A 57,671-nucleotide genomic window follows, 5' to 3' on the forward strand; every position below is an offset into this window, starting at 1 on the left:
CTGTCGCTTTCTGTGCAGCCATTTCTCAGTGAATTGTTTCCGACAACCCGTCAGACGCGCCGCGACAGGAGCACCAGGTCGGCCGCTTCCTCAGCGTCTTTGAGGAGTGTCGTGCGCGGCGTGCCCATCTGCGCACGCATGGTGAGCCCGCGCGCTAGATCCGTGACTTGGATTGCACGCGCGGCTACGGGAAAGTCAGACGGGATTTCTCCCGCGCTGATCCCGTCCCGGAAACGGCCTTCCACTAGCGTCACCGCGCCAGCTCCCGCATTCTGCAGGAACTGCCGGACCTCGGGGTCGTTCACAAGCGGCGCGACGCACACGAGAAGACAGCCTGGGGCAGAACCTTTCTCGGTCGCACTTTCTACGGCCTGCCTCAGGAAGCTGGTGAGCGAGTCGCGAAGAGTCCCTGGCGAGAGGAGTGCCTTGGCTGCGAGAGCACCTTTCTTCTCCGCATACGCCCTGAGGGTACGCAAGAATATCGTCCGCTTGTCCCCAAAGATGGCATACAGGCTCGGCCGTCCCACACCCATCCCGGCGACAAGATCGTCGATCGTCACTCCGTCGTAGCCCTTCGACCGAAACACCTGGGTCGCCTTTTCCAGCGCCCCCGCTTCGTCGAAGCTGCGCGGTCGGCCCCGCGGCCTAGCTGTATTTTGAATCATTTAGTTCAAAACTCGTTGACAATGGTTGTTTCGCAAATATATAACTGAATAGTTCTAAATTGGCAAGCCGGCTCCGGCTTCGCGTTTCACCACGGAGACACCTATGGAACATTCGATCGCACTCGTCACCGGCACCACCTCCGGGCTCGGTTATGCGGCAGCCCGCACTCTTGCCGGAGAGGGCTGGCGCGAGATCATCGTCACCGGGCGCAGCCTGGCCCGGACCCAGGAGACGGCCGCTCAGCTCGCGGCGCAGACCAAGGCGCAGGTCTTCACGCCGCTGGAGCTGGATCTGAACTCGCCGGCCAGCGTCGAGTCCGCCCTCGCCGAGCTGGTCAAGCGCGGTCGGCCGATCGATTTCCTGCTGCTCAATGCAGGGATGGTTCCAGGCAAGGAGCGCGTGATCACGGCCGCAGGCGTCGAGGCTTCCCAGGCCCCGCTGGTCGGCCATCATCAACTGACGGTCGGCTTGCTTCGCGCCAACCTGCTGAGCCCCAACGCACGGATTGTTATCGCCGGTGCGGAGCCTGCCCGAGGGGGCGTACCCATGTTTCGCTACACCGACGTGCCAGCCTTCGCGGCCAAGTACTACCGGGGTGACCAAACCGCCGCTGTGGAAGCCTTGATCCGCAACGGGCCGAACGTGAAGTACGTGCCCAACAATGCGTATGCCGATGCGAAGCTGATTGTCGCTTGGTGGGTCGCGGCGCTGGCCCGCCGGCTACCTTCCGGGATGGCCGTATACGCCGTGTCGCCCGGTGCCGCGACCGCTACCAAGGTTTCGCGACAAGCTGGCCTGGCCGTGAAGTATCTGTTTATCCCAATCGCGAACCTCATTCCCGGCATGAATCAGACGCCGGAGACTGCGGCCCGTCGGTACCTCCAGGCGTCGGAGTTCGGAACTGACGTCTCAGGGCAATTCTTCGCCTCGGCTCAAGGGAAGTTCTCAGGCCCCATTGAGGCGCAGCGCCACCCACACCTCCACGATCACGCCAGCCAGGAAGCCGCGTGGCAGGCCGTCGTCAAGGTCTCCGGCGTCGACTTGTCCTAGCCTGCATCTTTGGCGATGGCGACCCAGGACTGATCGCCCCGACAGCCTGCCAAGCCTACGTCAAAGAAGTTTCAACACCAGGGTGACCGTGGGGCTGTCTGAGTGCGCGAATATCCAGTTCGGTCACCGCCCCTATAGATTTATTCCTACGTGTTGCACCCTGACAGGCCCTGAGCTGCCCGTCCGTAGGGTTGTTGAAGGCGACGAACTGTCGGTGCACCTGGGTTCACCCCGTTACGTGGCTGCGCGATTGAGCTTTGATTTTCAATCCATTAGGCTTGCAGCCCACAAGGAGTGCGGTTAAGAAGGGATTGATGGATGGCGACTTTCTACGATTATTTCAAAGAAAATATGGAAGGGCTGGGCCTTCCGGCCCCCGAGTCACTCCTCGGCACACTGTCCGTCGCAGTGGCCACGGCCTCAACGCTACTTACTCAAATAGACAAGTTCGGCAAGGCGGTCACCATCGGCGAATTGATCGGTGCCGGCACTCGCCTTGAACAGCTCGCCATAATCGGCGCCTGCTCGGCAGCGTTTTATGTGGGGGCTGTGATTGACAGTATCGCTGTCGCTACTGGTCGGAGTCTTGCCGGGGGCTTGTCCATCGCCGATGTGCTGGCCATGGCTCGGACCAACAATCTCGATCGGCATTGGCTGAGTGCCTGCCTGATACAGTATCCAGGCGTGTACCAACCTCAATTGCCAGGCCGTCAGTTGTATCGCAACGCCAGGGGCGTCGTATGAAGGACTCCATCCTGCTGCTTCTCACCGCGCTGGTGGTGGCCGCCGTGTCCTGGGCGTTTTGGCATTTTGCTGGCGCTGATGGGTTTGCAGTCTTGAACCTTCTTGCCCTTGTTGCTTTGGCTGCAGATAACCTGCGACTACGTAGAAGGTTGAAGCGGCTGCTCTAAATTCTGCTGTCGTCGCCAGGCTGCGTCTGTTGTGGTTCAACGGTGCCGGGCACTGCATTGGTTTTCTGCTCAGTCCGAACAGGTATCAAGCAATGACCTGAGGGGCTGATACGGCTGTAGAGCTCCATACTCAATGAACGGGAAGATCCGCTTCCCGTTCATCTATCGTTTTAGAGTTGTCAGCCGTTGACGCTGACCGCCTGCCCATCCAGGACCGAGTCCATTTTGAGCTGTGCCAACTCGATCAGATGCACCACACCCATCGCGACCTTACGGTTCGAGCCGATCTGGTTGTCAGCGTTTTCATAGGCCGTGGCCGCCGCGGATTGCAGAATCGAATAGACGTTGACCAGGGTGTCTTCCTGATTCTTGGGCTCATTCAAATGATCACGCAACATGGTGACGGGGGGAGGTTTCGAGCCTACGTCCGGGCCGAGGTTGTAGTAAGACAGGGCTCGGTCGGCGATACGAGGGTCGATGCTTTCAATGTTGGATATTGCAGGCGGATTGGGGGTTACTTTGAACATATTCGCACTTCCAATGTTAAGTGGAACTGCCAGTCATCGCGACTAAACGAGGGGGTGGCAGCTGTACACAGGTTAGTCGACCGGAACATTGGGAACCCGGCGCGCCCGAGGGCGCCCTGCGCACAGCCACCATAAAGCAGGGCAAGAAAAATCGTGCCCGACAGGGAGGTGACGCTTGTGCGCCCAATGTAGAACTTCCGGGCGACTAAACCCGATCACTGATGAGCAGTGACGAGTCGAAGCCTAGCTGTGAGATCAGGCGCAAACAAGCGGTCAGGATTTTCTAGGAAATTTCAGTCAAGGGAAAGAGAGATCTCTTGCGCGCCGCTGAAATGACAGGCTTCCGTGAGGGGGGAGAGGGCGGTTGGCCGTATAGTCCCGCCTGTAGCTCCCTTGAAAGAATCTGGGGAGCGCTGCGTCGTAGCCTCCCGACCCTGGTCAATCAGAGTGCGCCCAGCCTGGCGCTTCGGTAATCTGCGGGTACTGTGGAGTCAACCGTGCCGTACAAGGACGAAACCGATGATCAAGCGTATTGGTGAGACAGAAATCAAACCGGTTCACAACGCTTCCTGCCACTGTGGGGAGGTGGTGCTTGAGCTGGAACTACCGAACGGCGTGGTTGATCCGAAACGATGCAACTGTTCACTTTGCAAGAGGCGAGGCGCCGTTATGGGCACCGTTCCCCTCACGGGCCTGAAGATCCTGAAAGGGGCCGACGTGCTGAAGAGTTATCGCTTCAATACCCAGCAGGCCTGCCACTATTTCTGTTCCGTCTGTGGGGTGTACACCCATCACATCAGGCGAATCGATCCGTCACAGTGCGCCTACAACGTTGGCTGCCTGGACGGTGTTGACCCAGCAGACTTGGGCATGGTGCCGGTGAGTAACGGACGTAACCACCCGTTAGACAAAAAGTAAGCTGACCCAAACGGATGAGAAGATCATCGTGGCGTCCTCACCCTGGATACCCATTACCTACCACGTGTGAATGTAAAAAATGCACTTAAAGCGATTTAGATGTTTCGGAACAGGCCCGAACAGTGGAAATGAAGCTTTGGTCATTTTTCAAAGGGGTTCCTCCGAATGGTCGGTCGCTGAGCGGCAAAAATTCGCAGCCGAACAGAAGGCCAATGCCTGCGTCTTCATCAACACAATGGAAGACGGTATCGGACCGTGCGTTCTCGATTTTTATTACCCGCATGCTCGAAGTCCCCTCTGTCTGCACGCATCTCTGGCGGCTGCGTATTACATGCAGACCCATCATGTCGCTGAGTATTCAGGGTCAGCACTGACGTCCATGAGCAAACAGGTATTGACCTTCGCGCATGCAGGAAATGAACTGCATATCAGCGTCGAGCCTGATCATGTGAAAAGGCCTGTGCCCACCATCGGCGCCGTCGCAGAACTGCTTGGCTGCACGGAATCAGCGATCAAGACCCCGGCGGCCATCGCATCAATCGGCAGCCCCAAGCTATTGGTTGAAATGGTCAGTCTCGAGGCGTTGTACGCGTTGCGCCCGCCACTGAGTGGGATCGTAGCATGGGGGAAGGGGGCCGCCGTGAGCGGCATTTACGCCTACGCGCGCCGCGAAATGCATCAGTACGAGGGACGTAATTTCAATCATCTGGAGGAGAGCCTGGAGGATGCTGCAACGGGGGTGGCCGCAGGCGCGCTCAGCGTACTCCTGGCAAGAAACATCATCCTGCATCAAGGCGTCATGCTGGGAAATAGGTGTCAAATCAGCGCGTCGAATTGTGATGGATTGATCAGCGTTGGAGGCCTGGTTTACGAAGCATGACAATAGAGTTTTCCTGCATGGTAAACAAACGCTGGGCTGTCTGGTCGCGTCAGGTCTTCCTGTACGAGCGCAGCTTGCTCAGCTCGAGCGTCGGCTAGGTGGCAAAAAATGTGTGTAAGGACGGCTTTCAGACCCATGTCTCCGAAATTTCTGGGTGTTTATGGCGCGCCGATGCTCAAGCAAGTACAGCGATTATTGGACATGAGTTGCTATCATTTTGCGACTATTCTATGATTTCTCCGGCCGTGGTGGCTGGATGACTGGCTACGGTTATGTCCGTGGGTACGAGTCCGTACTCGACTACTAAAGTCTCACATATTCCATCCAGCCATCACGTCCACTTACCGAGCATGTCGCATGACCTCCGTAAAAATCGCTGATATTCAAACTATTGACGAGCTTTGTTTGGCCATCGGTGCCAACCGGGAAGAAGTGTTGCAGTACCTGCAATCCCCTCGGCAGGTAGACTATTATGAGCTGATCTGTATTCCAAAACGCGGAAAGCGTCGTCGAGGCGAATACCGAGAGGTCTACAAAGCTAAATATCAGTGGATAGCTCAAGTCCATCGTTCTGTCGCGATGATTATTAAAAATAGTGCTAGCTTTCAGGAGTGTGTCCAAGGTTTTTTGGATGGTCGGTCTACCCTGTCAAATGCTCTACTGCACATGGGGCAGGAAGTAATTGTTCATGCGGATATCAAGGATTTTTTCAACGCAATAACCGAACTCCAGGTCAAAGATGCTTTTTCGGTCATGGGGGCGTCGCTAATTATTGCAGATATTCTGGCTCGAATGTGCACCATAGATGGGTTTTTACGACAAGGTACGAGGTGCAGTCCAGGAATATCGAACTTGGTATGTCGTAGGCTTGATCTAGATATGTTGGGTCTCGCAAACTCTAAGTCGTCCGTTTATAGTCGTTACGCTGATAATATTACCTTTTCAGGATGTTCCCCTCCTTCATACAATTTAATAAAAGCTGTTGTCGAAAATAATGGCTTTGAATTACGAGGTAGTGGCTGCTACACGCAATATAGAGGGGCGCGACAGTTTGTGACAGGGCTCTCCGTGGTTGATGATAAAATGCCTCGGCTGCCGAAGAAAATGAAAAAAAAGCTCAGATTAATTGTTTATTATGTGAGTAAATATGGTGAGGAGCATTTTGAGGCTTCTGCAGGGGCTCATACGATCACCCCGACCATGACACAGCTTCTAGGGATGATTGCTTATGCCTATTCAGTAGAGCCCGTATTTGCGAAAAAACTATGGGCCAAACTTGCCCCCTAAGCCAAAGGGTTTTTATCCCGCTTATGTTTTTCTCCTGTGATTATATTTTCGGCATATTTTATTCTCGTTCTTATTAGTGCCATCGAGCCTTTAGGGTATTGGTCGCCGCCAGAAATATAATCCATTGATATGGCTGCCACTAAGTCCGCTAGCTCGATCAGTTCTTTTCCATTTCGTGTGTGTCGGGCTGCTAGCGTGGGGTTTGTGATGCGCCGATACTTAGTGTGAACATCGGTGATGGCAGTCTCGATAGCAGCTTTAATTTCTTCCGTGTTCGAGTATATGGCGACTATATCATCGTGTTTTTTACTCAGTCTGTGAAGTAATGGGGTCGTTAAGGTAAAAAACACCTTTTCCGAGGTTGGCCAGGTGGTGATAGACGCATCTTTTGCATAGTAAATATAAGTCAGGAAACTTAGTGTTGCTAATTTTGGTGCTAATATTTGTGTGAATGGGCCAGGCTGAAAAAGCTCCTTTAGGGCTAGTTTACCTGCTGTCTCCTTATCGTCATCGGATAATATGGAGCTGCGTTTCAAAGCCTCTCGCCACTGCTTGACCTCGTTAGCAATACCTTCAGGGGTATCAGTCAAAACAATTGCCGTAAGTATTCCGGGCGCAACATGATTTTCTATTTGAGAAAGTGCAATGTGGCACTTGATGGGGGTTGAACTGTTGGGAGAAGGGCTCACGGTACTGGAGCTGATAGGGATGTTTGCTACGGCTACCCGGGGTACGTCTTTGAATGCAAATAATGGGCTTAACTGAAATATTAAGGATTCTCTATTGTAGGTGCCTGACACTCCGGAGCCAGCCCTGGTGAAGTTTTTCAATTTTTCCCATAAATCGGAAGCTCTTAGGGGAGCCAAAAGTATGTGCCGGAGAGAGTTGATAGCAACATCAGGGGTGAGCGATTCTGGCGCCATTACGTCAAAATTATAAATAACGAGATGCTTGAAAAAGTGATGTAGCTCAGAGTCGTCGAAATTTACCCCGGCGTCCGATAATATAGTTTTTATGTCCTCCACCACTTTTTTCGTGCCAGGGGTGGATGTTGTGTCACCAGTCGTCTTTTCAAAAAAACTATCTGAAGTATGGCTGTTACGTGCTGCTTCACTAACGAGCCGAAACCTCCGTAGTCCTGCGCTCGAAATAGTATCTGTCGCACCCCCGTAATAATTTTGTTCGCTGGCGTTATCGGTATGTTTGTAGGTGGCCCAAGAGTTTATTATTATTTCTCGAAAAGCAGTATTGCTCTCAGCTGAAGATATTTTTAACGCTCGCTTGACTTGAAGGTGAAGCTTTGGGGCAAGTGGGTGTTCGAACTCAACAATAATATCGTCCAGCGGTGCGTCATAGCCTGACTGTTGAAGTTTAACCGTTTTGATTGGCATGTTGAGTGGTGCCTGAATATCACCGCTTAACAAGGCTGCAAGATAATAAGCTGCAACGTGTCCTTCATAAACAAATCCTGAACCTCCCGTCAACTCTGAAGATCGCACGTTTAATCCTTTCTCAAGCCAAGATACGAATTACTGCAGACGAGAAAATTGGGCTCTCGGCGTATCATGATTGTAATGGGATGATGGCCGTTTGATCCAGAAGATCTACGATGACCAGACTACTGAGCCTCCACGATCAGATGCGTATACGATCCCAGTAGCCTCCATCAGCGCGCACATCGGAAGGCAAACCTTTTCTTTGTAGAGCCTTGCTGAGCGTCAATGGCCTGATTTTTCTTTCCGGTTAAAACGCTTCTTGGGGCTAGCAGCACCTATCAGCATTTCTTTGGTTCGAACGTGTTGAGTTCGATCCCCAGCACGGGTAGGACTCAAGGCTGTGCTGCATGACATGACCCTATGTGAAGGAGATGGCGTTGTGGGTGAGTGATGCAGGTGGCGGCAGGCAGCCCGTCGGTCATCGTGATTTCAAGCCTAGATGAGCTGTTCCGTGCAAGCAACTCGCGTTTCTCGCGCGATCAGCGACTCGCGTCGACGAGCGTTTAGGAGCCAAGATGCTTTGTCTTAGAGCAGTACTTGGGAACGGTGTAACTCAGCGAGCCACCGCTCCCTCAGGGCTTCTCGGAGCAGCCCTAGCCAGCAACGCGCACATCATTTCCGATACCGTGTCGTACCTGGACTCGACGATGTGCCGGGCGAAGGCCGAGTACTCGTTGTTCGCTTCGGCGTGCCTGAAGAATTTATCGATGTGTATCTGCAGCACGGGCATCCAGTCCCTGACTCCCTCGTCAGTGGGCTCTTTGGCAATTTTGCTGATCGTTGTTTTCAGACATAGAAATTCTTCGTCCAGCTTAAGTTGCAGCTCCCGCCTCGATTCCGCGAGTTTTGAGCGATTAAGGCCGAGTATATCGATGCTGGTCTTGCCGTGCCGCGAGACAGCGACGGCCAGCGGGTGGTCGGCCACGACCCTCCAGTCTATATGCTCGCCGGGGTCCAAGCAGGTGGGGTCTATCAGCAACGGGTCTTCCTGCGTATGGTCGTCGGTGGCGCAGGTGGCCCGCAGCCCGGCCACCGGGAAGTGATCGTGCTTGCCGCTCAGGCGTTCGCCCTGGGTCAGTTGCTGGCCGTCGTTGGCGCCCAGCAGCACCTGGTTTCGGCCGCGGTTGCAGTCAATACAAGAGGCCAGGAGGTTGGTCCATTCGGTGGCCAGCCACCAATAGCCCGGATGGTTGAGCTCACCTTCTACGCGGCCTTTAGGGCGGAAGTGTTCGACATCGATGGGGCCAGTATTAGTGATCTTGCCTTCGCAGTAGGCGCATTTGTTGTGAAACAGTGTGTTCAGCGCCGAGATCACGTCGGGTTCCTTGTAATAGGCGAACACGTATGACTTGGTGTACGGGTTTTGGTAGTGCACCGCCGCGCGCAGATGCTCGCGGTGGCCGGAGCCATTTGGCGCGGTCAGCGATGCCGGTTTGGCGACCCGGTTGCGATTAATGGGTACCATATTTCCTCCTGTTGCGTTCGAGCACCTCGATGATCGCCCGCACCGAGGCTTCCCTGGCGTTGGCGTGTTCGATGGGCGTGGCGAGGTCCGTGTCGCGGATGTGCCGGGTCAAGGCCTGGGCGATGATCTGCCTGTCGAGGGTATCGCCGATCATGGGGAGGCTACCGTAGTTCTCCAACAGGTCGTCGCGATACTTGCGGTCCTTCTGCGAGAGGTCCTTGTCTTCGTGCGCCGCATATTGGGCGAGCTTCTCTAGTGCGCGTTGACGTAGCGGGTCTTCGGTGGTGGCTAGCCCGAAGTAGTCGGACGTCAGGATCTGCTCGATGCGCAGATTTGCCACATTAGGCAATTGCTCGACGCGCTGCAGGTGCCCATCGCGGTCCCGATACAGCACTTGCACCTCGCCCTCGAACATCCCCCGCAAACACAGCGGGTCGTGGGTGGAGGTGATGAACTGTACACGTGGGAACGATTCGCGCAGCGCACTCATCACCCGCATCTTCCAGCGTGGGTGTAGGTGGTTTTCAATTTCATCGATCAGCACGATGCCTTGGGCGAACTCTAGATTGTCCCAGTGTTTGAGCATTTCCCGCATGATGTCGACGGCCATGGCGAACAAAGATTTGTAGCCATCGCTTAGGTGTTCGATGGGGAGTGGCGAGGTACGGCGATGGATGAAAATCGAGCGGTTGTCCCGGGCCACGAATTCGCCGGGGCGCAAGGCAAGTAGCGACGCCAGTGCGCGCGCTGCGGCGTCGAATTTTTCTTCGTCGATGTTCAGCAGCCATATCGCTGGGTCAGGCAGGCTCGCGGCCTGGTTGAACAGTGTCTTGCTGGGGCAGGGCTGATTCCTTGTCAACCTGCCGGAAAGAAAGTAGCGCCTTGAGCCATAGCCGAACACCAGATTCTGTGGCGTTCCGTGTGACTTCAGTTGGCCCGTCTGCAGGTCCAAGCTGAGAGAGGTTTGCTCCCCATTGCTGAAGTGTACGGTCACGGCCTGTTGAACCCGATCGATTGCGCTGGCGTCGATACCATGAGGGATGATTGCCTGTCGATCGAGACGGAGGCGTCGGCGGTCCTCGACAGTCATCAACGCCAGGGTGATTGCCTGCAGGATCGAGCTTTTTCCCGTCGCGTTTTCCCCCAGTAGCATGGTGCCAGGTGTGTGTTGGCTCGTAGCAACGCCGCCAAGGTCTAGAGCAAAATGCTCAATGCCCTTGAACCGGCCGATCTCAATTTTACTTATGTACGCATACCGTTTGGGCATGAACGCGACATCCAGATGGGTGTTCCGAATCATGAATGCCAGTTGGTTAACTTTGCAGAGTGAAATCGCCTCTTGCCATGCGCTTGACGAATGTTCGCTTCTGAGGCGAATGATTTTTTGTACGAGGTCAGTGTGGGGAAAGTATCTGCTACGGCCGATTTGCGTTTGAAGTATTCGGCAGACATGGCCAAGGCTATTCCTGATGGCGCCAGCATACGGATGACTATCGCTGATGTTATTGCGCAGGGCTTCGGTCAGCTCATACTCGTTGTTGCTCTTCAGAATCAGATTGAGTACTGCCTCGATGGCCTCTTTGCGTTTGAAACTAATCGTTGGTCGGTTGAGGTCGACTAGTGTGATGGTAGCTTTGCCTGCGTCTGAAGTACCAAGAACCATACCGTCCGTATCGAACATCAGGTGGTCCGCCGGAGCGTCCTCGAAAGGGTTGAGCAGCAACGGCTGCTCAAGTAATTGGGCTGCTCTCCAAGAAGAAAAGGCACTCGCGGTCCGACCGGCTATAGGGAAGAAGTTGAGCTTGTGGTTGTTACAGTCGGTGCAGATCAACATCAGATTCTGCCATTCATATGCGAACCAGGCGTAACACTCGACATGGTCGATATCGTGGTAGGGGTCGACGGCATTGCTCAACGGCCGGTAATGCGAGACAAACCGACCGCGATTATCTTCAAGTAGGGTTTCACAGTAGGCACACTTGCTGTTTTGAACCCGATCAAGCTCTTGGATGGCGGATAGCGCCTCCTCCAGCAAGTCCTTGTTGAATGGCGGCCGGGTGCGTGCCCGCTCAACCGCGCCAAGTTTGAAATAGGCCTTGAGTCGTGCCGTCTCCCGGGTGAATAGAGAGTTCTTGTTGGATATTTCGGCTGGCTTGGGATTCGCCAATTTCTTGAGCTTGATCAAAACGTGCAATCTTCCGTGAAGGTGGGGCTGTGGGGAACATCAGGCGATCAACGCCAGGGCCTGCGTAGTTGACGTGACGCGAATCCGCGTGCCGAAACTGGTCATGTGCCTGAACACCCAGTTGTGGTGTTTGATGATCTGCCGCGTGCTCAGCACGTCGCGAGTTCTGGTGGTGACGATATTGATCTGGCTATGGCCGCCTCGATGTCATGGGCGATATCCTCGCCACTACGCAGGGCTTCTTGCGCATTGATTACCAGCAGGGCGGTACTCATCGTCGTTCCTTGAGAGGTTGGAGCGCGAATCATACTTCAAGCGCGCCATCAACGCCTGGCCAAATGGCATCATATATGTGTGGCAGTACAATCGTTCGGTGCGTATGACAGGCCAAAACTGATTCGGGCGTAGCTTCAGAGCCAGACCAGCAAGCGAAGCACCACCAAGCCCGGCTTGCTGAGGGGATTCATCCTACTGGGCTTCGTTTCCTCCTTCCCCATGCACCCAATGAAGCGCAAGTCTAAACCTGACCTGCCGAGGCTTTTCGATCGGCCAAAGTACCGAAAGCGCAACATCATCGAGAGCATGGTTGTTGAGGTGCAACAGAGTCGGACACTGCATTGGTTGGTTTTTGGTTTCGGTCCGAGCTGGGGCAGGCAATCGCTTGAGGAGGGCTGATCCGGCTGTTGAACTTCAGACCCGAATGAGCGGAAAGCCAGGCTTTCCGCTCTCCGCAGAACGTGGTCAGCCGCTGACGCTGACCGCCTGCTCATCCAGCACCGAGTCCATCTTTAGCTGTGCCAACTCAATGAGATGCACCACTCCCATCGCCACCTTGCGGTTCGAACCGGTCTGGTTGTCGGCGTGCTCATAGGCCGTGGCCGCCGCGGATTGCAGAATCGAGTAGACGTTGGCCAGGGTGTCCTCCTGACAGCTGGGTTCATCCAGATGATCATGCAACACGGTAACAGGTGCTGGTTTGGCACCTGCCTTCGGACCGAGGTTGTAGTGAGACAAAGCCCGGTCGGCGATACGAGGATCGATGCTTTCGATGTTGGAGGTTGCAGGCGGATTGGGGGTTACTTTGAACATTGATACGCTCCTGGGTAGTGGAGCCATCACTCATCGCTACCAAACGATGGGGTGGTGGCTGTACGCAGGTTGGTAGACCGGGACTCCAGGAACCCAGCGCGCTCGAGAGCGCCCTACGCACAGCCGCCATAACACATACGGGCGGGCACAAAAAAAGCGCCAGCATGTATGGAGATGAGCGCTCTATGCGCCTGGAAGTTACTCGGGCTACCAAACCCGATCACTGATGAGCAGTGACGAGTCGAAGCCTAGCCGTGAGATCAGGCGCAAACAAGCGGTCAGGATTTTCTAGGAAATTTCACTCAAGGGAAAGAGAGAACTCTTGCCGGACGCTGAAATTGCCGGCTCCAGTGAGAGACCGTGAGCACCACTGGCCCTGTGTTCGATCCCACTGGTTGAAAGGTGCCGTTGATGGCCAGCTGCTTTCGAGCCAAGGTGGGCGTTGGTAGCCATGAGGAGGATGCAGAAAATTCAAACGCAGCCGTTACAAAGGCGCGTTCCAATTGAAGCCACACACCTCCTGTCGAAACCATTGCGCTAGAACACATCATGATCGATCTATTCATTGCTCTTCTGGAGTTCCTGGGCCCTCTGGACTCTGTAGCCCAAGCAGACGGGCCGTCCACATGGGCACGACGTAATCGGAAGCTGATCAGAGTCTTGTACATCCTTTGTATGCTTCCCGTGTGCGTAGCGCTTTTGCTGCTGGTTATCGACTGGGTGGCTGGCCTAGGCATCGGAGGGAAGAGGGGGGTCATGGTCGTGGTGGGGATGCAACTGATCGGTTTGTTTGTCCTGCTGCACCGCAAGAGCAATAAATAAACGTCATCGTTTGGTTCCGCCATCTCCGTAAGCGGCGACGCGGGCCCGTTCCGAGATGTCTCTGTCTCGGGCACTCAAGGAAGGATAAAACGTGGTCGACGAATACAATCAAGCACTCATCATAGGTGCAGCCTGCAGCGCCATGGCTGCCGCTTTACACATAGGCGTTGTCATTGCAGGTCCTGCCGGATACCAGTTTGCCGGCGCAGGAAAACGCTTTGTTCGCGCAGCGGAGGCGGGAAGAGCATTTCCGGCAATCGTCACAATTGGAGTCGCGCTGATCCTCACGGTCTGGGCTCTCTGCCCTGTCTGGCGCAAGCTTCAGGTCCGTCATCAACTGATCCTGGATCACTCGTCTGATGGATACTGGGTGGTGTTGCCCCTCTCTTGCGTTTAACGAAAGTTCGTTACCTGAATAGAGCATTCTTCATCTTTAGCAAAAGGGCAAAAAGCTATCATCGCCCGGCAGTAAACGCTGCAAGGATAAATTGGAACGGGAGCTATTTTTCCATGATGGAAAACGCCGAGTTGGAAGCTTTCAAGGCTATTGTCGATTACGGCAGTGTCACTCAGGCCGCGCTGAAGCTCAACCGCGTGCAATCAAGCATCTCATTCCGTATCAAGACGCTGGAATCCAAGCTGGGCACCCGCTTGTTCGAACGCTCAGGGCGCCGCATTGTAGTGACGGCTGCTGGCAACGAACTGTATGGCTATGCCTCGCAAATCCTTGAGTGGGTAGCGAAGGCCGAGGCTAGTTTTGGGCAGGGCAGCAGTCCTCAGAAGCTGCGCCTTGGGGTGATCGAAAACTTCACGCTTTCTCGTCAGCCCTTATTGCAGCGAATAATGAGCAATCCGATAGCGTTGGATATCGATATTACCTTAGGTAACTCCACCTATCTGATCGATGCATTGGAGTCGGGCATTTGCGACGCCGCCATCGTCGGCGCCGGAATCGCACCTGGGCATTTGACGCGCCTTGGATTGTTCGAAGATCGGCTCACGCTGATTTATGGCGAGTCCCATGCTCCGGTATCGCTGGATACCCTGGATGGGTGCAGCTTTTTGGTCAACAGCCGGCAGAGTGCCTCGCAGCGCAACCTTAAAGAGTTGCTGACGCTTCATCGTGCGACACCTGACCGGATCGTTGAGTGCGGTTCCTACTCGTTGTTGTTCTCTCAGGTAGCGAATGGTGCTGGTGTCTCACTGGTGCCCCAAGCACTGGTTGAAGTCTTTGCCCCCACCCACAAAGTGCTTAGCCTGGAACTGACGGGCCCCTATGCGACGTTCAATACTGAAATGGTCTTTCTGGATGCGTCACTGGGTTCTGCTGCAAGGCGGCTTACCGAATGGATTCTTGAAAGTGAGCCATGTGAGGTTAGATCGACGGTTGGGCAGCAAGTAGAGATGAGCCACGGCTAACCATGGCTCTTCGTGCGCCGCTATCTGCGGGTGGACCTATTAGTTACAGGAGCAACGTACGGCTTCGTCCTCATAGCTCACGCTGATCTCAAGTGAATCCAGATCTGAACAGGCAGTAATCAAATCCCCACTTCCTTGCGCGATGCCGATCCAGTGAACTTCGTTATCGTCCACCCGTTCTATCAATTTGTTCATCAGGCAGTCTCTACGTTGCTCATCAGTTTCGGCTTGGGTTTGGCCGAGCACATCACAACGCCGGTGGCGATAAGCACCAGGCTCACCCAGTGGTAGGCATGGAGTGGCGTACCCAGGAAAATGATGCTCAGGATGCCCCCGGACAATGGGACGATATGCGTAAAAATCTCCCCACGTGTTGCTCCGATTTCAGCGATGCCGCGGTTCCAGAACAGGTAAGACAGCCATGATGGAAAGATGACCAGGTACGCCAGCCCCCATAAGCTGACGGTGCCATTCAGCATCGTGTGAAGGCTGTCTGGTGTTAGGTATATCGTCACGAGCGTGAAGGGGATCAGCAGTAAAGTGCCAACCAGTGCGGAGTAGGTGACAAAGGCGTCGCCAGGAATTGTCTTGGGCTTTGTCCGCAGAAAGGCGCAGTACATTGCCCAACTGGCAGCCGACAGCATGGTCCATAGGTCACCCTTGTTGAATTGCTTGAGGAAGCGTAGGTCCGAGAGGTGGCCCATGGTAACCAGCCATATGACGCCTAACGTACTGGCTACGACGCCAAGCCAGTTGCCACACGAGATGTGGTCGCCGAATACAAAGCGATTGATTGACAGTACCAGGCACGGTGTTGCCGAGAGATAGATGGCAGCATTCAACGACGTGGTGTACTGCAGCCCTATATACAGGGTCAGCGGGAACAACACTTGGCCGCAGATCGCAAGCATCGTCAGTGTTTTCCAGGACTGACGAATCGCCCCCATTGATCGGGTCAGCGGTCGATAGTTAATGATCAGTAACAATGCGCTGGTCAGCAGCCATCGGGCTTGCGATAGCAGCACCGGATCGATGTCAATGACCATCAACTTGCCAACGACATAGTTGCCACCCCAAAAGACGGCGGCCAGAGAGAGATAAAGGTAGGGCATGGGTTGGCTCCTTTACACTTTTTCCAGGCAGATATCGGTGGCTCGATCTGCGAACCATGGGGCCATCCCTTGAGCATCAGGCGCGATTAACAGGGCGCAGGCTTGGCCAGTGAGCTCTTTGAGCGCTGCCTTGAGTTCGTTCGGTAGGCGTTTCGCAGTCCAACGGTTCTTCATCGCGATCAATGGGTCGCCGTCGTTAACGATTTGGAAATGGGTCCCGTGTAGGCCAAGCTCTTGCGACAGTTCAGAAAGTCGGGACTGGACCGTTCTGGAGAACTGGATTTCATCTCGATGTCCGCTGATGCCTTGTGACGCCTTGCGCAGTTGACGCAGTGCATTCACATACAGCGGAATAGGGCGATTTTCCTGCGGGCTGGACAAGGCCCATTCGAGTGCACCCAGGGTGCCGCCCTGTTCGGGGATGGCGGTGGGAGTCAGCGTTACACTTTTATCCAGATAACGGTCAAACACTTCAATATTCCTTCAGCTTTCAAACCCAAGAACCGAGCGTCGTGCTCGGTGAGGGAAGCTTACGAAGGCGTTGGCAGCACGAATATCGAGTTATTTTGCTGGGTCAATTCGAAGAAAACGAATGATCGGGCGCAGGGGTTGTACATTTGTCTCTACGGCTCAAGTACAGCAAGACTGAGGTGATGTTGTCGAGCCTATCTCCGCGGGGGCGAATACGTGGATCTTTCTTACGACTTCTCCGCCAACTGATGCCCCGGAAGGAAGGGGCGTGCTTGGTGGATTCATATTCAGGGACAGTGTTGATGTGGAAGAAGCGGTATCCTCAGGACTCAATCGTTCCGCGCGGCCATGCGATTTCAGGAGGGGCGTATTCGCCTGATCGAGCAGTTTCTGGTGGACCCTTCGTCAGCGGCTAGGTCTGCCGCACTGTGGGCTGCCAGTCAGCACGGCGTCGATCCTTCCGGGATCCTCCTCGAACGTTTGGCCGGCAACATGCCGATCTCCAAAGCTCAATGGTTGGGTGTGCTGGGGCTTGCGCAGAACCTGAGTGTGCGAGTACCTGAGGAGTGGGTACGCCCAGGTATCAACCAACGGAGTGGCGCAGTTCGTGCGCTGGTACTGGCAATTGAGGGTGACCACCGTCCGGAGATGGTCGTGGCGGCGCTCAATGACCCGTCCCAAGGTGTATTCGAGGTCGCCATCAAAGGCGCTCATGTGGTGGTGTGGCGCGATATCCAGGACGAGCTGACATCAAGGCTTGAGCGCGAGTGGGAGACTCTGCAACCTTTTCGCAGGAGGGCGCTTCACCGACTCATGCCCAAGTGGGCTCAGGTGCAGTTTCTGCTGGATCAGTTCCAGAAGCAGACCAATGCGAGTTATTGGCTGGAGCAAATACGCCTCTGGGTTGAGGAGCACTACATGGTCTTTGACCAGATCACCTCGAAGAGCGAGCGCCAGCAGACCATTCAGCACCTGACTGAGCTTGAAGCGGCAAACGCATTGCCAGTCGGATCGCTTGCTCGGCTGATATGACTGCTAGAAGGTCAACCGTTTCTGGATTCCTGCAGTCATTGAGGTGAGCCGCTACTCGCCAAGGGCTGCAATCGGCCGAGGGTGTGTAAAAACGAAGAGCCGCAAAATTTGCAGTCGACGTTTCTGACGTTGATTTCAGGTCTCCGTCGATTTGTACTCTCTCCCGCCTATAAACCGCGTTCGGTGCTGCAACCAGGTGCTGGTCAACTGCCGGGCGGGCTCGACCGCGGCCAAGGCCTGCTGACGCTGATTTTTCGGCCAGGACTTGTCGTCGGTCCAGCCACGTACGCTCTGTTCGGGATCGTCCGCCTGCACGACCAGCGGCTTGAGAAAGTCTCCGGCAGAACCGGCTAGGGTTTGAAAAACGGCGCTCAACGCCTCAACGGGAAGACGTACTACAGCGCCAATCAGATCGGTCGCCTGTACACTCGGCTGGTTTGTACACGCGGGGATGGTGGGCGCCAGTCCGCGGGTCACCTACTGCTTACGCCGCCACCGACTGCCAGGGCTGGTGTGGGCCATCCCTGCCAACAAAAGCGTTTCAACTCTGCAAAGGTAGGACAAGTATGGCGAATGCTGGTATTGGAGTTTGGGCTACCAAAGCGGTGGGATATATTCTGGTTATCACCACTGTTTTACTCATCATTACCGTGGGCCAGGAACTGGTAAGCGGCGTAACCCAGTCCACCAACAAGTGGGGGCCACGGACGACTTACACCTTGGCCAACGAGCCATTCAAGTATTGGGCGTCAGTGGTCTCTCACCTTGCGGTTGCGCTAGTCCTGGGGGCTTTGTCGCGAGGAGCTTTCTGGCTGGCACGGCTTGAAGCCCAGGTGAATGACCCGCAGAAAAAACGTCGGCGCCAATAGATGAAGATGATGAGCAAAGAAAATATCAAACAGCGGCTACTTGAGCTGAGTGAGCTCATTCAAGAGATGGGAAATTTTTTGGACGAGGGCGCAGAAGACCGGCCACCAGGTTTTTTGAAGTGTGTGAGGATGCCTGCTCCAAGTGATGCAACTGATGTGGGCAACGTGCCTCGCCGTTCAAAATAAGCCATGGTCTTTAAACTGATCCCATGTTTGTCCAGCGTTGTGGGCTTCGGCGACCAGGTGCGTTTTTTGACGGTATTCAGGGCGAACTTATGAGCGCAATACTGACAGTCCGCGTGGCGCCTATATGCGTCAGCCATTGACGTCGAAATCCAACCCAAAAAAGCGATTGAACCCACGCACCGCATGATGCATCCTTCGCCCCGAAAATATACATGGACGTTATATAGTTAATGCACTCCTCATCAAGCGCCGTGCCACCGCAGCTACACGCTGGCCTCTGCTGTTTACTCAAGCGGCTTTTACGGGTGGGTTTGGCTCTTGGGAAGCAGCGACATCCTAGACTGCGCCCCTGTCGAAATTCTTTGCATGCGCTGCGGCAATCGTAATGCCATACAAGCATTCGTATCGCAATTGGACGCCGAGCAGGTCGACTGCTCAAGGCCAACCAGCGGCTGTTGCATCATCCCTTTGGCGCAACCCTCTACCGAGCTCATCTGGTAGGCATTCGAAGTCTGCAGCACACCCCAGGAAAACCACCGAGCCCTGTACAACCCCATGGATGAAGGCGGGTGACTTTCAGACGACGCGATTGACTTCTACAACCCACTTTGAATACTTGAAAGGACGCTCCCATGAGTGGCAAACCTGCTGCGCGCATCACAGACCCCACCGTGTGCCCGATTTCGGGTCACGGCACCAATTCACTGGTAAGCGGCTCATCCGATGTGATCTTCGAAGGCCTGGGCGCTGCGCGCCTGAATGACACCTCGGCGTGCGGAAGCGCGATTACCGGCGGTGTTTCGTCAACCGTATTTATCAACGGCTTCAATGCTGCCACCGTCGGCAGCGTTGGCGCGCATGGCAATACGGTGACGGCAGGCGCGAGCACGATCATTATCGGTGATACCTTCGTGCCTGCGCCCTTCAGCGGGTTATTGCCGATGCCGGTGTACTTCAGCGACAAGATAAAACTGGTCGACGAAGCGACGGGTGCCCCCATGTCGAACCAGGCTTACGGTATTCAGCGCGCCGACGGCAGCATTGAGCATGGGGTCAGCGATGCGCTGGGTTACACCCATGTGGTAAGTTCGCACCTGGCTGAAAGTCTCAAGTTGTTTTTGGAAGATTGAGAGCATGGAAGCAGAGAAAATCGTTTTACCCAGTGGCAAGACGGCAAGTCTAGCGGCAACACACACACTGACAGCGGTGAATAACTCACAGATAAAGGCCGTGCCGGTACCCGCCGCCAAGCCCATTGTTTTTTACATTGGCGGTGCTGGAGACCAAGATAGCTATTATTTTCAAGGTGCCTTTCACAATATTGACGATGTTGATTTGCTGATGTCAAAAAGGATGGCAAGCGCACAGCTTTCCGAAAAATACACAAAACACATCTGGGGATATAACGAGGCGCGTGGGGGGCGTGAGATCAAAGAGCACATCACCAATCTCATTCCTAACAAATCATGCCCTATCTATATCGTCGGGCACAGTTTAGGCGGATGGAACGGTGCTCACCTCTCGAAGATACTGTCTGATGAGGGGTACAAAATCGCGCTCCTGATAACCTTGGATCCTGTCGGCAAAGGTTTTCTGGTTTGGTTGGGCTCTGATATCTACTACTCTGAACCCACTCCCGTTGCCGACATGTGGATCAATATCCGCGCCAACCCGGTAAAGTCGGATGCGTCAGACCATGTTGCCAATTTCGGAGAACGATGGGTGGTGAGTCAAGGCCCCGCTATAAATGCAACCGTCGACATACACCATGCGTTTGCGAGCCACATGATGGTTGCGCCCATCCAAGGTGCAAAATGTGCTCTGGACTTCTTTTATGATGCGTACGTAAAAAACATAAAATGACCACAGCTAAAACGCTACTAGCCTTGGCCGCTGCACTGATGTGCAGCGCGTGCGCTCGAACGCCCAGCATCCCGCCTGCGTCATTGACGTTTATGGGGTTTGCTCACTATGGCGACGCGCTGCTTTACGTGACGCTTGAGTCAGATCAGAATTTGAGCGAAGTCTTCAATCTCTACGAAAGACAGAATCAAAATACCCCTAAGCTCGTATGTTCCCTGAATCATGATAAAAATTTCGATGTAAACCATACAATTAAAGCGCGAGGCATAGGCCTTTTGGAGGCTGACGCCACACCCAGTAAAAATGGACACTTTTACTTCCGCTCTTGGCTATCATTCAACACCACCGAAGAAAGAGAGATATCTATCCCGGCTTCAATAACTTCGGGCGCAGTCTTAGAGACTCTGTTAGCGGGACAAGAGAGTATCCCATGCCAGGTGTACATCACGGCTTATGGGTTCAAGGCTTATTACACCAATACCGTGTATATACCTACCGCAGACTTGGTTATAAATTTAAAGGAAATGAATGACGCGACTGAGCGTCGCCAGTAATTGCTTGCTGCCAACGCGCTTAGGGGAATACCCTCGATCCAAATGGCTCTTCGTTAAAATCATCAGCACCCCTAGAGTTTAGTGGTGCGCCGTAGGAGTAGTACGCGTGAGCATGCTTACCCCCTCAATTTTTTTCCGAGGGGGCAAGCAGCGGTTGTTAGGATTGAACCGGCGATAGCGCGTCGTTGGCCGACGAAGACGATACCCAGATGGCACCTTGTCGTGCTTCCTCTTCACGGTGTGCCTTGTCGATGCGGTACACGATTTCCTCCGCCAAAAGGTCGGGATCGGCACTCTGGCCTCCGGTGATGCGCAGCCCACCGTAGTTGAAGGCGACCAGGTGTTTACGGAACCCACGCCCCTTGCGAGCATCAGGCATCATGAACAGGAGCTTCCAGCGATTGTTGTTGAAGTGTGGAAGGGTGTCTGCCTTCTCGGCATGAATGTGAAGGACCAGGTTTCGCTGGATATCTTTCAGGGTGTTGTAGGTCTCAACCTCAACCGCCTGAATTGAGGTATAGGGCACCAATCCATCGGCGTTGAAGAACCAGACACCCTCATCCTTGAGGATCATCAGCGGCGTGGAGCCTGCCTTGCGATTGAGGAAGGCCGCAACAAACATATACAGTGAGCAGAGGAGTAGCACATAGGCAAACTTTCCTACCGTCTCCATGCGAAATGCTTGAATGGCAAGAGGCAAGACAAGCAGGCCTCCTATCAAGGCTCCGATTGGGACGCGGCGGCGTTCCGAGAAAGACATATCATTAAGTGAGTGTTGCATTTCGTCCTCCGATGACAAAATAGTTAAAAGGTGACATCTAAAAGGTGATGGATTTATTTTCTGATGCGAGAAAATAAATCCGTCACCTTATTGTCAGATTTATATTTTTGGCAGCGGCTGTATTATTTGCTAATAAATTTGCCGCCACCCCCTATTTGCGCTAGGGGACGCGCAAATCGTTAATTGATATAGTTTTTTTTGCTAAATTTATTTCGACGGAAACCATTAAGTCGCTTCTTCCTTCCTCTTTTGTCCATAATGGAATATCGATTAGCATGGCGAAATCGTTATCTAGTGCGAAAGCGTCTGAAAAATCAAGAAAGTTATTAGGGGGCGAAGTTAATGTGTTGCCGTATTCCGAAATGACTCTTTTGAGGTCGTCGACTGTCGTTCTGCCGAGCCAAGCTTTGGCACTGATTTTTGCATAATCTCCGGTAGATAATGCGAGTACCAATTCTGCGAGGTCGGCTTTTTGTTTGGTTGAAAGGGTCATTTCTTCCTGTTCCCGGGAATGCGTGTGACTGTGTCGGGTGTTACCCCAAGAGACTCAAAGTGAGCATCAGTGTCCTTCATAAGCATTTTAGCATCGTCTTTTGCAATGCCAGATTTTCGGAGTGCCTTATAGGCTATGCGCCGCTCGATTCGGTAGGTTCCTCCCCCTTTTTGTCGCTGAACCTGAGTCGCTATGTAATGAGGTGTGCCCACTTGCGTAGATGGGCCAGGAAGCTGAACAGCTGGAGCTGTTTTCCGATCATAGCCTGGAATATCCCTCACAGATGCATCTTGGATAATGTGGTGTGAGTCTTTTGCGCCTGCACGTACAAGCTCGCTATAACCGCCGCTTACGACAGGAAGCGAAGGATCCCCATTACCAACGGTGTTTTGGGTTGTATCTGTGGGAGGACTGACCTTATTACTTGGGGAGCATGGGCAGCTACCTTCGATTGCTGCTAACCCCAACGGATCTACCCACCCTGTCGGGTTAGGCACATACCGGTAGTTGTTCAACCCTCCCGCCAGCTTGATCGGGTCTGGCGTCAAAAACCGTCCAGTCCCCGGATTGTAGTAGCGATGGCGGTTGTAGTGTAGCCCCGTCTCGGCATCAAAATACTGCCCCTGAAAGCGCAGCGGGTTGTCGATCTCGGCCACTTCCAGCTTCGCCACGTTGCCGTAGGCCTTGTATCGGGCCGACCACAGGATGGCGCCGCTACCAGAGGTCAGCTCCTGCGGCGTGCCCAGATGGTCAAGCTGGTAGTAGTAGGGCAGGGCATGGCCCGGACCTTCACCGTCGAGCATCGCCAGTGGCCGGAAGGTGCCCGGCTCATACACGTAGCTGCGATAGTGCCCAGCCGCCGATTCGGCGATCAGCCGCTCACCTTGCCAGATGAACTCAGTGGTCTTGCCTTCAACGGTCTTTTCGATCCGCCGCCCAAAGGCGTCATAGCGATATTTCGCGACCTGCCCGTTGGGCAGCTGCGCTTCAACGAGCCGATGCTGAGCATCGTACTTGTACTCGGTCACCAGCCGTTGCCCAGCCCCGCGCCGCTCGCGGATCAGGTTGCCGTAGGCGTCGTAGTCGAAGTGCGCGTCACCCTGCATCAGCAGACGGTTGCCTTTGACGTTGACGCGGTTGCCGTCCAGCGCTGGCGCCTGGCTGAGCAGGTTGCCCGCCGGGTCATGACTGAAGGCTTCGGTCAAATCACCGCGTACAGTGATCAGCCGGTCGAGCGGGTCGTAGTGGTACTCGCGCAGTCCCTTGCGACTGTCGCTGATCCGCGCCAGGTTGCCGTTGGCGTCGTAGTCATAGGTCCGGGCCAACAGGCGTTGCTGGTGCTGGCTGACGCGGTGTTCGGTGAGGCGGCCCTGTTCGTCGTACTGGTATTGGCTGAGCAGTTGCCCTTGCTGACGTTGCTGCTCGCGGCCGGCGCTGTACTGGTGGCCGGTCAAGCGCTGGCCGTTGAGGTCGATGGCGCTGAGGTCGCCGCCGGCCAGGTGGCGATAGTCCAGGGTGCTGCCGTCGGGCAGGCGCGCATGGCTGAGCTGGCCCAGCGCATCGTAGCGGTAGTGCAGGGTGGCCCAGCCCTGGTGTTCGGTAGTCAGGCGGTCCTGCAGGTCGTACTCATACGCCAGCGGCCAGTGACCGTCATCGACATTGACCAGGCGGCCCAACGCGTCGTACTGGTAGTGGATGGCGTTGCCATCGGCCAGCGTCTTGACCAGCAGGCGGCCGGCGGTGTCGCGCTGGTAGGCGGTCTTCAGCTCGCTGCCATCATCGCCAAACTCGGTCTTTTCGATCAGTTGGCCGTTAAGGTCATAGACGTACGCCGTGCGCCGACCATCAAAACCGGTTTCCTGCTGGATCAGGCCGTTGCTGTAGTAGTCCAGGTGGTACTGCTCGCCACGCTCATTCTCGATATCGGTGAGCAACAGGCGCGTGTTGTTGTAGCGGTACTTGAGCTCACTGCCATCCGGGTTGAGGCGGCGGCTGACCAGGTGCAGGTTGTCGGCGTACTCGTAGCGGGTAAGCCGACCCAGTTCGTCGCGCTCGCTGGTGAGTTTGCCGTAAGCGTTGTAGGTAAAGGCGCGGGTGGCGCCGCCGGGCAGTTGCACCTGGGTCAGGCGGCCCACCGGGTTCCATTGGTACTGGGTGACGGCACCGCTTTCGTCCTGGCGGGTGATCTGCCGGCCCTGCGCGTCGTAACGGTAGCGACGCTGGCCGCCGTTGGGCAATTGCTCTTCGATGAGCTGGCCTTGAGGGTTCCAGGTCAGTTGGTGCACGCTGCCGTCGGCATGGCGGATGTCCAGCAGGCGACCGCGGGCATCGTAGGTGTAGGCGGTGGTATTGCCGTTGGGGTCGGTCTGGCGGGTGATGTCGCCCTGGGCGTTGCGGGTGTATTTCCACTCGGCCTTGCCGCGCTGCACGGCGCTGACGAAGCCGTTGTCGTACTCGTAGACCGTGGGGGCGTCTTGCGCCGGAATCACCGCTACCAGGCGACCCGCGTCGTTGTACTGGTACTCGGTGACGGCGCCGAGCGGGTCTTTTTCCGCGATCAGCCGACCTTTTTCGTCGTAGGCCTTTTCGTGAGTGGCGCCGTCCGGGTCGACCTGCTTGACCAGCCGGGCGTTGTCGTCGTGGACGTAGACTTCCTGGCTGCCGTCGGCATTGAGCACGGTGACGCTGCCGTCGTCGCCCCAGGTGTAGCGCGCGTCCATCTGTGAGAAGTTGGCCCAGTGGTGGACGCAGCGGGCAGACTTGCCCTGGCCTTGCCATTCCCAGAAAAACTTGGCGCCACCGGCCAGTTGCCGCACTTGAATGACGTGCTGGGCGTCGTAGGCGTACAGCTCGCTTTCGCCGACGGCGTTGGTGGCTTCAACCAGGCGACGCTGTTGGTCGTAGCGGTAGGTCACCAGGTTTTGCAGGGTCTGCCAGGACGCTTCGGCGGTGTCGGCCGGGCGATGGCTTTGGTAATCGACGCCAACGATGACGCTGCGATCATAGCGCAGCAGCAGGGCACGACCGGCGCCGTTGTCGACACGCATGATGCGGCCGAGGATGTCGCGCTGCAGGTGCAGACGGTTGCCGTAGGCATCGCTGATGGCGATCAGGCTGGCACTGTGGCGGTCGAAACGGAAATGGTAGAAGCGTGCCTGGTCGCCGGCCTGGGTCAGGATCAGTTCGCTGGGGTCGTCACCCAGGTAGATCGCGGCCTTGGACAGGCTGTTGGTGATGGCCGGGCGCTTGACGCTGGGCAGCGGGAATTCGGTACTGCGGTTTTCGTGGTCCAGCCAGATGACCTTATCGCCTTCGATGGTCACGCGCTGGGCCAGGGCATGGCTCCAGCCGGGGCCCAGGCCGCATTCGGTTTCCACGGCGGAGGTGCGGTAGAGGCGGGTCCATTCGAAGGGCAGCACGCCGTCGAGTTGGCCGTCGGTGAGGGTCAGCAGCTCTTCGCCGGTGACCATCGAAACGGGGCAGCCGTTGGTGCAGGTGGCGCTGCAAGCGTCGGCGGGTTTGTCGTCGGGGCTCTTGGATTGTTTGGACGCATCATCCACCGGGGTGGACTCTTCGACGGTGATCTTCTTGTTCGGCGCCTTGGGGATGTCGAGCGTATCCGCCGCCACTTTATCAATGCCTTGCGCGGCACTGGTGATCTGCTTGGTGGTTTTTGCAGAACTGTTGACCACCGACTCGGAGGCCGTAACCAGGGGCACCAAGGTTTTTGCGTGGGGTTTGAGTTGGTGGCTGGTACTGATATCGACCAATGCTTGAACGGCGTCCTGCAGGAACATCCGGGTGCCGGTTGCGATGCCGGCGGCACCGCCCGAGACCGTGATGCGTACCACCAGGCCAATACCGCCAGACAGCACAACCCCCAGAATAAAGTTGATCAGAAAGTCCGTGGTGAATTCGCCGATCGCTTCGGCCACCATGGTCGGTGGCAACATCCGCACCCAGGTCAGCAGGGCCATGGTGTAGAGGTACATCAACAACGGGTCGCTGAGGAGCGTCAGGGCGGTGGACAACAACTCGTCGGCCTGGGCCTTGAGCTTTTTGAAGTCGGCTTCGTTGATCATGGTCAGCAACCTGGCCATGTTTTCGTCCAGGTTGGCCAGAATCGAGAAAGCCTTCTTGATGTCCTCCCACAGCGACTTCAGGGCTTTTTTGATGCCGTCGCGCAATGCCTGGTTGGCTTGTTCCAGGCGTTTGGGGTCGCTGACCGGGGCAAACGTCTTCCACTTGGGCTCGATACTGCCTTGCCATTGCTGGCTGAGCCAATCATGCAGGCTGGAAACGATGCCATCGTAAGAACCATAGAGGGCGTCGAGTTCTGATTGGCCGACCTGCGGATGGAAGGTGAGGCGATACTGCTGGTTGGGAATACAGCCCTGGATTTCTGCCATGCCCAGTTTGTCCAGGCGGCCTTTGAACGATTCTCCAGTACCTGAACCGGTGTTCACCGGTTCCATCAAGTAGGGGGTATTGCCAATGGGCACGAAGGTCGAGGAGTCAAATCGATGCAGCAATGTCAGCTTGCCGTTGACCGGGCAGGTGGCATAGGTCTCGATTTTTCTGTCGCTCTTGTTGGCGTCTTTTTTGCTGAGCGTGCTGACCTCGTCACTGACGCGGATTTCCTGGTCGATATCCATTGCCCAACCGGTCAGGAAGCCGTCAGCCAGCTCTTTGTAATGGGTAAGGCTATTGGCCTGGAAATCGGCCAGCATCTTGTCGGCATCAGGGGGGGTGGCGCTTAGTACGTAAGCATCAAAGACGGCCATGATGGGGTTGAGGTTCATTGCAGGACTTCCTGTTCCAGATAGGCTCTGACACGCGTACTAAGCGTTTCTTGCGGGGCAGCGGCACGCTTTACAAAATGCTCGATCTTGAGCCGAAGGTTGGTTTGCGGCAGGGCGAAGTACAGCGCTGAATAGTCTTCGCGCAGCCACTGCAGCAAGTTGTCCACCAGGGTCGAGGGATCCTCCTGGCTCAACTGATCCAGCAACGCCTGCGGCACCTCCCACCAGGGATACGGCTGCGCGTCCCGCACGACACCGCCGTTGCTGGTCACGCCGTAGCCATTGATCCAGTAGCGCTCGAACACCGGCAGCACCTCTGCGCTGGCGTTGCCCAGATAACTCAGGATCGGCAACAGATGGCGCCCATCCCAGAAGCGAAAAAACACCTCCGTTCGATCAGGCATGATCACCTGGGTCAGGCCTCGCAGGTGTTCGGCGACCACCTCAGGCGGGCAGCGCGACACGGCCAGCCAACCCCAGTCCTGCTCCTCGCAACCGTCGATCCAGCCCAGCAGTGGGCTGTCACTGGCGAGTTGGTCGACATAGGGCATCACTTCTTTCCAGCCCGCGTAGGGCGTATCGCTCCAGATCGGAATAGGCGCGGTGGGCGTGGCGATCTGGTAATAGCGGGCCAGTGGATGTGCGTCACTGGCATTGCTCAGGACCACATAGAGGTATTCGTCAGGGGCCAGCGGGTGCTGTTCCAGCCATTGCCTGGCGCTCAATGAATCAGATGGCACAGGCACCGTCCTTGCACTTCTCACACTCCTCGCAGAACGGCGCATTGCGCTTCATTGTGTTGATCTGTGCCGGGCTCAGTAACGCGCCGGCCAAGGCGGCAGCGGCCTGCTTGAGCAATCCCGGCAACAACGCCGCGATCGGCGTACCCACCCCGGCGCTGCCGCCCTGGTTCATCTTGATCGTCGCGCCGCTCAGTACCACACCGCTGCCGTCGACCTTGATGAAGCTGCCGCCGGCCTTGAGGGTCAGTTCGGCGCCGGCTTCCAGGACGATTTTCTGGCCGCTGCTCAGGTGGATTTCCTGACCGGCCTCGGTGAACTGGCCGACGCCGATTTTCAGGTGCAGGGTCTGGCCGACGCTCAGGTGATCGTCGACGCGGGCTTCGACCTTGCGGTCCAGGTCGACGGTGAAGTGTTCTTCGGCCTTGAACTCGCTGTAGCTGTTGGCCTCGACCGTGTCGTGACGTTCATGACCAACGCGGATTTTCTGGTCGTGCTCGATGCGCTCGTCCCAGTCACGCTGGGCGTGGATGAAGATCTGCTCCTGGCCTTTCTTGTCCTCGATGCGCAGTTCGTTGAAGCCACCGCCACCGGGACTGCTCAAGGTCTTGAAGACGCTGCGGGTCTTGTTCGCCGGCAGCTTGTAGGGGGCGGCGTTTTCCTTGTGGTACAGGCAACCGGTCACCAGTGGTTGATCGGGATCGCCCTCAAGAAAGCTGACCAGCACCTCCATACCCATGCGCGGGATGGCGATGCCTCCGTAACGAGCACCGGCCCAGGCCGAGGACAGACGCAGCCAGCAACTGGTCTGGTCGTTGTTCTGGCCATCGCGGTCCCAGAAGAACTGCACCTTCACCCGGCCGTATTGATCGCAGTGGATGTCCTCGCCTGCGGGGCCGGTGACCACGGCGCTTTGACTGCCCAGGATCCGTGGTTTGGGATGACGCAGGGCCGGGCGGTAGAACACGTCCCAAGGCCTGGCCTTGAATTGGTTGCGATAGCCCTGGTGGAAGTCATCCTTGTTCTGGGTGGTGTCGCTGGGCACCGACTCTTCCAGCACTTGCGGTTGTTTGCCGTGGTGGCGCACTTCGGTCAGCAACCACAGGTCATTCCATTTGGCTTGCGGGTGGTCGGTCAAGGGCAGGAAGTATCCACTGACCAGGCACGCGACATCGCTGCGGCCTTCAGCCTGGCGGTAGTCAGCGCGCAGACGCTCCAGCGCGCGGCTGGCCAGCAGCTGGCCGCGGGGGCGGTCGCTGAATCGACCTGGGTAGTCATAGTCCTCCAGGTCGGGGGCGAACTCGCTCTTGACCGCAGCCTCCAGGTCAAGCCGCGGTTGCTCGAAGTCGTAGTCGCGCCGCGTGGTGCGCGTACTACGGGTTTCCAGGCGCACATTGAAGCGCTTGATCACCGGGTTGTCGGCGACCTGCCCGGAGTCCTGCTGGTAGCTGGCCGGGTCGAGCTTGGGGAACACCGTCTGGTCGTCGCCGAAGACCAGCAGGTGGCCGTCGGCGCTGTGCTGGAAGTGGTAGCTCAGGCCTTCCTCTTCGCACAGGCGCTGGATGAAGTGCAGATCGGACTCGTCGTACTGAACGCAATAGACCCGCTCGGGGTACACCGCGCTCAGCTGAAATTGGTAGGCATCGGCAAGCATGCCGTGCTCTTGCAGCACCTGGGCGATGATCTTGTCGACCGTCAGGTTCTGGAAAATACGTTGGTTGAAGCGTTGGGCCAGGTTGGCCAGTTGCGGACGCAAGGTGACGTGGTAGCGGGTAAAGCGCTTGCCGGAATCGCCTTGGGCGACACGCTGGATCATGCCGTGGATGCCGCTGCCGGTTGGTGAGAACACCAGGAAGGCGGGCTTGTGCAGCAGGCTATCGAGCGCCAGCGAGGCATTTTCGCTGATCAGCTCAAGGTGGAACTCGAAGGGTTGGTTGAGCGCTTCCTGGCCGGTGAACTCCAGCACCCGAAGGTCGCTATCGAAGCCTTCGATAGTCAGTGTAAAGGTGGGCTGATTGGCCAGCGCGAACATCCATTGTTCCTCTTGGTCAGGGGGGCAGAAACACCCTCGGCCAGAGGGTTCTGGCCGAGGGGGTCAAACTGTCACGCGCGCTTAGGCGGCGACAGGGGTACGCCAGTCATCGGAACCGGAAGTCCCCGAGACTTCGTGAGTCCAGGTGATTTTGCGGTAGGTGAAGTAGACGTCTTCCAGGTGGGTGAAGTGCGACATGTTCGGGTCCTGGCAGTTAGCCATGTTGGACTGAACGTCAACGATGATCGCGTCTTCCAGCTTGATGGTGTAGTAGTGCTCCTGGGTACCGGATGCCGAGGTACGGAACCACTTCAGGGTGCATTCGGTCAGGCGCTCACCGGTGGTCAGCGCGGTGAAGATCAGCGGCGAGGACTTGTCGAAGACCTTGGTGATTTTCAGCGGCTTGTGCACGCGCTGGCCGGTAGGCTGGCCGGACTGCGGATCGCGCGGGATGATGACCTGGTGATCGAAGGCCTGAACCAGGATCTCGTCTTCGTGACCTTCCTGGTAGATGTTGCCGACCGAGTCTTCGGTGAAGGTGCCGGCAGTGATCAGACCTTGCTTGGTGCCTTGGAGGGTCAGGTAGGCGGGTGTTGGCATGAAAGCTCTCCTTGCGGGGGTTGAATGTCGAATCCTGGACGGGTTTGAGTGTCCGGAGCGCAAGAGCTATTTCAAAAAGCGCGCCAGAAAAGATAGCGCCCAGTAAAAGCGGGGCTTTCAGCGCTGTTTTCGATCCGGAGGCGGGGGGTGGCAGTGGTTTTTCCCCCGTGATTGCGCAACTTCTTGCGCAGCACTGCGCAAGAAGTTGCGCACTTGGCTGCAAGCCCTGTGTGGCTTGGTCTTCAGTGGTTCAAAGAGTGTTTTTCGGAAAGGAGGTGCGCAAGAATTTGCGCATAGTGGCGATATGCCTTAGTTGTCGTATCGGTCAACTCATCCAATGTGCTGGATTGACGAGGGGGGGGGCAGTTCTGGCTCTGTCTTTCCTTGCGAGTTTCAGTGTCACCGAATGAATGAATGGATGGTTCTGGGTAACTACGAGTTTATATTCAAATGCCAGGTAGTGCGTGTAGGAAAAATCGATAGCGTGAGAAAGGCATAGCCGATAAAGCCACTGTCGAGTGATATCAAAAAGATATCACTCGAACATCACGAGTGATGTTGTAGTGCCATCTCGCTTCTGCGCTAGACCTCTAGGACGATAGTTCCATGTTCTATTGTTTCGGCCTGAAAACTGAGCTTCATTCCGGTTGGACGTGTGAAGGTGCACTGCTAATTTGAAAAAAAGTTTAATGTCAAAGTGCTTGCATCGCGCCACTAGTCTCATTTAGGATCCGCGCCTGCTGCAATCTGGAGCGGCACGTACTACATCAAGGATGAGTACGCAATAGTTGTTTCGTCATTGTTTTAATGCCTGGGAATATCATCAGGCAAGTCAGGCAATGATTCATTTAAGGTCACGGATGACATATTCAAGCAAGCTCTGCGCTCATTATCTCGATCTCGCAAAAGTGCCTGTTTCGGCAACTGCTTTTGCGGGCGCGGATGTGCGCTTCTCTGCAGAGTTTGAAGCGCTTGAAACAGAGCTCAATAAAGGCGCCTCGATGCATGACGCGGGGCGGACCGATTGGCTGAAGGTCAAGGACGGCTGCGAAGCGTTGCTGCGCAGCGAATCCAAGGATTTGCGCATCGCCACCTGGCTGATATGGGCCTTGTATCAGCAGGAGTCCTTTGTTGGTTTGGTCGCCGGTCTGGGGCTGATGCGCTATCTGTGCGAACACCATTGGAGCGAACTGCACCCGGCCAAATCCAGAACCCGCGCCGGTGCAATCGTTTGGCTGATCCCGCGCCTGGAACCGGTGCTTTCGGAAGACGTTCCGGTCAAGGATCAATTGCCATTGTTCCGCGCCATGGTCGCCCACTTGGAGGCGCTCGATGAACACTTCACGGCCAGCTTGGGCGACGAGGCGCCGCTGATCCTGCCCATGCGCCGACGTTTGGCGACCATGGTTCAGCGGGCCGCCGACGGTCAGCCAGAGCCCGGCAGCGTCGGCGCGGTGGTCGCGCAGGTCAAGCAGGCGGCGACCCAGCTGTTGACCCCGGGCTCGCCCGTCGACAACGAAAAGGATGCCCATAAGGCCCTGCGTGCGCAGCAGGAAAGCGCCCGGCCGCTGTGTGCCTGGTGGCTGCGTCAGAAAGCTACCGATGCGCGAGCGCTGCGCCTGAATCGAACCTTGCTATGGCTCCCGATCGACGCCATGCCCGAGCGCAACGCCGAGCAGATCACGGCCCTGCGGGGGGTGCCGGTGGACAAGCTCAACAGTTATCGCGAGCGTTTTGACGCGGGGAAATATGCTGATCTGTTGGTTGACCTGGAGGCCAGCCTTGCGCGCTCGCCATTCTGGTTCGATGGCCAACGGGTTGTCTGGGAATGCCTGCAGGCGTTGAATGCGGACACTGCGATGCGTGAAGTGGAAATCCATTTCGCCCTGTTTCTGCAACGACTGCCGGGTATCGTCGAGCTGCGCTTTCATGACGGTATGCCGTTTGCCGATCCGGCAACCCGCGGCTGGATCAGCACCCATGTGATGCCCCACCTGCAGGCACCTGCGGCGCCACGCAAAGTCGAGGCCGGCGACAGTCGACTGGTGTGGGAGCAAGCGCTGGAGGATGTACAGCCGATTTTGCGCAAGGACGGCCTGAAGTCGGCGGTTCAGGTACTCAAACAAGGATTGCAAAGCGCCCAAGGTGGCCGTGAACGCTTTTTTTGGCAGTTCAGTCTGGCCCGCCTGTGCCACCAGGCCAAGAAGTACGACCTGGCCCGCACCCAACTCGAAACACTCGATCAGCAACTCCAGCATTCCGGCATTCAGGCGTGGGAGCCTGATCTCGCGCTCGCGGTTCTGCACCTGCTGCACAGCTGTTGTGAGCTGTTGCCACAGAACCACGCCGTGCGCGAACGCAAGGACGAAATTTATCGCAGGTTGTGCCACCTCGATCTCGAAGTTGTACTCGAATAGGCCTTCGGGCCATAACCGCAAAGGAGAAAGACCATGGCCAAAGAAGGCTCGGTAGCCCCCAAGGAACGGATCAACGTTACCTTCAAACCTGCATTGGGCAACGCTCAGGAAGAGATCGAGCTGCCGCTGAAGCTGTTGGTACTCGGCGACTTCACCCAGCAGGCCGATGAGCGCAAGGTCGAAGATCGCAAGCCCATCAGCATCGACAAGAACAATTTCGATGATGTGCTGGCCAAGCAGAATCTGAACTTGACCATCAGCGTCCCGAACCGCCTTCAGGAGGAGGGCGAAGCCGACGAATTGGCAGTCAGCATTAATGTTGACTCCATGAAGGACTTCAGCCCCGCCAACCTGGTCGAGCAGATCCCTGAATTGAAGAAATTGATGGAACTACGTGACGCTTTGGTGGCGTTGAAAGGGCCATTGGGCAACGCCCCTGCCTTCCGCAAGGCAATCGAAGGCGTATTGGCTGACGATCAAGCGCGTGGCCGTGTACTGGGTGAGCTGGGTATGCAAGCCAGCCAGCAGGACGCCTGAGTTTCCAATTGATAAGGATGCCAACACATGAGCACCAGTGCCGCACAGCAAAACAGCAGTGACATTACAGAATTCGGAATTCTCGATCAGATCATTGCCGAGACCAAACTGACCCCTGATGATGAGGCGTACAACATCGCCAAGCGCGGTGTTTCTGCGTTCATCGAAGAGCTGCTGAAACCGCAGAACCAGGGCGAGCCCGTCAAGAAGGCATTGGTCGATCGCATGATTGCTGAGATCGATGCCAAGCTTAGCCGCCAAATGGACGAGATCCTTCACCACAGCGAATTCCAGGCCCTGGAGTCTTCGTGGCGCGGCCTGCAGTTGCTGGTCGACAGGACCAACTTCCGTGAAAACATCAAGATTGAAGTGCTCAATGCTTCCAAGCAGGATCTGCTGGATGATTTTGAAGACTCACCGGAAGTCATGCAGGCAGGTCTGTACAAGCACATCTACACCGCCGAGTACGGCCAGTTTGGTGGTCAGCCAGTCGGCGCGATCATTGCCAACTACTTCATGTCGCCCAGCGCGCCAGACGTCAAGCTGATGCAGTACGTCTCCAGCGTTGCGTGCATGTCCCATGCGCCATTTATCGCCGCGGCCGGCCCGAAATTCTTCGGGCTGGAAAGTTTCACGGGTTTGCCGGATCTCAAGGACCTGAAGGATCATTTCGAAGGCCCGCAGTTCGCCAAGTGGCAGAGCTTCCGCCAGGCGGAAGACTCGCGTTACGTCGGCCTGACCGTACCGCGCTTTCTGCTGCGCAACCCCTATGATCCGGAAGACAACCCGGTCAAGACCTTCGTCTACAAGGAAAACGTCGCCAACAGCCATGAGCACTATCTGTGGGGCAACACCGCGTACGCGTTCGGTACCAAGCTGACTGACAGCTTCGCCAAATTCCGCTGGTGCCCGAACATCATCGGCCCGCAAAGCGGTGGCGCCGTTGAGGATTTGCCGCTGCATCACTTCCAGAGCATGGGCGAAATCGAAACCAAGATTCCTACCGAGGTACTGGTATCGGACCGTCGTGAGTACGAATTGGCCGAGGAAGGTTTCATCTCGCTGACCATGCGCAAAGGCAGCGACAACGCGGCGTTTTTCTCCGCCAACTCGGTGCAGAAGCCCAAGACCTTTGGTATCAGCGAAGAGGGCAAGGCGGCCGAGCTGAACTACAAGCTGGGCACCCAACTGCCCTACATGATGATCGTCAACCGCCTGGCTCACTACCTCAAGGTACTGCAGCGCGAGCAACTGGGTTCGTGGAAAGAGCGTACCGATCTTGAAGCCGAGCTCAACAAGTGGATTCGCCAGTACGTCGCCGACCAGGAAAACCCAAGCGCCGAAGTCCGTGGTCGTCGCCCACTGCGCGCGGCACAGATTGCCGTCAGCGATGTGGAGGGCGAACCAGGCTGGTACCGCGTGAGCCTGAACGTGCGCCCGCACTTCAAGTACATGGGGGCTGATTTCACCCTGTCGTTGGTTGGCAAGCTGGATAAAGAGTAAGCAGGAGCTGAATCATGATGGGATACGGCAGCCTTTTCGAACGTCTCAATGGCGATGCCGCGAGTCGCAAGGGTCTTCCCCGGGAGGCCAGTGCCATGGCTTCGGTGGCTGCCCATCTGGCCAAAATGCTCAGCACCCGTGCGGGCAGCGTGCAGACGCTGCCCGATTACGGGCTACCGGATCTCAACGACATGCGCCTGAGCTTGCACGATTCCTTGACCCAGGCCCGCGATGCAATACGCAAGTTCATTGAGGCCTATGAGCCTCGCCTTTCCAAGGTGCAAGTCGTTTCCATGCCGCGTGACAAGGACCACCTCAGGCTGACCTTCGCGATCGAAGGGGTGCTGGAAGTGGAGGGCATCAAGCGGCAGGTCAAGTTCACCGCCAACCTGGATGGCAGTGGCAACGTGAAGGTTCACTAAGGCGTTTCAATGGGGCCGCCCTCTCAGCAGCGGCTATTTGGCCGTGACGGGCTTGTTCGGGCGGTTTGGTGATTCGGTTCTTTATCGCGTCTCACGCTTTGTTGGGCCGATGTGTATTCCAATATTGCATTTCTTGGGGACTGTTTTCCTCAATCCGGATCCTGCCTAGTCGGGATATCAGGAAAGTTTTTCAGCTCCGAGAGCTCTCCATTTAGAGGTAAGTTGCGTGTCCTTCAACCACTACTACCAAAGCGAACTCACCGCACTGCGCCAACTCGGCCGGCGTTTCGCTGAGCGTAGTCCGGCGCTGGCGCCATTCCTCAGCCAGAGTGGGCGGGACCCGGACGTGGAGCGCTTGCTCGAAGGCTTTGCCTTCCTGACCGGGCGCCTGCGCCAGAAGCTCGATGACGAGTTGCCTGAACTGACTCACTCGTTGATGCATCTGCTCTGGCCCAACTACATGCGGCCATTGCCTTCGTTCAGCATTCTGCAATTCGAGCCGCTGGCCGAGGCGGGGCCGGCGCTGCTCGTCCCTCGCGAGACCGCAGTGGAAAGTAAACCATTCGACGGTGTGCGTTGCCGTTTCCGCACCTGCTACGACACCGATGTTCTGCCGCTGGACCTGAAGGCGCTGAACTACGCGGTCAAGGGCGACGGTGCGGTGCTGAGTCTGCGTACCGAGATGAGTTGCGACGGCTTCCTGGCTGAGCTGGAGCTCAAGCGCTTGCGCTTGCACCTGGCCGGTGAACGCTACATCAGCCAGATGCTCTATCTGTGTCTGCTGCGCAACCTGGAAGGCATCGAAGTCGTTCCGGTGGATGCCAACGGCAAGGCACTCCAGGGCGCCAACGAATGCGACATCATCTTCAAGCTCGGCGCCGACAAGGTCAGCCCGGTGGGGTTCGCTGAAGAGGAGGCGCTGATTCCGTACCCACTCAACACCTTTCGTGGCTACCGTTATTTGCAGGAATACTTCGCCTTCCAGGACAAGTTCCTGTTTGTCGATCTGGTGGGGCTGGAGGTGCTCGGGCAACTGCCTGAAGACACCCTGAAACGGGTCCGCGGTGTTGAGTTGCGTTTCAACATCCGTAAAAGCGGCATTCAACGCCTGCGCCCCAGCCTTGAGAATGTGAAGCTGTACTGCACGCCTATTGTCAATCTGTTCAAGCACGATGCCTTGCCCATTCGCCTGGACGGCAAACAGGATGAGTACCTGCTGCTGCCTGCCGAATACGACCTGCAAAATTGTGGGGTGTTTGCTGTTGAGTCGGTGACCGGCTGGCTCCCTGGTGGTGTGGGCAACCGCCCCTATGTGCCGTTCGAATCGTTCGAGCACGATGCCAGTTTCGACGTGCCCGCGGCCCGCCCGCACTTCAGCGTTCGCCAACGCAGCTCGCTGCTGCACGAGGGCATGGACACTTACCTGAGCTTCGGCATGCGCCACGTCGAAGAACACGAAACGCTCTCTATCGAGCTGACCTGCACCAATCAGAACCTGCCGCTGCGCCTGCGCGAGGGTGATATCTGCCTGGTGTCCGAAGGCACGCCCGAGTTTCTCAAGTTCCGCAATATCACGGCGGCGACGCCCAGTTATGCACCACCGATCAACCGCGATTTTCTGTGGAAGCTGATCAGCAACATGTCGCTGAACTACCTGTCGCTGGCTAACGTCGAGGCGCTCAAGGTCATTCTCGAAACCTACGACCTGCCGCGTTATTACGACCAGCATGCGGAAAAGGTCAGCAAGCGCCTGCTCGGTGGGCTGAAGGGGATACGCCACCAGCCTATCGACCGCTTGCACAAAGGCCTGCCGTTACGCGGCCTGCGCACTGAACTGACCATCGATCCGGAAGGCTATGTCGGGGAAGGCGATCTGTTCGTTTTTGCCTCGGTGCTGAATGAATTTTTCGCGCTCTACGCCAGCCTCAACTCGTTCCACGAATTGAGGGTCAAAAGCACACAGGGAGAGGTGTACCAATGGACACCACGCATGGGGCTGCAGCCCCTGCTTTAAGCAGGCTGACCCGGGTAATACGCGAATACTCGCTGTTTCAGGCGGTGTTGCTGGTGGTCGATCGGTTGCGCGATGTGTATCCGGACCTGACGGAAGAGCAGCTGTATGACCAGGTCGAATTCGAGGCGAATCCAAGTCTTGGTTTCCCTGGCAGTGATGTAGATCGGGTGCAGTTTTTTGAGGAGCACGGAGAGCTGCGAGCACGCCTGCGCTTCAACCTGCTTGGCCTGTTCGGCTCCAGTTCACCGCTGCCGGCGTTTTACGGTGAGCAGGCACTGGGGGATAGCCAAGACGGCAATCCGACGCGCCAGTTTCTCGACCTGTTCCACCACCGGCTACAGCGGTTGATGCTGCCGATCTGGCGCAAATACCGTTATAGCGCGCGGTTCGAGAGTGGTGCCCAGGACCCGTTTTCCGAGCAGTTGTTTGCGCTGGTTGGCTTGGGGGGTGAAGAGATCCGTCGCGCCGAAGAGCTGAACTGGAAGCGACTGTTGCCGTATCTGGGGCTGCTGAGCTTGCGTGCGCACTCAGCGGCGCTGATCGAGTCGGTGTTGCGTTACTACTTCAAGCACGAAGAGTTGGTGATCGAGCAATGCGTTGAGCGTCGGGTGGAGATCCTTGAGGAACAGCTCAATCGTCTCGGCCAGGCGAACAGCCTGCTGGGCGAGGACTTGGTCCTGGGGGAGCGGGTGCGCGACCGTGGCGGCAAGTTTCGTATTCATGTCCGGCAACTGACCTGGGAGCGGTTTCATGAGTTCCTGCCCATCGGCCCGGGTTATCAGCCGTTGTGCGCGCTGGTGCGTTTTACCCTGCGCGACCCGCTCGATTACGACCTGCGGTTGGTGCTCAAGCAGGAAGAGATTCGCGAGCTGCGTATCGGCGAAACCAACGTGTGTCGGCTTGGCTGGACCAGTTGGCTTGGACATGAGCGTGCCGACGGGGTCGTGACCCTGGGCAGCAGAATTCATTAAGGACAGATGACAATGATTAACGTAGACCTGCAACAGCTTATCAAGGCCCTGGATACCGAAACCCGTCGTGATCTGGAAGGTTCGGCGCAACGCTGCGTTGCCCGCGGTGGCAGCAAGATCCTGGTCGAAGACCTGTTGCTGGCTTTGTTGGAGCGCCCTGAAGGGTTGCTTGCCAAGGCGCTGCTGGACGCCGATATCGAGGCCAGCGAACTGGCTGCGGCACTGCAGCCACGTCCCGAACACAGCGCTTCGCGCAATCCGGTGTTTGCTCCCGAGCTGGTGCAATGGCTGCAGGATGCCCTGCTGGTGGCCAACCTGGAACTTGGCCAGAGCCAGGTCGAGCAGGCTGCGCTGATTCTGGCGCTGCTGCGCAACCCCATGCGCTATGCCGGCAGCCACTACCAGTCCCTGCTGGCCAGGCTCAATGGTGATCGGTTGCGTGAATTCGCCTTGGCACACAAACCCGAGCCTGAAAACGGCAAGGCCGCCCCTGGCGGTGAGTCGCTGCTGGGAAAATTCACCCACAACCTGACCCAACAAGCCCGAGACGGCAAACTCGACCCTGTGCTCTGCCGCGATTCGGCCATTCGTCAGATGATCGATATCCTTGCCCGTCGCCGCAAGAACAACCCTATCGTGGTGGGCGAGGCCGGTGTCGGCAAGACCGCCATCGTCGAAGGCCTGGCCTCGCGCATCGCCGCCGGTGAAGTGCCGCAGGTGCTCAAGGGGGTCGAGTTGTTGTCCCTGGACATGGGACTTTTGCAGGCTGGCGCCAGCGTCAAAGGTGAGTTCGAGCGCCGCCTCAAGGGTGTGATTGATGAAGTCAAGGCCTCGCCCAAACCGATCATTCTGTTTATCGACGAAGCCCACACGCTGATTGGCGCTGGCGGCCAGGCGGGTGGTTCTGATGCCGCCAACTTGCTCAAGCCTGCGTTGGCCCGTGGCGAGTTGCGCACTATCGCGGCGACCACATGGACGGAGTACAAAAAATACTTTGAAAAAGACCCGGCGCTGGCTCGGCGCTTCCAGCCGGTGCAGTTGCATGAACCGACGGTCAGCGAGGCGGTGACCATTCTGCGTGGTCTGGCCCAGGTCTATGAACAGAGTCACGGGATTTACCTGCGTGATGACGCTGTGGTCGCCGCGGCCGAGCTGTCCGCGCGTTATCTGGCAGGCCGGCAGTTGCCGGACAAGGCGGTCGATGTGCTCGATACCGCTTGTGCGCGGGTACGCATCAGCCTTGCCGCGGCGCCGGAAAGCCTTGAGCGTTTGCGTGCCGAACTCGCCGAGGGTGAACGCCAGCGCCAGGCGCTGCGCCGCGACGCCGAAGCCGGACTTGCGGTCGACCTGCCGGCGCTGCGATTGCTTGAAGCGCGCCTGGAACAGGCGGCGCAAGAGCAAGACGTTCTGGAACAACGCTGGGCTGAGCAGAAGGCCCTGGCCGAAGCACTGCTGGACCTGCGTCAGCAACTGGCAACTGCACGAGGAGTCGAGCCTGTCGAAGGGGGCGACATCGCCGTGCTGGAGGCGCAACTGCACCAGACTCATGCGTCCTTGACCCAGGCCCAGCAGCAGGGGCGTCTGGTGAGCTTTGAAGTCTGCCCGCGCCTGGTCGCGGAAGTCATCAGCGCCTGGACCGGCGTGCCGCTGACCCAGTTGGCGCGTGAGCACAACGCCAAAATTGCCAGCTTTGCCGCCGACTTGCGCTTGCGCATTCGTGGCCAGGAACAGGCGATACACGCGTTGGATCGCTCTATGCGTGCCACGGCTGCCGGGCTTAACAAGCCGGATGCGCCCGTGGGGGTGTTCTTGCTGGTCGGTCCCAGCGGTGTGGGTAAAACCGAAACGGCGCTGGCCCTGGCCGACCTGCTTTATGGTGGCGATCGCTTCGTGACGACCATCAACATGTCGGAGTTTCAGGAAAAACATACGGTATCGCGGCTGATCGGCGCCCCACCAGGCTATGTCGGTTATGGTGAAGGCGGCATGCTGACTGAGGCGGTGCGGCAGAAGCCGTACTCGGTGGTGCTGCTCGATGAAGTCGAAAAGGCCGACCCGGACGTCCTCAATCTGTTCTATCAGATCTTTGACAAGGGGGTGGCCAACGACGGCGAAGGGCGCGAGATAGACTTTCGCAATACGCTGATCCTGATGACCTCAAACCTTGCCAGCGATCGCATCAGCGCGATGTGCGAGGAGGGCCAACGGCCCACCGCCCAAGCGCTGGAACAAGCCATTCGTCCGGCCCTGAGCAAGCACTTCAAGCCGGCATTGCTGGCGCGCATGCGCGTAGTCCCGTATTACCCGGTCGGTGGTGCCGTGCTGCGCGAACTGATCGAGATCAAGCTCGGACGGCTGGGCGAACGCCTGTCGCGTCGACAGTTGGCATTCAGCCATTGCCAAGCCCTGGTTGATCACTTGGCAGAGCGTTGTACGCAAAGCGACAGCGGTGCACGTCTGATCGACCATCTGATCGATTCGCACCTGTTGCCGTTGATTGCTGACCGTCTACTGGATGCCATGGTCACTGACGAAAACCTCAAGCATGTCCATGCCACGCTCGACAGTGATGGCGGCGTGATCTGTGAGTTTGCGTGAGGTGGGTGTGATGTTCACTGAGATTCCCCAGCCGTTGGCGTACGCCGAAACGTTGTTGGGCACATTCGCCAGTCTTTCCAGAGTGGCTGACGATGCACGCCTGCTGGAAGAGTTCACGTTCGCCGTCGGCCAGCTCACCGGCAGTGAGCTGGCCCAGGTTTATTTGCTTGATGCCGGCCACAGTCAACTGGGCCTGAGTGCCGAGTGCTTTGAGGGGGGGATGCAATCCCGGCAGGGTATTGGTGTTTCAGCCGATTACCACACCGATGAATTGCTGCAGTTTAGCCTGTGCCAGAACCGGGTACTGTGCCTGGAGGAACTGGGCAGTGGTCTCTACCAAACCAGCTTTCTGCCGCCAAGCGCTGGTCAGTGGCGCACGTTGTTAAGTGTGCCATTGGTCAATGCCCTCGGTGTGGTAGAGGGCGTTTTGATCTGCGCCAGCTTGCGCTTGCTTGAACTGAAGGTCTTCGCTGAGTCCTTGGGGCAACTCGGTCGGTTTGTGTTGGCGCAGCTTGCACTCTTGCAGCGGCTGCGAAGTCCCACTCAACCCCTTGCCGTGAAGGCGCTGGCCGTCGGTTGTGCCAGCGGCTACGGGTTGATCGGCAAAAGTGCCGCCATGCGCAGCACATACCAACTGATCGGCAAGGTCCTGCACAGTCCCTACACGATCTTGTTGACCGGAGAGACAGGCACGGGCAAGGAGGTGGTCGCCCGCGCGCTGCACGAATGTGGCCCACGGCGATCGAAGAAATTCATCGTGCAAAATTGCGCCGCGTTTCCGGAAAGCCTCTTGGAAAGCGAGCTTTTTGGTTACTGCAAAGGTGCCTTTACCGGTGCCGATCGTGACCGCAAGGGCCTGTTTGACGCTGCCGAAGGCGGTACCTTGTTGCTCGATGAGATCGGCGACATGCCCTTGTCGTTGCAGGCCAAATTGTTGCGGGTGTTGCAGGAGGGTGAAATCCGCCCACTGGGTTCCAACGACACGCACAAAATCGACGTGCGCATCATTGCAGCCACGCACCGTGACTTGCTGAGCCTGGTGGCAGAGGGCAAGTTCCGCGAAGACTTGTATTACCGGCTGGCCCAGTTCCCCATCGAGCTGCCGCCGCTGCGCCAGCGCGATGCCGACATCCTTGAGTTGGCCCGGTACTTTGCGGCCAAGGCGTGCGTCTTCATTGGCCGGGAACCGCTGGGCTGGTCCGAGGCTGCATTGGCTCATTTGAGCGGATATGCCTTTCCCGGCAACGTCCGCGAACTCAAGGGCCTGGTCGAGCGCGCCGTATTGCTGTGTGAGGCGCATGAATTACTGCCCGAACATTTCTCGTTGAATGTCGAGGCACATCCCGAAGACAGCACGCTTTACCTGCGCGACTACATGGAGCGGGTCGAGCGCGCCTATGTGTTGAGCTGTCTGCGCCGTAATGGTGGTAACCAGACCCTTGCCGCCCGGCAACTCGGGTTGCCGCGTCGCACATTGCTTTACCGGTTGGGCCGCCTGAGCGTTGACCTCAGCGAGTTTCAGGAAGGCACCTCGGCGCCATGAACCTATTTCAAACTGCCCCAATGGAGAACCCCTGATGCCTGTCCGTCCTTGGCACGCAGCCGCGCTGGTATTGGCTTTGGTGCTGGGTCTAAGCGCCTGTACCAGCAACTACAAGTTCAACGACAACGAATATCGTCCGCTGGGTGACCCTCAGGCGGTCAATCGCGGTAAATGACCGCAAGGAGTGTTTCACCATGGAGTTGGTCTTCGAGATTCAGAACACCAAGCAACTGATCCCCCATCATGCCAGTCGATGCACCTTCAGACAGGCGGGTGGGAAAATCGGCCGGGCCAGTGATTGTGATTGGGTTATTCCCGATGCCAAAAGGCATTTGTCGGGTCACCATGCCCAGGTGACTTTCAACCGCGGCATGTTTTACCTGACTGACCTTAGCAGCAACGGTGTTTTCACTGGCGGCGGAGCTCAACTGCGCAAAGGCGAAGCTATGCGCGTCGAGCATGGAAGCGTCTATCGCATGGGCGACTTTGAGATGTGCGCGCGGCTGGTGCGTGATCCTGGGCTGTTCGAGACGCAAGTCGGTCGCGCTCAGGCTGCCGGCAGCATCATCCCTGACGATGCGTTTCTGGACCTGGACCCCTTGGTTGCGCTGGACCGGCAAGAACAGATCTATGCCGAGCAGGATGATTTGACCGCGCTGACCGCGCCACGTCGTGACCCACGCCAACGCGCAGACTTTGCCCGCATCGACATGGAAAGCCTGCCCTTGCCGGAGCTGGTTGTTGACCAAACGCCAGCGCAGCCGGCTCCTGCCCCGGAAAAGCCGGTGCCTGAACAGCAAAGCCCGTTGTTTTGGGAGCGCTTCGGCCAGGCGTTGGGGGTTGACCTGCAAGGACTGGACAACGAAAGCCGTGAGGCCATGGCGATCAAGGCGGCCAGGCTGCTGGCACAGAGTGTCAGCGGTTTGCAGCAGAGCCTGCGCAGCCGCAGTGAGTTGAAGAACGAGCTGCGCCTGGCCCAGACCACTGTGCAGTTGACGAGCAAGAACCCACTCAAGCATGCCGGCGATAGTGGGGAGGCGTTGAGGCGTTTGCTGCAACCGAACAAGCCCGGCCAACTGAGCGCTGAACAAGCGATTGCCCGAGCCGTGCGCGACCTGCAGGCACATCCGGTGGCGCTGCTGATGGCCAGCCGCGCGGCCGTCCGCGCAACGCTGGAGCACTTCTCGCCCGAGCAACTGACGTTGCGCCTGGAGCGTGATGGCAGCAAAGCGTTATTTGCCATGCCAGGAGGCCGCTGGCGCGCCTTTGTCCGGTATCACCAGGCATTGCGTCAGGACGATGAGTGGAGCGAGCGGCTGATGGCCAGGGACTTCGCTCGGGCCTATGACGAACAGGTCCGGTTAATCGCCACCCTCAATACTGAACATCAAGGATGAACTCGATGACCCGCTTCAAGACCCTCGCCAGTGTACTGGTGTTCATCCTGTTGGCTGGTTGCTCGGCGTTATCGCCGTATTCAAGCGAAACCAAGTTGAACCTCAAACTCAGTGCCAGCGACCAACTCAACCCTGATCTTAACGGTCGGCCATCGCCTGTCGTGTTGCGCCTGCTTGAGCTTAAACACCCGGTGGCGTTCCAGAACGCTGACTTCTTCAGCCTCTATGACCGTGCCAAGGACATCCTTTCGCAGGATCTGGTCGCCAGCGAAGAAATTGAGTTGCGCCCCGGTGAAACCCTCGACTTGAAGCTGACGGTCAATGGCGAGAGCCGCTTCGTTGCGGTGCTGGCTGCCTATCGGGACCTGCCCGGGACCCAATGGCGCTATGTGATACCGGTCGATGCACAACAGCTGACCAAGATCGATCTGAACCTGGACAAAGACGGCATCCAGAATGCTGCCGACAAGCTTGCCAAGGCGGGTGACTGATCGTGAACTCACATAAAGTCATCTGGCAGGAAGGCATGTTGCTGCGTCCGCAGCATTTCCAGCACAACGACCGCTATTACGACAACCAGATGAAGTCGCGTACCCAGTTGCTGGGGCGTTACAGCTGGGGCTTTTTGAGCCTGGAGATCGACTCGCAGTTTCTCAGCATGGGCAAGCTGGTGGTCAGCCAGGCATCGGGGGTGCTGCCAGATGGCAGCCTGTTCAACCTGGACGGTAACAGCGAGCCCCTGGCCCTGGACATTCCGCCCAATACCGCCAACATGCCGATTTACCTGGCGCTGGCGCTGGTGACCGGGAATCACGTTGAATCGCGTCGTCTTGACCATCGTGACGTGCTGACGCGTTATACGGCCTATGAGATGGAGGTGGTCGACTCCAATGCCGGTGATGACTCCAGCAGCCAGGTCAGTTGCGCGCGCCCGGATTTTCGTTTGCTGTTGGGCGAGCAGAAAAACGATCAGGCCTACGTGAAACTGAAGGTCTGCGAGGTCACTGATACCTCGCCAGATGGCGTGATCAGCCTCAGTGTGGACTTTGTGCCAACCTACCTGCATGCGCACGGGTCGGCTTACCTGCTGTCGTGCCTCAAGGAAGTCATCAGCATGCTCGGCAACCGGGCCGACAAGCTCGCCGAACGTATCAGCTCAAACGGCAAGGTCGGCAGCGCCGAAGTCGGCGATTTCCTGATGCTGCAATTGATCAACCGCACGGAGCTGCTGTTGCGCCACTATTTGGGATTGGAACAGGTTCACCCTGAAGAGCTGTATCGCGCACTGCTGGTCATGCTGGGGGATTTATCCACGTTCGCCAATGAAGGCAAACGTCCGAAAATCGACAGTGCCTATCAGCACAGCGACCAGGGTTCCAGCTTCCGAAAATTGATGGACGCCATCCGGCTGGTGCTATCGATGGTGCTGGAACAGCACGCGATCGAGATGCTGTTGCAGCAACGTCAATATGGCATTCGCGTGTCGCCGTTGCACGATCATAAACTGCTGGGGTCGTCCTCTTTCGTCCTGGCCGCCAGTGCCAATTGCGATTCCGAAGAACTGCGGCACCGCCTGCCGGCTCACCTGAAGGTCGGACCGGTGGAACGTATCCGCCAGTTGGTCAACCTGCACCTGCCAGGTTTCAAGGTAAGGCCATTGCCCGTGGCCCCCCGGCAGATTCCGTTCCACTCGAACAAGACCTATTTCGTCCTTGAACTCAGTTCCGAAGACCTGGCCCAGTTGGAGGGCTCAGGCGGTTTCGCCTTCCATGTGTCAGGCGAATTCTCCGAGCTTGAGTTGAAATTCTGGGCTATCAGGAACTCATGAAAATGAATATGGATATGGAATACACCCAGGACGAAAAAACGATCCTGGCCAACCCGCAGGGCCAGCGCCCGGCAAAAGAGCCGCTGACTGACTTTGCTCAGCCTCCGCGCTATGAGGAGTTGGAAGAGCGGATGATCTATGCGGCCAGCCGCCGCCCGGATGAAGGCTTCAACATCAGCATCAACCCCCTGGTTTCAGCGGCCGCGCCGCTGTTCTCGGCCATCGTGCGGATTAAACACAGCGTCAGCGCCCAGGACCCCGGCACATTGAAGGCCGAGCTGGTTCGTTACATCAAGCACTTCGAGGCCCAGGCCCTTAACGAGGGTGTCGAGAACAGTCAGGTCATGGCCGCGCGCTATGTGCTCAGCACGGCAGTGGACGAGGCAGTGGTGACCACGCAGTGGGGCAATGACATTGACTGGTCAAGCATCAGCATGCTCAGCAGCTTCCATAACGAAACCTTCGGCGGTGAAAAATTCTTCCAGCTGTTGGACCGTCTGGGGCGTAACCCGGTCAAGCATCTGCCGATGCTGGAACTGATGTACATCTGCCTGTCTCTTGGCTTTGAGGGCAAATATCGGGTCATTCCCCGAGGAATGATCGAGCTCGATGGTATCCGCGACAGCCTCTATCGGCAGATTCGTCAGCTACGCGGTGATGTGCCGCGTGAGTTGTCGCCCCACTGGGAGGGGTTGAGCGAGCCGCGGCGTAGCCTGGTCCGTATCGTGCCGTGGTGGTTGGTGGTCGCTTCCACGGTCATTTGCCTGGTGGTGATGTACACCGGCTTTGCCTATGTACTGGGCGAAAAGCGCGAGGCCGTTCTTAAACTCTATGAGCCCATTGACCCGGTCATGGTCGAGCACAAGCCGTAATATCAGGGACGTGTAATGAAAAATTTCTTCAAAAAGACCTGGGCCTTCCTGTGCAGGACTTGGGTGTGGACACTGCTGCTGTTGCTCGGGTGTGCGCTGTTGGTATGGTTTGTCGGCCCGCTGCTTGCCGTGGATGACTACAAGTTCTGGGAAAGCTCCAATTCCCGTTTGCTGACCATTTGCGTGCTCTGCCTGCTATGGGGACTGTTCATGGTCTTCGTCAGTTGGCGCAGCAGCGTGCGCAAGAAAAAGGTCGAGGACAGCGAGGACGGCCAGGTTCAACTCAAGCGTGAAGAGTCGATCAGCGAAGCCGAGAAAACCTTGCGTGCGCGCTTCAAGGACGCCATGCGGATCCTCAAGACCTCCAGCCTGTACCGCGGGCGCAGCGAGCGCTGGCGCAACGACTTGCCGTGGTACCTGTTGATCGGGCCGCAGGGCAGCGGTAAAACCAGTCTGCTGGATTTCTCCGGGCTTGAGTTTCCGCTGAACAAGGTTGAGCGCAAGCTCAGCCGTGATGAAACGGGGACCGAGCACTGCGACTGGTATTTTGCCGACAACGGCGTGTTGGTCGATACCAGCGGCCGCTATCTGAGCCAGGACGATACGCAAGTCGATGGCGCCGGCTGGAAGACCCTTTTGGGCTTGCTGCGATCGCGTCGTCGCACCCGACCACTCAATGGTGTTCTGGTGACCCTCCCGGTCAGCATTTTGCAAAGCGGTGATCGCGAAAACATGCTCGCCCTAGGGCGGACCATTCGTAACCGACTGCAGGAAGTTCACCAGCAACTGCATGTCGATGTGCCGGTTTATCTGATCTTGAGCAAGGCCGATAAGGTCGCAGGCTTTGATGCGTTCTTCGACCAACTGTCCCTCGAGGAAAGTAATCAAGTCCTGGGGGCGAGCTTCGGCAAAGACCAGCAGGGTACCGACGTTGAGGTCATGAACCAAGAGTTTCAAGAGTTGCTGGCGCGTCTGAACGCACAAGTGATTTCGCGCGTGCATCAGGAGCGCGACACGCAGCGCCGTGGTTTGATCCTCGATTTTCCGTTGCAGCTGGGTCTTATTGGTTCGAACCTGGGTTTCCTGGTCGATGCGGCCTTTACCGGTAATCGTTATCAGCGGGCCAGCAAATTGCGCGGCTTCTACCTCACCAGCGCCCCGCATTTCGATCGTTCGGGCGCGCCCGCAGACGACCGCCAAACGTTGCCACTGATGTACACCGGCCGGGCTCGTTTCATTCACCATCTGCTGGCACGGGTGATTTTCCCGGAAGCTGAGTTGGCGGGGCTCGACAAGCGTGAAACTCGACGTATCAGTTGGGGGCAGCGTGCTTTGTACCTGGGGGCACTGGCTTGCATGGGGCTGTTCGGGTGGGTCTGGGCCGGAAGCTTTTCGGCCAACGACAATGGCCTGGAGAAGGTCAAGATCCTGGCCGAGCAACAATCCCGGCAACAGGCAACGCTGAACCCGCAAGATGATGTTATGGCCGCCTTGCCGGTGCTCGACAGCCGTTATGCGGCTACGCGGGTTTTCCCGGAGAAAGGCGATGCGGCCTATAGCGAACGTGGCGGCCTATACCAGGGCGAACCGAGCAACCCGGCATTGGAGGATGCCTATCATCGAGCGCTGCAGAAAGAACTGCTGCCACGGGTCGCACGGACCCTCGAAGGCCAGATCCGCGCCAACATGGGCAATCGTGACCGTCTGCTTGGAAGCTTGCGCGCCTACTTGATGCTCAATCTGGTGGAGCGCCGTGAAGCCGCTACGCTCAAGGACTGGATGGCGGCCGACTGGTCGCTTCGCTACACCGGCGACGCCGCGGTACAGGCCAAGCTCAATGAGCATTTTGGACGCCTGTTGCAGCAGCCTTTCGTTTACCCTCTGAACGATGCCCTGGTTGCCCAGGCCCGCCAGGTCCTGCGTGCGGAGTCATTGGCCAACGTCGTTTACCGAGTGTTGCGTGAGCAGGCCCGCGAACTGCCCGAGTACCGTTTCAGCCAGCATCTGGGCCCGCAAGGTGCGTTGTTCACCGGTACCGACTCTGTGATACCGGGCTTTTATACCCAGAAAGGCTACCAGCAGTATTTCATCACCCAGGGCGCCAGTCTGGTGCGCGATATCCTGCGTGACAACTGGGTCCTGGGCGAGGGCGGCAGCCTCAGCGGCATGGACATGCGCCGCCTGATGGTTGAGCTCGAGCAACTGTATTTTGGCGATTACGCCAACTATTGGAGCGAGGCGGTCGCGCAGATCGGCCTGGATCCGATCAGCAGTGCCCAGGACGGTGCCGACCAACTGGCGGGGCTGACCTCAGCCAATTCGCCGATTGTGCAAATGCTGGTCGAGGTCCGCGAGAACACTCGCTTCCCGGCCATGCTCGATACAGCTGATACCGCAGGGGATGTCGCCGACAAGGTGGGTGGAAAGCTTGGCAAGTTGGGCAAGGCCGCGGCAGCGGCGGCAGGGCAGGCCGGCGAGGCAATGGCCAAGAGCCTGCCGGATACCGCGAAGAAGTCGCTGGAGCGCCGTTTCGAGCCACTGCATCGTTTGCTCGATGACAACAATGGCCCCGCGGCCGATCTGACGCCCGTGTTGCAGGCGCTCAACGACCTGCAGCAGCAGTTGTCCGGCCTGGCGCGCGCCAGCCAGCCGGAGCAGGCGGCCTATGACCTGGCAAAGAACCGCCTGGGTGGCCAGCGTGACGCGATGAACAGCCTGCGCAATGCCGCTGCGCGCTTGCCGCGACCGATCAACGTCTGGTTCAACAACATGGCGGATGACACCTGGATGCTGGTGCTCGACAACAGCTACCAATACGTCAACCAGCGCTACCAGGCGGAGCTGTACGGTTTTTACAGCAAGGCGATCAACGAGCGTTATCCGTTCTACGCACACAGCAGCAGCGATGTGGCCCTGAACGACTTCCGCGAGTTCTTCAAGGCCCAGGGTATCGCCGATCACTTCTTTGATACCTACCTCAAGCCGTTCGTCAGTGGTGAGGCCGGCAACTATCGGTTGCGCAGCGTTGATGGCCGCAGCTTGCCGATGTCAAAAGTGTTTCTCGACCAGATGGGCAACGCGCAGATCATTCGCCGCAGCTTCTTTGCCGAGAACCCCAACGAGCCCCAGGTGCAGTTCAAGCTCGAGCCCTACACCCTTGACCCTACGGTTGGGAGTGCAGAGTTCCGTTTCGGTGACCAGCAGATGGTCTATCGCCACGGCCCGATCGTGCCGGTAGCGTTCAAATGGCCGACTGACGCCAATGACGGTCGTACCAGCCTGTTGCTCGAGGACCTGAGCGGCAAGGCCATCGGTATCGAGAAAAACACCGGGCCGTGGTCGCTGTTTCGCCTCTTCGACTTGATGCAGACCGAGTACCAGAGCGGTCGCGATGTGCTGATGATCAAGGCCAATGTCGGTGGCATGCGTGTCAACTACCTGGTGCTCAGCCAGCGCTCGCCGAACCCCTTCGACCTGAGTGCGCTGCGCAGCTTCCGCATGCCGGTGGCGCTTTGATCCCGGTCGCCATTCAATGGCGTAGCGCGGGCCGAACCCATTCGGGCAAGGTCCGGGGCCGCAACGAAGATGCCTTCCTGGACCGCCCTGAGCGCGGTCTTTGGGTGGTCGCCGACGGCATGGGGGGGCATCAGGCCGGGCATCTGGCCAGCCAGATGATCATCAGCGGGCTCGATGAGATGCTGCTGGAGGGGGATTTCGACGAGCAATTGCGTCAGGTGCGCCAATGCCTGCATTGGCTCAACCGGCGCATGGGGCTGGAGATCACGGTCGCCGCCGATCGTCAGCACAGCATCATGGGCAGTACCGTGGTTGCCCTGTTGGTGCAGGACCGTCGCGCCGCCTGCATTTGGGCAGGAGACAGTCGCTGCTACCTGTGGCGTGGCGGCCAGCTGTTTCAGCTGTCCAGGGATCACTCGCTTCAGCAGCAATTGATCGATGAGCAACAGATGAGCCGTGAACTGGCGGCGCAGCAGCCAGGCGCCCACGCATTGACGCGGGCGTTGGGGGCGAGCGAGCAGCTGAAACTGGATATTCTTGAGCTTGAAGTTCAGCCCGGTGATGCCTTTCTGCTGTGCAGCGACGGCCTCTATCAGTGCCTCAGTGGCGAGTCATTGGGCAAGGCGATGAGCTTGCCATTGCCCGGCATCGCGCTGGAGCAGATGTTCGAGCACGTGTTGAGTGGCAGGGCCGCCGACAACCTCACAGGGGTGGTGATACGCCAGTGAACAACATGACTTCAGCCCTCGACAACCCCCAGGCGTGGGGCGAGGCGGGTGACAACCTGACCTACTTCGCCTTTGCCCAGGGTGCCGCCAAGGCGCGGTCGGTGCGGGCATCGGCGAGCCCGACGACGCCGTTGCCCGAAGTCTTGAGTGGCCGTTATCGCCTGGAAGGGTTGCTGGGCGCCGGGGGCATGGGGATGGTTTACCGTGCCCGGGACCTGTTGCAGGAGCAGTTCGGCGAGCCGGACCCTTTTGTCGCGATAAAACTGCTGCGTGAGGATGTCGCCGATTGCCCGGATGGTGGCGCACTGTTGTACAGCGAGTTCGCCCTGACCCGTCATCTCGTGCACCCGCATGTGGTCCGGGTGCACACCTTTGAGGTCGACACCGGTTGCCAGCAAGCGTATTTCAGCATGGAACTGATTCGTGGCATGCCCATGGACCAGTTGCTCTGCGAACGGCCCCTGGGGATGCCCTGGCATGAACTGCGGGGCATCGTCCTGGCCATGCTCGACGCGTTGGCCCATGCCCATGACCAGGGGGTGCTGCACGGTGACATCAAACCGAGCAACGTGATCCTCGGCGAAAAAGGCGTGCGGCTTTTCGACTTTGGCCTCGGGCAGGCCATGGCGGGCGTACTGCCTGGCTTGCCGCAGCTGAAGCGTAGCCGCTTCAACGCCTGGACCCCTGGTTATGCCGCGCCTGAGTTGTTCGAGGGGGCGCCGCTGTCGCCGGCGAGCGACGTTTATGCCGCAGCCTGCGTGATCTATGAACTGGCCGGAGGCAAACATCCGTATCGCCGGCTCACGGCGCAACAGGCCCTTGAGCCGCCGCTCGATTATCGCCTGGAACGACCGCGCAACTTACCCAAAAAGTGTTGGCCCGCCCTACGTATGGCCCTTTCGTTGGAGGCTGACGCACGGCGTATCAGCGTCCAGGACTTGCATCACGTCATCCGGAGCGAACCCTTCAACCTGCTGCAACGCTGGGTCAGCCAGCGCAATGGATAATATCCTTACAGGGAGAACAGCATGTTCAACAGCAGTAATGAAACCCACTTCAGCCTGACCATCAACGGCCTGGACCTGGATTTCAAGGTACTCGAATTCAAGGGCAGCGAAGGCATCAGCCGTCCTTATCGCTTTGACCTGGAGTTGGTCAGTGAGCGTTCGGACATCGATCTGGAAAGCGTTCTGCACAAGCAGGCGTTTCTGGCCTATGACGCTGCGGGGAGCGGTATCCATGGGCAGATCTATCAGGTGGCCCAGGGCGACGCCGGCAAGCGCCTGCACCGTTACAAGATCGTCCTGGTGCCGCAGCTGGCCTATCTGGAGCACCGCATCAACCAGCGCATTTTTCAAAAAATGAGTGCGCCGAAGATCATTGCGCAGATCCTCGAGGAACATGGCATTCAGGGCGATGCCTATCAATTTCATCTCGGCAAGCCGTGCCCCGATCGTGATTACTGCGTGCAGTACGACGAGAGCGACCTGCACTTCATCCAGCGCCTGTGCGAGGAAGAGGGGGTGCACTACCACTTCGAGCACAGCCCCGAGGGGCACCTGCTGGTATTTGGCGACGACCAGACGTTCTTCCCCAAGCTCGGCCAACCGACCGCCTATGTACAAGACACCGGCATGGTCGCTGATGTGCCCGTGATCAAGCGCTTCAATGTCCGTCTGGAAACGCGCACCAGCCGTGTCAGTCGCCGTGACTACGACTTTGAACAGCCGCGCCTGTTGATGGAGGCGGCCTACCAACCAGACCAGCAAAGCGCCGAGCAGCCTGACCTGGAAGATTACGACTACCCGGGGCGCTTCACTGATCGTACGCGCGGCAAACAACTGAGCCAGCGCGCCCTGGAGCGGCACCGTGCCGATTACCAACTGGCCGAAGGCAAGGGCGACGAGACCCGCCTGGTCAGCGGCCACTTCATGGCCCTGAGCGACCACCCGCGCGCTGAGTGGAATGACCTGTGGCTGCTGACCGAGGTGTTTCACGAGGGCAAGCAGCCGCAGGTGCTGGAGGAGTCGGTCACCAGCGACACGACCAACAACAAGGACGACTTCCATCAGGGCTACCGCAACCGCTTCCTGGCCACCCCCTGGGACGTGTTCTATCGTCCGCCGCTCAGGCACCCGAAGCCTCGGGTGCTGGGCAGCCAGAGCGCGGTAGTGACGGGCCCCAAGGGCGAAGAAATCCACTGCGACCAATACGGCCGCGTCAAGGTGCAGTTCTTCTGGGACCGCGAAGGCCAGGCGGATGAGCAGACCAGTTGCTGGCTGCGGGTGTCCTCCAGTTGGGCGGGGCAGCGCTATGGCGGTATCGCCATCCCGCGGGTGGGCATGGAAGTGTTGGTCAGTTTCCTGGAAGGCGACCCCGACCAGCCGTTGGTGACCGGCTGCCTGTATCACAAGGAAAACCAGGTGCCCTACGACCTGCCGGCGAACAAGACCCGCAGCGTCTTCAAGACCCTGAGCAGCCCCGGTGGCGGCGGCTTCAACGAGCTGCGCATCGAAGACAAGAAAGGTCAGGAGCAGATCTTCATCCATGCCCAGCGCAACTGGGACGAGAACATCGAGCACGACCAGAAGATCCACGTGGGCCACGAGCGCCATGACACCGTTGAGGCCAACGCCTACAGCGAGTTCAAGGCCGAAGAGCACCGCACCATTTTTGCCGACCGCAAAGGCGAAGTGAAGGTCGACGACCACCTCACCGTGGGCAACAACCAGCACGTGAAACTGGGCGTTGCGCAACTGGTCGACGCCGGCACTGAAATTCACCTCAAGGCCGGGCAAAAGATCGTTATCGAGGCTGGACTGGAACTGACCCTCCAGGCCGCGGGCAGCTTTATCAAGCTCGATGCCGGCGGCATCACCCTGGTCGGCGCGCAGATTCTGGCGAACGCCGGCGGGTCGGCGGGCAGTGGCACCGGGATTGGGATCAAGCCGCCGGTGCTGCCGGGGGCGGCGGATAACGACAAGGCGGGGAGTGTGATGGCGGGGGCGTTGGTGAATGCGCCGTTGGAAAAGGTCAAACCGAAGCGAATGCTCAACTTCTCCGGCTGACAGGCACTGACGGCACTCCAAGCCACCAGGGATCAGAATTCAGGTAATTGGTAATGACTGAGACAACAACAAGTAAAGTAGAGAAGTGGTCGTACCCCTTCAAAATAGAGGGAGCAGAAGCGACGGATCCGCAGCAGTATTACAAGGCGTTGGCCAAGGCCAACGACGGTTATTACCCATTGGGCAGTAATGGGCTGTGGCATGGTGGCGTGCATTTCGATGAGTCCACGGGGCTGGTGGCGCAGCAGAGCGAGGTGCGTTGCATTGCCGATGGGCAAGTGATTGCGTATCGCATTGATGAAGCTTATCCAGTCTCTGCCTACAGCGACCGTAGCACCATCGCCTCCACAGGCTTCGTACTGGTCAAGCACCAGTTGGAAGTACCCGCGCCGCCTACTCCGGCAACGGCGGCAGGTGCCACACCGGCCCCGGCTGCCGCAGGCGGGCCGACACTGGTGTTCTATAGCCTCTACATGCACCTGCTGGACATGGCTGGCTACAATGCAACGCCTGCACTGGAACGTCCCGCCTATTGGGGCGGCGACACCTACCAGGTCAGTGCCAGCGCCAACGACAAGGTGCTGGGGCTTAACGTACACGCTGCTCAGAAGAATACGCAGGGCTACGAGCAAATCCTTGCCACCTTGCCGCAAGGCACCACGGTGACCACCGGAGAGGCCAGCGCGAATGGTCAATGGCTGAAGATCGTCAGCGTTTCTCCCGAGATGAGTGGCCTGGCGGCAGACACCGGTTGGATCTACAAAGGTAATATGAGCAGCCTGGGCAACAACCAGTACCTGATCGGCAAGAAAGCCGACGACGTTCCCGCCAACCAGGCCAAGGGCCTGAACGTGCACCAGACCGCCGCCACCAGCGGGGCCATCCTGTCCGTGCTGCCGACCGGCACACAGGTGAAGATCAGCGAAGAGGGCGCCAGCGGCCAATACCGCAAACTGGTCGAGATCATCAGCGGTGAGCCGGTTCCGGCGCTCACCGCCGACGCCTCTGGCAGCCTGCCGGGTTTTGTTTGGCTGCCTTCGCTGGAGACCCGGCGCGAGCCCAAGGCCATGGGCAGCGTGGTGGTGCTCGACACACCCGTCACCATCAAGGCCGGAGCCCTGGTCGGCCACGCGGGCCAGTACCAGAATCACGATGAAGGCAGCCCACGTAACCTGGTCCACCTGGAGGTCTTCAGCTGCGACGACGTGGAGGCTTTTGTCACGCAAAGCCGCAGCAAGGCGAATGCGTTGCCGGCCAACCAGAAAAACCTGATGAAGGTGTACAAGAACACCAAACTCATCACCCACCGCGCCGACATCAGCAGTACGAACCCGCCTAAGGTCAGCGATGACGGCACGATGACCGGATATGATCTGATCATCCCCGTCAGCGTGCTTGAGGCCATGCCGGCCGATAAGAAAATCAAGGTGCCCGCCGCCACACAAGGCGGCGACACCCTGTGGTGGCACCTGGAAGGCCTGCTGGGCGACGCCCAGGGCAACCCCATCAGCGGCTGGCTGGCGGAACAGGACCTGATGACTACCCGGCACAACCCGTGGGAATGGGAAGGTTTCGAGTTCATCGAAGAAACTGTCAGCAACGCTGATCATTTGGCGGCCAACTTCCACGACCGCAATCTGTTGGACGACAGCGAAAAAGCCACCTTCCTGCCCAAGGTCAGCACCTCCACCCGCGGCCCGGCGAAAGAGCGTCTGTATAACCTTATCGACACCGACAAAGACGACAAACTTACCGCCAACGAGATTCGTGCAGCCCTGGCCAAACCCTGGTTTGCGCAATCCATTTCACAACTGGTGACCAAGTACGAGAGTGAGTGGTACTACAAGGCTGAGAAGTGGGACGCGCTGGATGAACTGATGGGGCATACGGCGGCGCAGCCTAATGTGAGTTGGGTGGCGGAGAAGAAGCGGATTGAGAAATTGGCTTGGTGGGGGGATTTGGCGGGGAAAGAGGGGATTGGTGAGGGTGGGAAAATTTGGCATTTTCATCCTGTGGGGATGCTGAGTAATTCAAAGTGTCAAGGTGGGTTTATCAATGTCGATAAATTTATCTCGGAATACGTAGCTGTTCACATGAGTTTTGATGGCGCTAATGTGGCCTTGTCTGATGTATCAAAGGTCAACATTAAAAGAATAATTGAAAATATAAATAAATATGTAGATTCTACAAAAGAAATTGTGACGGTGTATGAATTGTCTTATATGTTTGCGACCGCTAGGGTTGAGGCGTACAACTTTCTGGCACATGAGTATTTTAGTGCCGCTCCAGAAATTGGTGGGGTTGACTATTTTAATAAATATGACCCTGTCTTAGCATCAACGCAAACGCTGCGTAATCGTGCGATTAGTCACGGAAATATAACGCAAGGCGATGGTTATAAATATCGTGGTCGAGGTTTAGTGCATTTGACTTGGAAAAGTAACTACCAAAAAGCAAAGGATAAATTTGGGTTCGATTTTGTAAGCTCTCCCGAATTGGCGGCTGATTACGATAAGGCTGTGCCAATTATGATATGGGGTATGCTTGAGGGAGTGTTTTCTGGGAGAAAGCTCGGTACGTATGTTAATAATGATTCCAAAGATTATGAAGGCGCTCGAAATGTCATTAATGGTTCTGATAGGAAAGAGTTGATAGCGAGCCATGCAGTACGGTTTGAAGAGGTCTTAAAAAAATCATCAATTGCTCCTGAGGTCAGATAAATTGAAAGCGAAACTGGTATTTTTAGCGGTTGGAGTTTGTTTTTCGCTCACATCAGCGGCGGCAGTAATAAAAGTAGAAGGTGGAGCTTTTAAAAGCGATAATGGTGGCTCAGATCTTCAGTTTAGTTCGCGTAAAGAAAAAATTTCGGTTCGCAATGTGGTAGGCCCTGAGGGGGAAAACTCAAAGTTACTTGTTAAGTTTAATGGAGGGCCCGCGTTGTACTATGAAAATGTTGCGGGTAGAACGTTGTATGAGGGGTATTTTACTCTGCTTTACTCGGCAGGTAAGATAAAAATTGATTGCTTGTACGTGAATATTCGTAGTGGAATGAACGGGATTTTGATTGGTAAGGCTGTTTGTGGGTTAGATAGGGCCCTAGATGAACATTATACTGATCTTATTCCGAAGTATAGCGATACTTGGTTGTTGGACGTGGCTGGGGTCGATACAAGTGGCCTTTTAAGTAGTCCGCCTACTTCTGTCTCAGTCGTCGATGCTGCATGGTCGGATCTCAGTATTGTTCGGGTCTACGACAATGCTTCCAGTTTGGTTGATGCGTTGCCACGCGTAGAGATTAAGTCGAAAGAAGGATCGTACTTGTTTGAAGATGGTTTTTTCTATACGGTTTATAATTTGCCTGAAAAAAATACGCCAGCTTTTTTAGAACGGGCAGATAAAAAAGGGGAAGTGTCTTTTAAAAAATACGATTATGCAGCGCTCAAGGCTCTATTGGTAGCGCCCAATCCGACAAATAATCGTTAGTGGTTTGCTCAGATGTTAATGTAAGTGTAAGAGGTTGGTCGTGAGGCCATGACTAAAATCAGGAATAAACCCCTTTCTCAGAGGGCCAGCGCAACTGTTTCTCAGAAAGTTTTTGCTGATGTTGGAGTCGATTTAAGGTATCAATCGCATACCATGAGTGATGCGGTCCGGGCGACTGCCGTTCAGCAAGGATCAGGTGCGTCAATTATTGTGAGTGCGATAAATAGCCTCGAGTTAGCTCACGAAGAAACGGACAGAAAAGCAGAAAAGGGGGACGGATTTGAATGGCACTTCCTTAGTGGCTAAGCGCCTGAACTGAAAGCAAAAAATGAAGAAGGGCTGGTCTTGGCCTACGGTGATAGTTGCGAACACACACACCGACAAGCCAAGCACGCAGCCCGCCATGAATCGTAGACGTCAAATCCTCCGACAGCAACGGCAACGTATTCACCGACAGACGATGAGTTGTAATGCCTATGCCTTTTTCAATGTGCTCACGACTCCAGAACTCTTGCAGCGGGTCG

49 protein-coding genes and 2 pseudogenes (1 of these 51 running past the window's edge) are annotated in these 57,671 nt (G+C 57.1%); 35 read left to right on the forward strand and 16 right to left on the reverse strand.

Going from position 1 to position 57,671, the window contains the following annotated elements; translation table 11 throughout:
* Positions 1-50: 50 nt before the first annotated feature.
* Positions 51-665, reverse strand: a complete 615-nt coding sequence (locus M5C56_RS30025) for a TetR/AcrR family transcriptional regulator (RefSeq protein ID WP_103499353.1) — start codon at positions 663-665, stop codon at positions 51-53.
* 103 nt (positions 666-768) lie between these two features.
* On the opposite strand from M5C56_RS30025, the gene M5C56_RS30030 reads away from it, so the two are divergent.
* The 3 genes from M5C56_RS30030 to M5C56_RS30040 all read left to right on the forward strand — a co-directional run bounded on the left by M5C56_RS30030 (position 769) and on the right by M5C56_RS30040 (position 2,627).
* Positions 769-1,716: an SDR family NAD(P)-dependent oxidoreductase gene (locus tag M5C56_RS30030; protein WP_103499354.1), complete on the forward strand. Its 948-nt coding sequence runs from the start codon at positions 769-771 to the stop codon at positions 1,714-1,716.
* A 318-nt stretch (positions 1,717-2,034) separates the two neighbouring features.
* Complete coding sequence (locus M5C56_RS30035; protein ID WP_103499355.1) at positions 2,035-2,460, forward strand: hypothetical protein; 426 nt, start codon at positions 2,035-2,037, stop codon at positions 2,458-2,460.
* On the forward strand, positions 2,457-2,627 hold the full coding sequence (locus tag M5C56_RS30040; protein WP_178130051.1) for a hypothetical protein: 171 nt from the start codon (positions 2,457-2,459) through the stop codon (positions 2,625-2,627). Before M5C56_RS30035 ends, M5C56_RS30040 begins: the two co-directional genes overlap by 4 nt.
* A gap of 179 nt (positions 2,628-2,806) precedes the next feature.
* Here the strand turns inward: M5C56_RS30040 and M5C56_RS30045 are convergent, their stop codons facing one another.
* Positions 2,807-3,154: a hypothetical protein gene (locus M5C56_RS30045; protein WP_103499356.1), complete on the reverse strand. Its 348-nt coding sequence runs from the start codon at positions 3,152-3,154 to the stop codon at positions 2,807-2,809.
* Positions 3,155-3,673: 519 nt separating this feature from the next.
* Here M5C56_RS30045 and M5C56_RS30050 point away from each other — a divergent pair.
* From M5C56_RS30050 to M5C56_RS30060, 3 genes are all read left to right on the forward strand, one after another.
* Positions 3,674-4,072 carry a GFA family protein gene (locus M5C56_RS30050; protein ID WP_152742339.1) on the forward strand — a complete coding sequence of 133 codons (399 nt, stop codon included), beginning with the start codon at positions 3,674-3,676 and terminating at the stop codon, positions 4,070-4,072.
* A 79-nt stretch (positions 4,073-4,151) separates the two neighbouring features.
* The gene (locus M5C56_RS30055; RefSeq protein ID WP_103497663.1) at positions 4,152-4,952 is read left to right on the forward strand and encodes a PhzF family phenazine biosynthesis protein; all 801 of its coding nucleotides are present in this window, start codon (positions 4,152-4,154) and stop codon (positions 4,950-4,952) included.
* A 357-nt stretch (positions 4,953-5,309) separates the two neighbouring features.
* On the forward strand, positions 5,310-6,239 hold the full coding sequence (locus M5C56_RS30060) for a reverse transcriptase family protein (protein WP_103497662.1): 930 nt from the start codon (positions 5,310-5,312) through the stop codon (positions 6,237-6,239).
* Here the strand turns inward: M5C56_RS30060 and M5C56_RS30065 are convergent.
* The 4 genes from M5C56_RS30065 to M5C56_RS32425 all read right to left on the reverse strand — a co-directional run bounded on the left by M5C56_RS30065 (position 6,236) and on the right by M5C56_RS32425 (position 11,660).
* Positions 6,236-7,738, reverse strand: coding sequence for a hypothetical protein (locus tag M5C56_RS30065; protein WP_247263441.1), 1,503 nt, complete (start codon positions 7,736-7,738; stop codon positions 6,236-6,238). The two genes, M5C56_RS30060 and M5C56_RS30065, sit on opposite strands and share 4 nt — an antisense overlap.
* Positions 7,739-8,288: 550 nt before the next feature.
* A complete protein-coding gene (locus tag M5C56_RS30070; RefSeq protein WP_103497660.1) occupies positions 8,289-9,200 on the reverse strand; it encodes a hypothetical protein in 912 nt (303 codons plus the stop codon).
* A complete protein-coding gene (locus M5C56_RS30075) occupies positions 9,187-11,385 on the reverse strand; it encodes an AAA family ATPase (RefSeq protein WP_103497659.1) in 2,199 nt (732 codons plus the stop codon). Before M5C56_RS30075 ends, M5C56_RS30070 begins: the two co-directional genes overlap by 14 nt.
* 149 nt (positions 11,386-11,534) lie before the next feature.
* Positions 11,535-11,660, reverse strand: coding sequence for a hypothetical protein (locus M5C56_RS32425; RefSeq protein WP_281438957.1), 126 nt, complete (start codon positions 11,658-11,660; stop codon positions 11,535-11,537).
* A 217-nt stretch (positions 11,661-11,877) separates the two neighbouring features.
* Here M5C56_RS32425 and M5C56_RS30080 point away from each other — a divergent pair.
* A pseudogene (locus M5C56_RS30080) lies at positions 11,878-12,000 on the forward strand (IS5/IS1182 family transposase); the annotation flags it as partial.
* Positions 12,001-12,126: 126 nt separating this feature from the next.
* Here M5C56_RS30080 and M5C56_RS30085 read toward each other — a convergent pair.
* Positions 12,127-12,474 carry a hypothetical protein gene (locus tag M5C56_RS30085; protein WP_247263440.1) on the reverse strand — a complete coding sequence of 116 codons (348 nt, stop codon included), beginning with the start codon at positions 12,472-12,474 and terminating at the stop codon, positions 12,127-12,129.
* 549 nt (positions 12,475-13,023) lie between these two features.
* Here M5C56_RS30085 and M5C56_RS30090 point away from each other — a divergent pair.
* The 3 genes from M5C56_RS30090 to M5C56_RS30100 all read left to right on the forward strand — a co-directional run bounded on the left by M5C56_RS30090 (position 13,024) and on the right by M5C56_RS30100 (position 14,715).
* Positions 13,024-13,296 carry a hypothetical protein gene (locus M5C56_RS30090; RefSeq protein ID WP_103499864.1) on the forward strand — a complete coding sequence of 91 codons (273 nt, stop codon included), beginning with the start codon at positions 13,024-13,026 and terminating at the stop codon, positions 13,294-13,296.
* 91 nt (positions 13,297-13,387) lie between these two features.
* Complete coding sequence (locus M5C56_RS30095) at positions 13,388-13,693, forward strand: hypothetical protein (protein ID WP_247263439.1); 306 nt, start codon at positions 13,388-13,390, stop codon at positions 13,691-13,693.
* Positions 13,694-13,806: 113 nt separating this feature from the next.
* On the forward strand, positions 13,807-14,715 hold the full coding sequence (locus tag M5C56_RS30100; RefSeq protein WP_103495343.1) for a LysR family transcriptional regulator: 909 nt from the start codon (positions 13,807-13,809) through the stop codon (positions 14,713-14,715).
* A 194-nt stretch (positions 14,716-14,909) separates the two neighbouring features.
* Here the strand turns inward: M5C56_RS30100 and M5C56_RS30105 are convergent, their stop codons facing one another.
* Entirely contained in the window at positions 14,910-15,827 is a 918-nt protein-coding gene (locus tag M5C56_RS30105; protein ID WP_103495344.1) for a DMT family transporter, read from the reverse strand.
* Between the two features lie 12 nt (positions 15,828-15,839).
* Entirely contained in the window at positions 15,840-16,298 is a 459-nt protein-coding gene (locus tag M5C56_RS30110; RefSeq protein ID WP_103495345.1) for a hypothetical protein, read from the reverse strand.
* Between the two features lie 348 nt (positions 16,299-16,646).
* On the opposite strand from M5C56_RS30110, the gene M5C56_RS30115 reads away from it, so the two are divergent.
* Positions 16,647-17,330 (forward strand): hypothetical protein, encoded by a 684-nt coding sequence (locus tag M5C56_RS30115; protein ID WP_103495346.1) that lies wholly within the window; start codon positions 16,647-16,649, stop codon positions 17,328-17,330.
* A gap of 135 nt (positions 17,331-17,465) precedes the next feature.
* Here M5C56_RS30115 and M5C56_RS30120 read toward each other — a convergent pair whose 3' ends face one another.
* Positions 17,466-17,705 (reverse strand): hypothetical protein, encoded by a 240-nt coding sequence (locus M5C56_RS30120; protein ID WP_247263438.1) that lies wholly within the window; start codon positions 17,703-17,705, stop codon positions 17,466-17,468.
* 494 nt (positions 17,706-18,199) lie between these two features.
* Here M5C56_RS30120 and M5C56_RS30125 point away from each other — a divergent pair, with 494 nt between their 5' ends.
* The 4 genes from M5C56_RS30125 (at position 18,200) to M5C56_RS30140 (ending at position 20,802) form a co-directional block, all read left to right on the forward strand.
* Positions 18,200-18,385, forward strand: a complete 186-nt coding sequence (locus tag M5C56_RS30125; RefSeq protein ID WP_247263437.1) for a hypothetical protein — start codon at positions 18,200-18,202, stop codon at positions 18,383-18,385.
* 632 nt (positions 18,386-19,017) lie between these two features.
* Positions 19,018-19,515: a PAAR domain-containing protein gene (locus tag M5C56_RS30130; protein WP_103495348.1), complete on the forward strand. Its 498-nt coding sequence runs from the start codon at positions 19,018-19,020 to the stop codon at positions 19,513-19,515.
* A 4-nt stretch (positions 19,516-19,519) separates the two neighbouring features.
* Positions 19,520-20,248, forward strand: coding sequence for an alpha/beta hydrolase (locus M5C56_RS30135; RefSeq protein WP_103495349.1), 729 nt, complete (start codon positions 19,520-19,522; stop codon positions 20,246-20,248).
* Positions 20,245-20,802 carry a hypothetical protein gene (locus M5C56_RS30140; protein ID WP_103495350.1) on the forward strand — a complete coding sequence of 186 codons (558 nt, stop codon included), beginning with the start codon at positions 20,245-20,247 and terminating at the stop codon, positions 20,800-20,802. Before M5C56_RS30135 ends, M5C56_RS30140 begins: the two co-directional genes overlap by 4 nt.
* Before the next feature lie 157 nt (positions 20,803-20,959).
* On the opposite strand, the gene M5C56_RS30145 is transcribed toward M5C56_RS30140, so the two are convergent.
* The 6 genes from M5C56_RS30145 to M5C56_RS30170 all read right to left on the reverse strand — a co-directional run bounded on the left by M5C56_RS30145 (position 20,960) and on the right by M5C56_RS30170 (position 30,250).
* Positions 20,960-21,583 carry a hypothetical protein gene (locus tag M5C56_RS30145; RefSeq protein ID WP_103495351.1) on the reverse strand — a complete coding sequence of 208 codons (624 nt, stop codon included), beginning with the start codon at positions 21,581-21,583 and terminating at the stop codon, positions 20,960-20,962.
* Between the two features lie 160 nt (positions 21,584-21,743).
* Positions 21,744-22,076: a hypothetical protein gene (locus M5C56_RS30150; protein WP_103495352.1), complete on the reverse strand. Its 333-nt coding sequence runs from the start codon at positions 22,074-22,076 to the stop codon at positions 21,744-21,746.
* Positions 22,073-26,878, reverse strand: a complete 4,806-nt coding sequence (locus M5C56_RS30155) for an RHS repeat-associated core domain-containing protein (RefSeq protein ID WP_103495353.1) — start codon at positions 26,876-26,878, stop codon at positions 22,073-22,075. Before M5C56_RS30155 ends, M5C56_RS30150 begins: the two co-directional genes overlap by 4 nt.
* Complete coding sequence (locus M5C56_RS30160) at positions 26,875-27,618, reverse strand: DUF4123 domain-containing protein (RefSeq protein WP_103495354.1); 744 nt, start codon at positions 27,616-27,618, stop codon at positions 26,875-26,877. The genes M5C56_RS30155 and M5C56_RS30160 overlap by 4 nt, the downstream gene beginning before the upstream one ends.
* Entirely contained in the window at positions 27,608-29,650 is a 2,043-nt protein-coding gene (gene tssI, locus M5C56_RS30165) for a type VI secretion system tip protein TssI/VgrG (protein ID WP_103495355.1), read from the reverse strand. The genes M5C56_RS30160 and tssI (M5C56_RS30165) overlap by 11 nt, the downstream gene beginning before the upstream one ends.
* Positions 29,651-29,731: 81 nt before the next feature.
* Positions 29,732-30,250 (reverse strand): Hcp family type VI secretion system effector, encoded by a 519-nt coding sequence (locus tag M5C56_RS30170; protein WP_103495356.1) that lies wholly within the window; start codon positions 30,248-30,250, stop codon positions 29,732-29,734.
* A gap of 860 nt (positions 30,251-31,110) precedes the next feature.
* Between M5C56_RS30170 and tssA the strand changes: the two genes are divergently transcribed.
* The 20 genes and pseudogenes from tssA to M5C56_RS30270 form a co-directional block, all read left to right on the forward strand.
* Entirely contained in the window at positions 31,111-32,667 is a 1,557-nt protein-coding gene (gene tssA, locus M5C56_RS30175; RefSeq protein ID WP_103495357.1) for a type VI secretion system protein TssA, read from the forward strand.
* Between the two features lie 33 nt (positions 32,668-32,700).
* Positions 32,701-33,204, forward strand: a complete 504-nt coding sequence (tssB, locus tag M5C56_RS30180; RefSeq protein WP_103495358.1) for a type VI secretion system contractile sheath small subunit — start codon at positions 32,701-32,703, stop codon at positions 33,202-33,204.
* Between the two features lie 27 nt (positions 33,205-33,231).
* Positions 33,232-34,707, forward strand: coding sequence for a type VI secretion system contractile sheath large subunit (gene tssC, locus M5C56_RS30185; RefSeq protein ID WP_103495359.1), 1,476 nt, complete (start codon positions 33,232-33,234; stop codon positions 34,705-34,707).
* Between the two features lie 14 nt (positions 34,708-34,721).
* Complete coding sequence (gene tssE, locus M5C56_RS30190) at positions 34,722-35,129, forward strand: type VI secretion system baseplate subunit TssE (protein WP_103495360.1); 408 nt, start codon at positions 34,722-34,724, stop codon at positions 35,127-35,129.
* Positions 35,130-35,355: 226 nt separating this feature from the next.
* Positions 35,356-37,143, forward strand: a complete 1,788-nt coding sequence (gene tssF / locus M5C56_RS30195) for a type VI secretion system baseplate subunit TssF (protein ID WP_103495361.1) — start codon at positions 35,356-35,358, stop codon at positions 37,141-37,143.
* Positions 37,107-38,114, forward strand: coding sequence for a type VI secretion system baseplate subunit TssG (gene tssG / locus M5C56_RS30200; RefSeq protein ID WP_103495362.1), 1,008 nt, complete (start codon positions 37,107-37,109; stop codon positions 38,112-38,114). The genes tssF and tssG overlap by 37 nt, the downstream gene beginning before the upstream one ends.
* 6 nt (positions 38,115-38,120) lie before the next feature.
* A complete protein-coding gene (tssH, locus tag M5C56_RS30205; protein ID WP_247263436.1) occupies positions 38,121-40,712 on the forward strand; it encodes a type VI secretion system ATPase TssH in 2,592 nt (863 codons plus the stop codon).
* Between the two features lie 10 nt (positions 40,713-40,722).
* Positions 40,723-42,255, forward strand: coding sequence for a sigma 54-interacting transcriptional regulator (locus M5C56_RS30210; RefSeq protein ID WP_103495370.1), 1,533 nt, complete (start codon positions 40,723-40,725; stop codon positions 42,253-42,255).
* A gap of 34 nt (positions 42,256-42,289) precedes the next feature.
* A complete protein-coding gene (locus M5C56_RS30215; RefSeq protein WP_103495364.1) occupies positions 42,290-42,430 on the forward strand; it encodes a type VI secretion protein in 141 nt (46 codons plus the stop codon).
* Positions 42,431-42,449: 19 nt separating this feature from the next.
* Entirely contained in the window at positions 42,450-43,652 is a 1,203-nt protein-coding gene (tagH, locus tag M5C56_RS30220) for a type VI secretion system-associated FHA domain protein TagH (protein ID WP_103495365.1), read from the forward strand.
* Entirely contained in the window at positions 43,649-44,143 is a 495-nt protein-coding gene (gene tssJ / locus M5C56_RS30225; RefSeq protein WP_103495366.1) for a type VI secretion system lipoprotein TssJ, read from the forward strand. The genes tagH and tssJ overlap by 4 nt, the downstream gene beginning before the upstream one ends.
* A 2-nt stretch (positions 44,144-44,145) precedes the next feature.
* A complete protein-coding gene (tssK, locus tag M5C56_RS30230) occupies positions 44,146-45,480 on the forward strand; it encodes a type VI secretion system baseplate subunit TssK (RefSeq protein ID WP_103495367.1) in 1,335 nt (444 codons plus the stop codon).
* Between the two features lie 2 nt (positions 45,481-45,482).
* Positions 45,483-46,352, forward strand: a complete 870-nt coding sequence (gene icmH, locus M5C56_RS30235) for a type IVB secretion system protein IcmH/DotU (protein ID WP_103495368.1) — start codon at positions 45,483-45,485, stop codon at positions 46,350-46,352.
* A 15-nt stretch (positions 46,353-46,367) separates the two neighbouring features.
* On the forward strand, positions 46,368-49,868 hold the full coding sequence (gene tssM / locus M5C56_RS30240; RefSeq protein WP_247263435.1) for a type VI secretion system membrane subunit TssM: 3,501 nt from the start codon (positions 46,368-46,370) through the stop codon (positions 49,866-49,868).
* Entirely contained in the window at positions 49,868-50,596 is a 729-nt protein-coding gene (locus M5C56_RS30245; protein ID WP_103498147.1) for a PP2C family serine/threonine-protein phosphatase, read from the forward strand. Before tssM ends, M5C56_RS30245 begins: the two co-directional genes overlap by 1 nt.
* Entirely contained in the window at positions 50,593-51,603 is a 1,011-nt protein-coding gene (locus M5C56_RS30250) for a serine/threonine-protein kinase (RefSeq protein WP_247263434.1), read from the forward strand. Before M5C56_RS30245 ends, M5C56_RS30250 begins: the two co-directional genes overlap by 4 nt.
* 21 nt (positions 51,604-51,624) lie before the next feature.
* Positions 51,625-53,664, forward strand: coding sequence for a type VI secretion system tip protein VgrG (gene tssI / locus M5C56_RS30255; protein WP_103498140.1), 2,040 nt, complete (start codon positions 51,625-51,627; stop codon positions 53,662-53,664).
* Between the two features lie 53 nt (positions 53,665-53,717).
* Complete coding sequence (locus M5C56_RS30260) at positions 53,718-56,384, forward strand: hypothetical protein (protein WP_103498141.1); 2,667 nt, start codon at positions 53,718-53,720, stop codon at positions 56,382-56,384.
* A gap of 1 nt (position 56,385) precedes the next feature.
* Positions 56,386-57,147, forward strand: coding sequence for a hypothetical protein (locus M5C56_RS30265; RefSeq protein ID WP_247263433.1), 762 nt, complete (start codon positions 56,386-56,388; stop codon positions 57,145-57,147).
* A 403-nt stretch (positions 57,148-57,550) separates the two neighbouring features.
* Positions 57,551-57,671, forward strand: a pseudogene (locus M5C56_RS30270) (IS4 family transposase) (its annotated part continues 53 nt past the right edge of the window); the annotation flags it as partial.

Origin of the sequence: Pseudomonas sp. MWU13-2862 (assembly GCF_023242495.1) — a bacterium.
GTDB lineage: Bacteria > Pseudomonadota > Gammaproteobacteria > Pseudomonadales > Pseudomonadaceae > Aquipseudomonas > Aquipseudomonas gingeri_D.

Coding starts and splice junctions, on each gene's coding strand:
- M5C56_RS30025 (WP_103499353.1), bottom strand. CDS start 665: ATGATTCAAAATACAGCTAGGCCGCGGGGCCGACCGCGCAGCTTCGAC.
- M5C56_RS30030 (WP_103499354.1), top strand. CDS start 769: ATGGAACATTCGATCGCACTCGTCACCGGCACCACCTCCGGGCTCGGT.
- M5C56_RS30035 (WP_103499355.1), top strand. CDS start 2,035: ATGGCGACTTTCTACGATTATTTCAAAGAAAATATGGAAGGGCTGGGC.
- M5C56_RS30040 (WP_178130051.1), top strand. CDS start 2,457: ATGAAGGACTCCATCCTGCTGCTTCTCACCGCGCTGGTGGTGGCCGCC.
- M5C56_RS30045 (WP_103499356.1), bottom strand. CDS start 3,154: ATGTTCAAAGTAACCCCCAATCCGCCTGCAATATCCAACATTGAAAGC.
- M5C56_RS30050 (WP_152742339.1), top strand. CDS start 3,674: ATGATCAAGCGTATTGGTGAGACAGAAATCAAACCGGTTCACAACGCT.
- M5C56_RS30055 (WP_103497663.1), top strand. CDS start 4,152: ATGCACTTAAAGCGATTTAGATGTTTCGGAACAGGCCCGAACAGTGGA.
- M5C56_RS30060 (WP_103497662.1), top strand. CDS start 5,310: ATGACCTCCGTAAAAATCGCTGATATTCAAACTATTGACGAGCTTTGT.
- M5C56_RS30070 (WP_103497660.1), bottom strand. CDS start 9,200: ATGGTACCCATTAATCGCAACCGGGTCGCCAAACCGGCATCGCTGACC.
- M5C56_RS32425 (WP_281438957.1), bottom strand. CDS start 11,660: ATGAGTACCGCCCTGCTGGTAATCAATGCGCAAGAAGCCCTGCGTAGT.
- M5C56_RS30085 (WP_247263440.1), bottom strand. CDS start 12,474: ATGTTCAAAGTAACCCCCAATCCGCCTGCAACCTCCAACATCGAAAGC.
- M5C56_RS30090 (WP_103499864.1), top strand. CDS start 13,024: ATGATCGATCTATTCATTGCTCTTCTGGAGTTCCTGGGCCCTCTGGAC.
- M5C56_RS30100 (WP_103495343.1), top strand. CDS start 13,807: ATGATGGAAAACGCCGAGTTGGAAGCTTTCAAGGCTATTGTCGATTAC.
- M5C56_RS30105 (WP_103495344.1), bottom strand. CDS start 15,827: ATGCCCTACCTTTATCTCTCTCTGGCCGCCGTCTTTTGGGGTGGCAAC.
- M5C56_RS30115 (WP_103495346.1), top strand. CDS start 16,647: ATGCGATTTCAGGAGGGGCGTATTCGCCTGATCGAGCAGTTTCTGGTG.
- M5C56_RS30125 (WP_247263437.1), top strand. CDS start 18,200: ATGAAGATGATGAGCAAAGAAAATATCAAACAGCGGCTACTTGAGCTG.
- M5C56_RS30130 (WP_103495348.1), top strand. CDS start 19,018: ATGAGTGGCAAACCTGCTGCGCGCATCACAGACCCCACCGTGTGCCCG.
- M5C56_RS30135 (WP_103495349.1), top strand. CDS start 19,520: ATGGAAGCAGAGAAAATCGTTTTACCCAGTGGCAAGACGGCAAGTCTA.
- M5C56_RS30140 (WP_103495350.1), top strand. CDS start 20,245: ATGACCACAGCTAAAACGCTACTAGCCTTGGCCGCTGCACTGATGTGC.
- M5C56_RS30145 (WP_103495351.1), bottom strand. CDS start 21,583: ATGCAACACTCACTTAATGATATGTCTTTCTCGGAACGCCGCCGCGTC.
- M5C56_RS30150 (WP_103495352.1), bottom strand. CDS start 22,076: ATGACCCTTTCAACCAAACAAAAAGCCGACCTCGCAGAATTGGTACTC.
- M5C56_RS30155 (WP_103495353.1), bottom strand. CDS start 26,878: ATGAACCTCAACCCCATCATGGCCGTCTTTGATGCTTACGTACTAAGC.
- tssI (WP_103495355.1), bottom strand. CDS start 29,650: ATGTTCGCGCTGGCCAATCAGCCCACCTTTACACTGACTATCGAAGGC.
- M5C56_RS30170 (WP_103495356.1), bottom strand. CDS start 30,250: ATGCCAACACCCGCCTACCTGACCCTCCAAGGCACCAAGCAAGGTCTG.
- tssA (WP_103495357.1), top strand. CDS start 31,111: ATGACATATTCAAGCAAGCTCTGCGCTCATTATCTCGATCTCGCAAAA.
- tssB (WP_103495358.1), top strand. CDS start 32,701: ATGGCCAAAGAAGGCTCGGTAGCCCCCAAGGAACGGATCAACGTTACC.
- tssC (WP_103495359.1), top strand. CDS start 33,232: ATGAGCACCAGTGCCGCACAGCAAAACAGCAGTGACATTACAGAATTC.
- tssE (WP_103495360.1), top strand. CDS start 34,722: ATGATGGGATACGGCAGCCTTTTCGAACGTCTCAATGGCGATGCCGCG.
- tssG (WP_103495362.1), top strand. CDS start 37,107: ATGGACACCACGCATGGGGCTGCAGCCCCTGCTTTAAGCAGGCTGACC.
- tssH (WP_247263436.1), top strand. CDS start 38,121: ATGACAATGATTAACGTAGACCTGCAACAGCTTATCAAGGCCCTGGAT.
- M5C56_RS30210 (WP_103495370.1), top strand. CDS start 40,723: ATGTTCACTGAGATTCCCCAGCCGTTGGCGTACGCCGAAACGTTGTTG.
- M5C56_RS30215 (WP_103495364.1), top strand. CDS start 42,290: ATGCCTGTCCGTCCTTGGCACGCAGCCGCGCTGGTATTGGCTTTGGTG.
- tagH (WP_103495365.1), top strand. CDS start 42,450: ATGGAGTTGGTCTTCGAGATTCAGAACACCAAGCAACTGATCCCCCAT.
- tssJ (WP_103495366.1), top strand. CDS start 43,649: ATGAACTCGATGACCCGCTTCAAGACCCTCGCCAGTGTACTGGTGTTC.
- icmH (WP_103495368.1), top strand. CDS start 45,483: ATGAATATGGATATGGAATACACCCAGGACGAAAAAACGATCCTGGCC.
- tssM (WP_247263435.1), top strand. CDS start 46,368: ATGAAAAATTTCTTCAAAAAGACCTGGGCCTTCCTGTGCAGGACTTGG.
- tssI (WP_103498140.1), top strand. CDS start 51,625: ATGTTCAACAGCAGTAATGAAACCCACTTCAGCCTGACCATCAACGGC.
- M5C56_RS30260 (WP_103498141.1), top strand. CDS start 53,718: ATGACTGAGACAACAACAAGTAAAGTAGAGAAGTGGTCGTACCCCTTC.